At 39.6% G+C, this 53,972-nt stretch carries 41 protein-coding genes and 4 pseudogenes (1 of these 45 running past the window's edge); 19 read left to right on the top strand and 26 right to left on the bottom strand.

The features are described 5' to 3' along the window. Positions 1-481 (top strand): ISAs1 family transposase (locus tag ACX27_RS18245; RefSeq protein WP_144427483.1); only part of this gene is annotated, 481 nt, incomplete at its 5' end. A 127-nt stretch (positions 482-608) separates the two neighbouring features. Here ACX27_RS18245 and ACX27_RS35400 read toward each other — a convergent pair. The 6 genes and pseudogenes from ACX27_RS35400 to ACX27_RS18225 form a co-directional block, all read right to left on the bottom strand. Beyond that, a complete protein-coding gene (locus ACX27_RS35400) occupies positions 609-1,028 on the bottom strand; it encodes a CorA family divalent cation transporter (protein ID WP_335337714.1) in 420 nt (139 codons plus the stop codon). Then, entirely contained in the window at positions 982-1,590 is a 609-nt protein-coding gene (locus ACX27_RS35395; RefSeq protein ID WP_335337713.1) for a CorA family divalent cation transporter, read from the bottom strand. Before ACX27_RS35395 ends, ACX27_RS35400 begins: the two co-directional genes overlap by 47 nt. Positions 1,591-2,030: 440 nt before the next feature. Further along, positions 2,031-5,028 (bottom strand): annotated as a pseudogene (locus tag ACX27_RS18235) (UPF0182 family protein). 384 nt (positions 5,029-5,412) lie between these two features. Further along, positions 5,413-7,140: a pentapeptide repeat-containing protein gene (locus ACX27_RS18230; protein WP_062294852.1), complete on the bottom strand. Its 1,728-nt coding sequence runs from the start codon at positions 7,138-7,140 to the stop codon at positions 5,413-5,415. A 229-nt stretch (positions 7,141-7,369) separates the two neighbouring features. After that, positions 7,370-7,546 (bottom strand): hypothetical protein, encoded by a 177-nt coding sequence (locus tag ACX27_RS32485; RefSeq protein ID WP_158507400.1) that lies wholly within the window; start codon positions 7,544-7,546, stop codon positions 7,370-7,372. A 76-nt stretch (positions 7,547-7,622) separates the two neighbouring features. Further along, complete coding sequence (locus ACX27_RS18225; protein ID WP_062294851.1) at positions 7,623-8,540, bottom strand: hypothetical protein; 918 nt, start codon at positions 8,538-8,540, stop codon at positions 7,623-7,625. Between the two features lie 1,063 nt (positions 8,541-9,603). Here ACX27_RS18225 and sbcD point away from each other — a divergent pair. Then, the gene (sbcD, locus tag ACX27_RS18220; RefSeq protein ID WP_062294850.1) at positions 9,604-10,857 is read left to right on the top strand and encodes an exonuclease subunit SbcD; all 1,254 of its coding nucleotides are present in this window, start codon (positions 9,604-9,606) and stop codon (positions 10,855-10,857) included. A 223-nt stretch (positions 10,858-11,080) separates the two neighbouring features. Here sbcD and ACX27_RS18215 read toward each other — a convergent pair whose 3' ends face one another. The 8 genes from ACX27_RS18215 to crtO all read right to left on the bottom strand — a co-directional run bounded on the left by ACX27_RS18215 (position 11,081) and on the right by crtO (position 18,231). Then, the gene (locus ACX27_RS18215; RefSeq protein ID WP_062294849.1) at positions 11,081-12,016 is read right to left on the bottom strand and encodes an alpha/beta fold hydrolase; all 936 of its coding nucleotides are present in this window, start codon (positions 12,014-12,016) and stop codon (positions 11,081-11,083) included. Between the two features lie 40 nt (positions 12,017-12,056). Continuing rightward, positions 12,057-12,533, bottom strand: a complete 477-nt coding sequence (locus ACX27_RS18210; RefSeq protein WP_083468769.1) for a DUF4112 domain-containing protein — start codon at positions 12,531-12,533, stop codon at positions 12,057-12,059. A gap of 106 nt (positions 12,534-12,639) precedes the next feature. After that, complete coding sequence (locus tag ACX27_RS18205; RefSeq protein ID WP_062294848.1) at positions 12,640-13,602, bottom strand: YihY/virulence factor BrkB family protein; 963 nt, start codon at positions 13,600-13,602, stop codon at positions 12,640-12,642. A 198-nt stretch (positions 13,603-13,800) separates the two neighbouring features. Then, the gene (locus ACX27_RS31010; protein WP_083468768.1) at positions 13,801-13,950 is read right to left on the bottom strand and encodes a PsaJ protein; all 150 of its coding nucleotides are present in this window, start codon (positions 13,948-13,950) and stop codon (positions 13,801-13,803) included. A gap of 57 nt (positions 13,951-14,007) precedes the next feature. Next, entirely contained in the window at positions 14,008-14,487 is a 480-nt protein-coding gene (locus tag ACX27_RS18200; RefSeq protein ID WP_062294847.1) for a DUF4383 domain-containing protein, read from the bottom strand. Between the two features lie 378 nt (positions 14,488-14,865). Continuing rightward, the gene (locus tag ACX27_RS18195) at positions 14,866-15,867 is read right to left on the bottom strand and encodes an SDR family oxidoreductase (RefSeq protein WP_062294846.1); all 1,002 of its coding nucleotides are present in this window, start codon (positions 15,865-15,867) and stop codon (positions 14,866-14,868) included. A gap of 76 nt (positions 15,868-15,943) precedes the next feature. Further along, the gene (locus ACX27_RS18190; RefSeq protein ID WP_062294845.1) at positions 15,944-16,504 is read right to left on the bottom strand and encodes a general stress protein; all 561 of its coding nucleotides are present in this window, start codon (positions 16,502-16,504) and stop codon (positions 15,944-15,946) included. 44 nt (positions 16,505-16,548) lie between these two features. Further along, positions 16,549-18,231, bottom strand: coding sequence for a beta-carotene ketolase CrtO (crtO, locus tag ACX27_RS18185; protein ID WP_062294844.1), 1,683 nt, complete (start codon positions 18,229-18,231; stop codon positions 16,549-16,551). A 211-nt stretch (positions 18,232-18,442) separates the two neighbouring features. Here crtO and ACX27_RS18180 point away from each other — a divergent pair, with 211 nt between their 5' ends. Further along, positions 18,443-18,712, top strand: a complete 270-nt coding sequence (locus ACX27_RS18180; RefSeq protein ID WP_062294843.1) for a hypothetical protein — start codon at positions 18,443-18,445, stop codon at positions 18,710-18,712. Positions 18,713-18,803: 91 nt separating this feature from the next. Here ACX27_RS18180 and ACX27_RS18175 read toward each other — a convergent pair whose 3' ends face one another. From ACX27_RS18175 to ACX27_RS18170, 3 genes are all read right to left on the bottom strand, one after another. Further along, positions 18,804-20,000 (bottom strand): site-2 protease family protein, encoded by a 1,197-nt coding sequence (locus ACX27_RS18175; protein ID WP_062294842.1) that lies wholly within the window; start codon positions 19,998-20,000, stop codon positions 18,804-18,806. 199 nt (positions 20,001-20,199) lie between these two features. Beyond that, on the bottom strand, positions 20,200-20,409 hold the full coding sequence (locus ACX27_RS35390) for a DUF3226 domain-containing protein (protein ID WP_335337837.1): 210 nt from the start codon (positions 20,407-20,409) through the stop codon (positions 20,200-20,202). Positions 20,410-20,476: 67 nt separating this feature from the next. Further along, complete coding sequence (locus tag ACX27_RS18170) at positions 20,477-21,499, bottom strand: IS4 family transposase (protein WP_083468767.1); 1,023 nt, start codon at positions 21,497-21,499, stop codon at positions 20,477-20,479. A 366-nt stretch (positions 21,500-21,865) separates the two neighbouring features. Between ACX27_RS18170 and ACX27_RS18165 the strand changes: the two genes are divergently transcribed. The 4 genes from ACX27_RS18165 to ACX27_RS18155 all read left to right on the top strand — a co-directional run bounded on the left by ACX27_RS18165 (position 21,866) and on the right by ACX27_RS18155 (position 23,497). Further along, a complete protein-coding gene (locus ACX27_RS18165) occupies positions 21,866-22,087 on the top strand; it encodes a hypothetical protein (RefSeq protein WP_062294840.1) in 222 nt (73 codons plus the stop codon). A 193-nt stretch (positions 22,088-22,280) separates the two neighbouring features. Further along, on the top strand, positions 22,281-22,448 hold the full coding sequence (locus tag ACX27_RS35385; RefSeq protein WP_335337712.1) for a hypothetical protein: 168 nt from the start codon (positions 22,281-22,283) through the stop codon (positions 22,446-22,448). After that, positions 22,414-23,124 (top strand): cyanophycinase, encoded by a 711-nt coding sequence (locus ACX27_RS18160; protein ID WP_335337711.1) that lies wholly within the window; start codon positions 22,414-22,416, stop codon positions 23,122-23,124. The genes ACX27_RS35385 and ACX27_RS18160 overlap by 35 nt, the downstream gene beginning before the upstream one ends. A gap of 190 nt (positions 23,125-23,314) precedes the next feature. Further along, complete coding sequence (locus tag ACX27_RS18155) at positions 23,315-23,497, top strand: hypothetical protein (RefSeq protein WP_062294839.1); 183 nt, start codon at positions 23,315-23,317, stop codon at positions 23,495-23,497. A 158-nt stretch (positions 23,498-23,655) separates the two neighbouring features. On the opposite strand, the gene ACX27_RS32480 is transcribed toward ACX27_RS18155, so the two are convergent. The 3 genes from ACX27_RS32480 to ACX27_RS18145 all read right to left on the bottom strand — a co-directional run bounded on the left by ACX27_RS32480 (position 23,656) and on the right by ACX27_RS18145 (position 25,305). After that, positions 23,656-23,799, bottom strand: coding sequence for a hypothetical protein (locus ACX27_RS32480; RefSeq protein ID WP_158507398.1), 144 nt, complete (start codon positions 23,797-23,799; stop codon positions 23,656-23,658). 325 nt (positions 23,800-24,124) lie between these two features. Next, positions 24,125-24,595 carry a hypothetical protein gene (locus ACX27_RS18150; protein WP_062294838.1) on the bottom strand — a complete coding sequence of 157 codons (471 nt, stop codon included), beginning with the start codon at positions 24,593-24,595 and terminating at the stop codon, positions 24,125-24,127. 143 nt (positions 24,596-24,738) lie between these two features. Beyond that, entirely contained in the window at positions 24,739-25,305 is a 567-nt protein-coding gene (locus tag ACX27_RS18145; protein ID WP_062294837.1) for a MarR family winged helix-turn-helix transcriptional regulator, read from the bottom strand. 173 nt (positions 25,306-25,478) lie between these two features. Here ACX27_RS18145 and ACX27_RS18140 point away from each other — a divergent pair, with 173 nt between their 5' ends. After that, positions 25,479-26,102 carry a Uma2 family endonuclease gene (locus ACX27_RS18140; protein WP_062294836.1) on the top strand — a complete coding sequence of 208 codons (624 nt, stop codon included), beginning with the start codon at positions 25,479-25,481 and terminating at the stop codon, positions 26,100-26,102. Between the two features lie 13 nt (positions 26,103-26,115). On the opposite strand, the pseudogene ACX27_RS18135 reads toward ACX27_RS18140, so the two are convergent. Then, positions 26,116-27,688, bottom strand: a pseudogene (locus ACX27_RS18135) (metallophosphoesterase). A 1,005-nt stretch (positions 27,689-28,693) separates the two neighbouring features. Here ACX27_RS18135 and ACX27_RS18125 point away from each other — a divergent pair. The 3 genes from ACX27_RS18125 (at position 28,694) to ACX27_RS18115 (ending at position 35,214) form a co-directional block, all read left to right on the top strand. Beyond that, on the top strand, positions 28,694-29,593 hold the full coding sequence (locus ACX27_RS18125) for a DUF928 domain-containing protein (protein ID WP_158507397.1): 900 nt from the start codon (positions 28,694-28,696) through the stop codon (positions 29,591-29,593). A 360-nt stretch (positions 29,594-29,953) separates the two neighbouring features. Continuing rightward, a complete protein-coding gene (locus tag ACX27_RS18120; protein ID WP_062294833.1) occupies positions 29,954-33,289 on the top strand; it encodes an FHA domain-containing protein in 3,336 nt (1,111 codons plus the stop codon). 173 nt (positions 33,290-33,462) lie between these two features. Continuing rightward, a complete protein-coding gene (locus tag ACX27_RS18115; RefSeq protein ID WP_062294832.1) occupies positions 33,463-35,214 on the top strand; it encodes an FAD-binding oxidoreductase in 1,752 nt (583 codons plus the stop codon). Positions 35,215-35,232: 18 nt separating this feature from the next. Here the strand turns inward: ACX27_RS18115 and ACX27_RS18110 are convergent, their stop codons facing one another. Then, on the bottom strand, positions 35,233-36,219 hold the full coding sequence (locus ACX27_RS18110; RefSeq protein WP_062294831.1) for a pentapeptide repeat-containing protein: 987 nt from the start codon (positions 36,217-36,219) through the stop codon (positions 35,233-35,235). A 71-nt stretch (positions 36,220-36,290) separates the two neighbouring features. Here ACX27_RS18110 and ACX27_RS18105 point away from each other — a divergent pair, with 71 nt between their 5' ends. The 8 genes and pseudogenes from ACX27_RS18105 (at position 36,291) to ACX27_RS18070 (ending at position 48,055) form a co-directional block, all read left to right on the top strand. Beyond that, complete coding sequence (locus ACX27_RS18105) at positions 36,291-36,860, top strand: superoxide dismutase family protein (protein WP_083468765.1); 570 nt, start codon at positions 36,291-36,293, stop codon at positions 36,858-36,860. Positions 36,861-37,062: 202 nt separating this feature from the next. Then, on the top strand, positions 37,063-39,189 hold the full coding sequence (locus ACX27_RS18100) for a CHASE2 domain-containing protein (RefSeq protein ID WP_062294830.1): 2,127 nt from the start codon (positions 37,063-37,065) through the stop codon (positions 39,187-39,189). 930 nt (positions 39,190-40,119) lie between these two features. After that, positions 40,120-40,824 carry a tetratricopeptide repeat protein gene (locus ACX27_RS18095; protein WP_158507396.1) on the top strand — a complete coding sequence of 235 codons (705 nt, stop codon included), beginning with the start codon at positions 40,120-40,122 and terminating at the stop codon, positions 40,822-40,824. Between the two features lie 911 nt (positions 40,825-41,735). Further along, the gene (locus ACX27_RS18090; RefSeq protein ID WP_235526255.1) at positions 41,736-42,485 is read left to right on the top strand and encodes a POTRA domain-containing protein; all 750 of its coding nucleotides are present in this window, start codon (positions 41,736-41,738) and stop codon (positions 42,483-42,485) included. A gap of 144 nt (positions 42,486-42,629) precedes the next feature. Beyond that, positions 42,630-43,326, top strand: a pseudogene (locus ACX27_RS18085) (IS630 family transposase); the annotation flags it as partial. A 12-nt stretch (positions 43,327-43,338) separates the two neighbouring features. Then, entirely contained in the window at positions 43,339-44,403 is a 1,065-nt protein-coding gene (locus tag ACX27_RS18080; protein WP_335337836.1) for a ShlB/FhaC/HecB family hemolysin secretion/activation protein, read from the top strand. Between the two features lie 127 nt (positions 44,404-44,530). Beyond that, complete coding sequence (locus tag ACX27_RS18075) at positions 44,531-47,344, top strand: CHAT domain-containing protein (RefSeq protein ID WP_062294828.1); 2,814 nt, start codon at positions 44,531-44,533, stop codon at positions 47,342-47,344. A 219-nt stretch (positions 47,345-47,563) separates the two neighbouring features. After that, positions 47,564-48,055: an orange carotenoid protein N-terminal domain-containing protein gene (locus ACX27_RS18070; protein ID WP_062294827.1), complete on the top strand. Its 492-nt coding sequence runs from the start codon at positions 47,564-47,566 to the stop codon at positions 48,053-48,055. A 1,141-nt stretch (positions 48,056-49,196) separates the two neighbouring features. Here ACX27_RS18070 and ACX27_RS18065 read toward each other — a convergent pair. From ACX27_RS18065 to ACX27_RS35780, 4 genes and pseudogenes are all read right to left on the bottom strand, one after another. After that, a complete protein-coding gene (locus ACX27_RS18065; protein WP_062294826.1) occupies positions 49,197-49,886 on the bottom strand; it encodes an SDR family NAD(P)-dependent oxidoreductase in 690 nt (229 codons plus the stop codon). An 81-nt stretch (positions 49,887-49,967) separates the two neighbouring features. Beyond that, positions 49,968-50,756 carry a class I SAM-dependent methyltransferase gene (locus tag ACX27_RS18060; RefSeq protein WP_062294825.1) on the bottom strand — a complete coding sequence of 263 codons (789 nt, stop codon included), beginning with the start codon at positions 50,754-50,756 and terminating at the stop codon, positions 49,968-49,970. Positions 50,757-50,928: 172 nt separating this feature from the next. Further along, entirely contained in the window at positions 50,929-51,762 is an 834-nt protein-coding gene (locus ACX27_RS18055) for a dienelactone hydrolase family protein (protein WP_062294824.1), read from the bottom strand. 398 nt (positions 51,763-52,160) lie between these two features. Continuing rightward, positions 52,161-53,972, bottom strand: a pseudogene (locus ACX27_RS35780) (tetratricopeptide repeat protein) (it continues 334 nt past the right edge of the window).

The following is a 53,972-nucleotide window of genomic DNA, read 5'->3' as shown; positions in this document are numbered from 1 at the left end:
ACTGTATCACCAAATCCAACAGAATATGCAGCACTCACAGCCCACAACTATACATACTGATTTTGAACGAAGGAGTGGTCGCTTTACTCAACGTCGTGTTTGTGTATTTGAAAACTTGAACAATATTTCCCATGATTGGCTGGGTTTAAAGTCGATTATTCAAGTCGAACGAGTTGGTACTCGTGCTGGTAAAGCTTACCAAGAAACTGCTTACTACATCAGTTCTCTGTCCCTGAAAGCATCCGATTTTGCCTGTGGTATTCGTCGCCACTGGGGCGTAGAAAATCGATTACATTGGGTGAAAGATGTTGTCTTTGATGAAGACTCTGCCCAAATGGTTGATGGTTATGCTGCTGCCAACTTCTCAATTCTCCGCAGTTTTGTGATTAATCTTTTCCGCCACAATGGTTTTGATTCCCTTACCAGAGCTATCAGATTCTGCTCCCACAACATCCCATTACTTTTTTCCTTTTTAGAATGAAACAGCCCTGCCCTTAAAAAGGGGGGCTAAAAACTCTCTTTTACCCCCTTTTTAAGGGGGTCGCCGCAGGCGGGGGGATCTCCTCACATCGTGATTGCAAGTAATTAATGATTTAAGGGACTTATGTTTACAACCAACGTTGCCGTTTAGCAAAGATAATACTACAAATCACAATCAATACTATGATGCTAATTACTAGTGGGTAAGCCCAAGGTTGTTCTAACTCTGGCATGTATTTAAAGTTCATGCCATAAAAGCCAGTAATAAAGGTGATGGGTAAGAATGTCGTGGAAAGAATAGTTAAGCGATTAATGCGTTCACTGGTTTTACTGGCGATGTTATCGCGTTGAATTTCCATTAATTCTGACATCCAAGCCCGCAATGCTTGATATTCTTGCCAGAGGTTATCAATTTGATATGTTAGTTCTTGATGGAATAATTCTTTTACTGGTTGGCTAATCCATTGAATATCATCATAATTCATCATTGCCAGCAGTGACTTAAGATTTTGAAAATTTCGTCGCCCAGAACGTGTAGACTGTCTCATGGCAGCAATTTTTTTGATAAGTTGTTTCATTGCCAGCACTAGCTAAGACTTCATCTTCTAAATCATCAAGTTGCCGCGAAATATAATCGAATACAGTATGGTAATTATTTAAAATATCTTTGGAAATTAAATATAAAAGATAATCTACACTCCAGCTTTGAATTTCTATGTGTCGCTTTTGAATATTATTTAGTAATAAAGTTAAAACTTTAATTTCTGTGGTTTCAAAGGTAATAATAAAGTTGCGTCCTAAGACAATACTTCCCCGCGCCACTTGAAATTCTCGATTTTTGATTTGGTGAGTTAAAATTTCATAACCATCAAATAAGCAATCTTCCATGTCTTCATCAATTCCGGTGAGGGAATGATTAAAAATCATGTCGATGCGGGATGGATCTAGGTGAAAGTGGTTAATAATTTTAGCGGTTCCGGTGCGATCGCGAAAATGAAGACAGCGTAACCAAATATTATGCGAACCATCAATTCTTTTGAGGATGGTATTAACATCTTTACCGGAAAATATTTCTAAGTGGTTCTGGGAAAATGTCAGCAAAGTTAGCATATAGCATTCCTAATTCAGTTGTAATTACTCACAGAAGAACACTATTGCCGTTATCCGGTTTCTTGATGAAGATGTAATTTATCGGTTATTGTAAAAACGTTATATGTAATGTCTCTACAAAATTTAGAATTAGTATTAGTAGCAATAGCGTTTTGCTTCTCAGTCAGAATCACAACAACTCACAATACGGTTCGGTTAACGTTTTAGTATTTTGAGATCCCCCCAACCCCCCTTAAAAAGGGGGGCTGAAAATTATCTTTTACCCCCTTTTTAAGGGGGTCGCCGTAGGCGGGGGGGATCTTAACCGAACCGGATTGCAACAACTCATGCTTTCCATAAATATCATGAATTTGTTAATGGTGCATGGCAGATATTTAACAATTGAATGAAATTGATACCAAATTGCTGCCCAAGTTTTATAGACATTGCATGTCACAATATTACTGGCTAGGTGAAGTTCCTTCTTCAAAGGGACGCACAATAGCAGGTTCTGGTGTAACTTCTGGTTGAAAGATGGCTTGTAATGATTGTTCTAGGGTTTGCGCCATGACAATGCGATTTTCGTAAGCGACAACTACCCGCACTAATGTGGGCAAACTATTTTGAGTTGCTTCTAAATATATTGGTTCGACGTACAATAATGATTGCTCGATGGGAATGACTAATAAATTTCCTTGAATTGCTCTAGAGCCTTGACGATTCCATAAAGAAATTTGCTGAGAAATTACAGGATCTTGGTTAATGCGTGCTTCAATTTGTTCTGTACCGTAGACTAGTCGCTCTTTTGGAAAGATATATAACAATAACTTACCGTAATTATCTCCATCCGATCGCGCTGCTAACCAAGCAATTAAATTTGTCCGCTGTTTGGGAGTGTAGGGTAAGAGTAAGATAAATTCTTCAAAGGGAACAGTCGGCAAACCAGTAATTAAATAATATGCCTCGATGGGACGGGCTTGATCACCATAAATTTCGTTAGGTATTTGCCATTGGTCTTCGCGGTTGTAAAATACCTGGGGGTCTGTCATGTGATAAGTCATCAACCGTTCCGCTTGAATTTGAAAAAAGTCTACTGGATAGCGGATATGATTGCGGATGGTTGCAGGCATAGCATTCAAAGGTTTAAACATCTGGGGAAAGATGTTAGCCCATGTTTGAATGATGGGATCTTTAGCGTCGGCAATATAAAAATTAACAGTGCCGTTGTAAGCATCAATCACGACTTTAACTGAGTTACGAATATAGTTAATTCCATCGTTATTTGGGTCAGAATAAGGATAGCGATCGCTCGTTGTATAAGCATCAACAATCCAAAATAGATTATTGTTGATCCCAGGAAACCCATTACCAATGCGAGGATCAGCCGCAACTAAATAAGGGTCACTATCAAATTTTAAAAAAGGTGCGATGGCGCGAATGCGTTGGTTGATATTTCGACGAAATAATACTTTGGTATCTGGCAAAAAGTCCCGCGTAAACAGCATTTGCCAATCTTTTAAATACATGGCAAATAGCCAACGTCGCCAACTAGAACCGATAGAAACGCCACCTAAGCCATCGTAGATGTTGTAAGCGTTATCGCTGCCGCTAGGATAATCTAATTCTCTGACTCTTGTACCAGTCATTACATAAGTGTTCGTAATCTCTCCGTAATAAATCCTGGGTAAACCAATTGGGATGCTATCTCGAATTGCAGCATTAGAAGTGGTCAGGGCTTCGTTCGCATTCCCAGCAATATCTTTGACAAAATATTCTGGTAGTCCCCCAGCAGCAACTGTATTCACAGGACTCAAAGTAAATCCATAACCATGTGTATAAATTAAATGACGGTTTACCCATGTCTGCGCTTGTTGAGGTACAGCACTATAATCTAATTCCCGCGCTGCAATTAAGACTTGTCGCCGTTCTGTTAATTCTGTGGATGTTTCCGAAGTTGTTGTCTGTTGTGCATTTGCTTCTGTTTCTAAAGTATAGCGATCAATATCTGCACCCGGAAAGCGATAGTAAGGACGAATTTGTTGCAGTTGGCGGTTAGTATCTAAAAGTGGACGCTGATCCCATAAGCGAATATTGCGAATTGTTAAATCATTAGCACGCAAATCTGCTTCAGTTAAAGTTCCTTGGGGGTTAAAGGTTTTTGCATCAATAACTTCTAAATCAAAAGCTTGGCGAGTTAAAGCAATAGACCTTTTGATATAGGGTTCTTCTCTCTGTAATTCGTTTGGCTCTACGATTAAATACTGCACTACTTGGGGTAAAACCACGCCAGATGCAACCGCTACAGCTAAATAAACGCTTAACCCGTAACCTACAAATTTGCGATAAGTTGATTTTGGTCGCCAGAAAATTGTCCGCCCCAACAAGTAAAATGCGATCGCCACTGCTAAAACACACAACAGGGTGTAGCTGGTAACTGAGTATGAACATCGGTATAACTTGCGCCGTAATTTACCCCTTGTTGAGAATAAACAAGTTCATAACGACTCAGCCAATAACTCAAAGCGACGACTAGCATTAACAAGCCACCCACCCCATACAAATGACGCTGTTGTGGCGATGAAAACCCAGGGAAAATTCCTTGACTTAAACTATCAGCAGAAAGAAGATAAGTCAGACTAACAGCAAGGAACCCAAATAATAAAATAAACCCATGAACCAGAGTTCCATCAGTTCCCAAACTGGTAGATAAAAGATGTAGACACTAATATCTTGGTTAAATAATGGCTCAGAGTAATTAAAACTTGTAGGATAAAAATATTGCAGAACCTTTCCCCAGTTCTGGTGGATTATCCAACCAAATAAAATACTAAATGTACCTGCGATCGCTGTTAATAACCAGCGTGGATACATTAAAATAGCGATCGTCACACCCCCAACAAAGGCAACATATAAAACCTGAGTCGTAATTTGCCTACCCAGTTGCCAAATTGTTTCTAAGCGAAACAACGAAATCACAGGTAAACTAGTTTTGCTAACAGAAGCTTGCCAATAAGCGAGGGAAATTTGACCGTAGTGGGTCAGCATTAACCCCACCAACAAGCTGAAGATGACAACTATAGGTAGAAGCCAGCGCAATTTTATTGGTAATACACCAGTGTATGTGATTTGACTGCGGTCATATTTTGCCGACTGCGGACTAAGAAAATTTTTTAACTCTGCACTCAGTCCTGTTACTTTCGGTTCAACTGCGTCAGTTTTTAATGATGATGGATATTTTAGTTGCTGTGCTAACCATAAATTTCCCCATAGATAGACCGCACTAACAACCGTGACAAATAATACTAAACCAACTTTAGTGATAAACCTTAATAAAAATACTTGCAGATAACCAAGTTCTTGAAACCAAAAAATCTCTGCGCCTAGACGGGAAGTTACATCTAACAACAGCCACAGTCCCAGCAATATTACAAACAGTCTCAAGCACCATTTCCAAAGCATTGTGGCAGCCAAATTTGTGTTCTCAATATTTCTATAATCTCAATATATAGAAATCTCAGCATCTCTCTCACATGAAAAATGTGAACTCGCGTCTCTGTGGTTTGTCTCACGCAGAGACGCAAAGGCGCGGAGAGGGTGTAGTGGTGAGGACAAGGGAGACAAGGGAGAGAGAAGCAACTAGCCGTGACGAATGGAATTCGCGGCTATAAAAACGAAGTCCGCCTGCGCGGACTAAGGTAAGATAAATAGTCTTGTCTGTGTAGCCGGGACTTCAGTCGCTAGATACAAGAACTCTCTTAAACTCTTATAACTTTGTGTCCTTTGCGTCCTTTGCGGTTCGTTTTTTCATATTTTGCGTAAGTGCTGTACTTATTTAGGATCGCTTTACAATCCAGCAACGATTTGCTGTAATCTTTCTAAACTAGGGTTATCTTGTTTTTGCGAATAGATTTTCATCGCTTGTTCAAAGGCGAGTTTGGCTTCAGCTTTCTTTTTCAGTGCTAATAAAGAGTTGCCCTTGTTTTCATAAGCTGCGGCATAATTGGGGTTTCTTTGAATGACGCGATCGCAATCTTTAATTGCATCCTCATATCGTTTACGATTAAATCTGGCGACGCTGCGTTGATAATAAGCTTCGGTATAATTCTCATCAATTTCAATAGCGCGGTCAAAATCTTTAGTTGCGTCTTTATGCTGACTGATAGCGGCGCGAGCAATTCCCCGGTTAAGATATGCCCAAGCCCAACCACTAGAATTATCAATCGCTTTATCATAATCTTGAATGGCGCTTTGATAATCTTGCATCGCAAACCGCGCTAACCCTCGGTTATGGTATGCTTCGGCAAATTTAGAATTAATTCTAATGGCTTGAGAAGCTTCGGTAATGACTGCGGCATAATCTTTTTGAATGCGGCGAATTGTCGCGCGTCCGTTATAAGCCTCCGCATTGTTGGGGTCGAGGCGAATGGCTTGGTCAAAATCAGTTAACGCACTTTGATAATCATTTTGTTCGATGCGAGTTAAGCCACGATTGCTGTATGCTGTCGCATAACTAGGATTAATTTCAATTGCTTTATTGTAGTCAGCGATCGCAGCTTGGTAATTTTTCAACTTACTGTGAGCAGAACCGCGACTAGTATAAATTTGAGCATCTCTAGGATTTAATTCTATCGCTTTATTGAAATAGGCGATCGCGTTTTGATATCTTCTTTTACTACTGAGTGTATTTCCCCAACGGCTGTAATCTCCTGCATCAGCACGAATATTCTGAGGTAAACTATCAGCATCCAGATTCGCACCCCTTAAATCCGCATTATCCAAATTGGCACTATTGAGTTTACTGCCAATCAAATCTGCACCCTGCAAATTTGCATTGTAGAGATTAGCATTCTGCAAATCAGTATTATTCAGTTTGGCATTACTCAAATCAGCATTTTGTAAATTTGCATAACTGAGATTGGCATTTTTCAGTTCTATACCCCTCAAGTTATAACCACTCAAATTCACCCGACTTAAGTTAACGCCATTCAGCGACACGCCACGGAAATTAAAATTCCGCAAATCTGCATTACTTAAATCAACACCATTCAAATTCACACCTTGGAGGTTGACATTATCAAATCGCACACCCCGCAAGTTAGCATCTTTTAAATTTGCCCCATTTAAATTAGCACCACTTAAATCTGCATTAGTCAAATCAGCACGAGTTAAATTAGCATTACGCAAATCAGCACCACTCAAGTTAGTGCTACTCAAATCTGCATCACTCAAGTTTGCCTTTTCCAAATTAGCCCGAAAAATATTAGCACGAGATAGTTTCGCCTTACTTAAATTAGTATTACGCAAATTAGCACCACTCAAATCTGCATTACTTAAATCCGCACCATTCAAGTCTGACTCAGATAAATCAGCACGCAGCAAATTTTTCCAGCTAAAATTTGCCCCGCTTAAATCGCATTTTGCACAGTTGCTTGTGTCTATTAGCTGTTTGATATGTTCCGGCTTACTAGCATAAACCGGAATTGTCATTAACAGTGGAGTTAAAAATGTCAGAGTTATTATAAACTGCTTTAGATTTTCTGCTTTAGTATTGCCAGTGTATTTTCTTAGCATCCGTCACTCATCCTCAAGCTTCTTTTAACTTTTACAAGCTCAAAACCTAGTATTACGGATCAACCTAAAGCTATCTTTGTTCCTTAGCAAATAGTTTATACTTAGCCGGAGCATTGAGGCGATGATATGCTCCCACAAAAATTATTGACCTATAAAGCCACTGAACTGGACGGGTTTCCCGCCTACCTCAGTGGCTTTAAGCATTTTCAATCTAATTCTTATTAAACTGTTACACCAAAGCTACTGAACCTGTGTAGTTCTTTGATAATTCCCAAAGAATTATCACCTGACTGATGAGTGTGTCATTTCCCATTTGGGTGAAAGTGGCATTTAACCCACTCACATCTAAACGATCCTTCTTATCAAAACCATAGATTGTAGCAAAACCACTGCTTCCCAAAATCACCGTTTTATTACCGCTTCCCAGATAAACAGTATCATTACCACCTCCTTGAACAGTGGCTTCAGAAAAGTATATTTCTTCAAGGTCTTGGATAGGGGCGGGAGCAAAAAAAAGTGTCTCCGCGAAGATTCACCACATCACGACCACTGCCTGTAAAAATTGTGTCGTCGCCCATACCGGATATGATTAAATCATCTCCAGAACCAGTATTAATAAAACTTTTAGTCCCAATTGTAATTACAGTGTCGCTACCACTTCCTGTGAGAATATCCACAAAATCAGAATTAGGCACTCCATCAAAAAGTTCAATATTTGCAGAGGTAGCTAAAACGAAATCTTTCCCTGAGCCTGTTGTAATACTTGTTTCCCCAGCTACGACTACTTTAATCAGGTTGTCGCCATTTCCTGCATTAATAGTTTGTTTGTAAGGTTCTCCTTCGTAAAACAAGGTGCTAAATAACCCACCAACAGCGTGGGTAATAAAATCATTTCCTGAACCTGTAGATACGGAGAAGTTACCTGCTCCTAAATAAATTGAGTTATTACCGTTACCAAGATTAATTTGAGAATTAGCAATTCCTGGCACATCAATAATATTATTACCGTTACCAGCCGATATTTTGATATTACCACAAATACCAGTACCATCAACAATATTGTTACCTTGACCGAGATCAACAATATAATTACCTAGTCCTAAAACAACAAAATCATCGCCAAATCCAGTGTCAATAGTTGTAGTACCTCTTATTGATGCTTCAGTTATTCCTCCATAACCAACATAAAAAATTGCGGGGCCAACGTAAGGAGGATAATCAGCAATAAACAGGAACTTAAGATTTTCCATAATCACATCATTCCCGCTACCAGTCTTGATGACGTTATTCGTACCTAAAACATCTAACCAAGTATTTTTTTGATTGCTCTGAAAAGTTTGGTCACTTCCTATCAATGATTCAACAGTGTAATTAATTCCCCGAAAAAATCTTGTTGTCATAATATTATTAGCCTTGCTCAAACTGATGATTTATCCAAAAATTACATAAGCAAAAAACTAGCAGTTAAACGCAGTTCAGCTTATGTTAATGTTTGGGCAATCTTCTTCTAGCACGCCAATGAAGTAAATATTCATTATCCTGACAGCATAAAAATTTATTCCAACAATAAAAATTGGAATTCAGCTATGCTTATAGACAACAAAATCTCAAATTTCTCATTTGATAAAAGTAGAGAAACTTGCCTTCATTTCGCTTAGAAGTGATTAAACAGATTTATTTCCTATTCTCAGTAGACTCAGTACAAATCCGGAATAGTATCTAGCCAATATAGTTAAAAAAATTAAACCTGAGACAGCAAGTATCTTTAGCCAAAATCACACTCTGACAACAAAAAGGCTCAAACTTATATATAGCAAGACTTTTCATGCTAATTTTATACTTTTTTGTAAAAAGAGCAGGAGACAGGTAATAGGTGACAGGTGACAGGGTGAAAAGCTTTATGTTGTCTAAGTTTTATAATTTATCGATGTCCTAACCAACTTGGCTATTACAAAATATAAAAACTCTGTGCAGTACTGCACAGAGTTTTGTAAAGTTTATTTGCAAAAATTCTCAGCATTCAACCTAGAACATATTCATAATTGTGATAATACTCACACTAGTTAACATAATCAAAGCGCCCATAACTACGGATACACCTAGCTGATTGGGTTTAGAACTGTTCATTTTTTTATTTCCTTAATGAAATGATTATGCTTTGTTTAAGAATAACAATCTCCGTATAAATATCTACGGAAGCAATGCAAAACTTAAATTACCGTAAATTATCTTAGTAAACACTGCTGTATATGCTTACAAACCAATCGGAAAAATCGCAGAAATTACCCAAGCCGATTTTTGTGGTTGTAAAATTACTGTTGACAGGTGACAGGAAAACAATGTGATGTAATTAATTCCGATTTTTGACTATTGACTCTAGAAGTCATATTGGATTTTTCCCAAAAATCAGTAAGCTTCTAACCATATTTTTTGCTATTCCCTAGTCCCTACTCCCTTTTAATTATGATTAAAATCCTCCACCTTTCAGATATCCACATGGGAAGCGGTTTTTCCCACGGTCGAATTAACCCGGCGACTGGGTTAAACACGCGGTTGGAGGATTTTGTGCAGACTTTATCCCTGTGCATTGATCGCGCCCTGACAGATCCTGTAGATTTGGTAATATTTGGTGGTGATGCGTTTCCTGATGCAACACCGCCGCCGTATGTACAAGAAGCTTTTGCGGGTCAATTTCGTCGTTTGGTAGATGCTAATATCCCGACAGTGTTGTTGGTGGGAAATCATGACCAACATTCCCAAGGGTTAGGAGGCGCAAGCTTAAATATTTATCGAACTTTGGGTGTACCGGGATTTGTGGTAGGTGACACGTTGAAAACTCATCACATCGAAACTCGTAACGGTAAAGTCCAAGTCATTACTCTCCCTTGGTTGACTCGTTCGACATTAATGACGCGCCAAGAAACGGAAGGTTTATCGTTGTCCGAAGTCAACGAGTTATTAACCCAAAGGTTACAAGTTGTGATTGAAGGGGAAATTCGTCGCCTTGACCCAGATGTGCCGACTGTATTATTAGCGCACTTGATGGCGGATAATGCTAGTTTGGGCGCTGAACGTTTGTTAGCTGTGGGTAAAGGTTTTACTTTACCGTTGTCTTTGTTGACGCGTCCTTGTTTTGATTATGTGGCGTTGGGACACGTCCACAAACACCAGAATTTAAATAAACATAACAACCCACCAGTCATTTATCCGGGAAGTATTGAACGGGTAGATTTTAGTGAAGAAAAAGAAGACAAAGGCTATGTGATGATTGAACTGGAACGGGGAAATACGACTTGGGAATTTTGTCCCTTACCAGTTCGCAGTTTCCGCACCATTGAAGTGGATATTTCCAAAGCCGAAGATCCCCAGGCGGCAATTTTGAAAGCGATCGCCAAATATGATATTCAAGATGCAGTAGTGCGATTAATTTACAAACTCCGTTCCGAACAGTTAGATGTTATCGAAAATGCTGCCTTACACACAGCCTTAAAATCGGCCCACACCTACACCATTCAACCAGAATTACTCAGTCAGTTAGCTCGTCCCCGCGTTCCTGAATTAAGTGCAAGTAACAGCATCGACCCGATGGAAGCCTTGAAAACTTACTTAAATAATCGTGAAGACCTCAAGGATATTGCCGTAACTATGATAGAAGCGGCGGAAAAATTATTATCCGATGATGTGGAAATTTGGTTAGAAGCTGCTACATCTGATTAAGTAGGTGGGTATGAATATTTATCGTTAGGGCAAGGCAGGAGGCAGGAGGGACGAGCAAGAATAATTAACCGCAGATGCACGCAGCGAAAAGTTGCGTGGGCGGCTCTGCCAACTTGAGCAAACTTTTCAAGACAGATGCACGCAGATAAATTTGTACATCAGCAGACGAGGAACGCTAGGTTAAGCATTTAATTTGCATTGTTTATTTATAGAATCGGTATAACTAAACAAAATTTGTTTCCTGCAAAAATTTCAAAATTTCTGTATTAATCACTTTGGCTGAACCTGTAGAAGCATCATGATAACAATCAGTCAAGATTTGAAATTTAGAATTAGCAATAAATTGATGAAGCTTTTCACCGTGACTTGCAGGAAACCAACTATCTTTATCACCCCATAAAATTAGTGTGGGACACTCAATATGAGATAACTTACTTTGAATTCTTGTGAGCATATTAGGTTTATTGCTTTGCAAGTTTTCAATTTCTCGCGCCGCTAGTTGTAAATCTTCGGCAACTTTTACCAATGTACCGGGAATTTCTGTAAAAGGATAAGTAATCCAATACACATCTTCCTGAGACAAAATTGATGGGTCAAATAGCACTCTCCGGCGCTCAATTGCCATAATTTCTCTGACGAGTGGTGCAGCCAAATAAGCTAACCGCAAAGAGTCTATTGCTTGCAAAACTTCGATGGGTGTATGAGCTAAAATCGACATTGCCCAATGCGGCAAACGGTCAGCAAAAATTGGCACATTCACTACTATTAACCGCGCAATTAATTCAGGTTTTTCCTGTGCTAGTGCTAAAGCAACTAAGCCACCTAAAGATTCGGCAACTACAACCGCAGGCTCATCACATAATTCTTGAATAATCCGCTCTAATTCAATTACTTGATGACCGTCATGTTCTCGGCGCAGACAAGGTTTTTCGGAAAATCCAAAGCCTTTAGCATCAAAACAAATAACCCGAAAATATTTTGATAATGCTTCAACACTATAACGCCAGTTATAGCTCCAGCTACCCATACCGTGCATTAAAATTAAAGGTTTACCCGTACCTTTTTCTCCATAGGCAATCTGCACAGGATATCCTTGAGCATCAGTAATAATGAGGTTTTGCCGACCTTGAGGGAAAGTTTCTTGCCACCAATCTTTCATGCTTTTAAACTAACCACCAGTGAATACTCGCCACAGAGTGCTAATTAATAATATTGGGATTGTGATTAAAACAATGCCTAGCAATAATAAGCCAACTAAAACAACTAATACAAACCCAGTATCGGCTTTTTTTTGTATTGCCAGGAATTTTTAAGTGTTCTTCTAACAGCTTGAGATTATATTCATTTGATTTCCAAGCAAAATCAAATAAGTCTCCGGCTACAGGTAAACTGCCTACCAAGCTATCAATGATGATATTCAAAATCATTCTACCCAAAGTAGCTTTAGGCGCACCTAATCTGGCAGCTTCTAAAATGATGTAGCTGGAAAATATCAATCCCAAAACATCACCGCCAACAGGTAACAGTCCTAATAATGGATCTAAACCTACACTAACTTCCGTACCAGGAATAGTGATGGCTTTGTCCATTACGCGACTCAACTGGCGCAGTCGCCTCAAGGAAGGTGCTTTAGCGTCAGGATCAATATGAGAAAACCGTGGAGAAGAATCAGGCATTCAAGCGATCGCTTCTTTGAAGTTGGAACCGTTCAATATTCTACTGCTACTTGGTAATTTGACAAGGTTTTGTTCTAATACTTAATTTAGAGTGCTGAGTATACAGTTAGAGATTATTTTTCTGCTCCTCTGCTTCTTTGCTCCCCTGCTCCTCTGCTTTCCTGCTCTTCTGCTCCTCTGCTTCCTGACTTTTTATCTTTTGATAGCGCATATCTTCGCCGACAATCACGTTTAGTTGATTTCCAATGAGTAGCACAGCTGCGCTCATCCACAGCCACAACATTAAAACAATCACAGTCCCGACTGCACCATAAACTTTATTGTAATTACCAAAATTAGTGACATAAAGCCGGAATAGTGACGATAGTATTGCCCAAAAAATCGCTGCTAAACTTGCCCCTGGCATAATTGGTGTACCAAAATTCCAGACACTAGGGCCATAGCGATACACAAAACTAAAGGCGGTAGCAACAATACTTAAACTGACAGGCCAGCGTAATAACTGCCAAAGGTGCTGTAAGAATAGTAAAGAACTATGCTCATAGACGGCTATTTTTAATAGTAGGTCACTAACAAAGACTAAAAACGAAGCCAACATCAACAGTACTATTGTACCAATTGTTAATCCCAATGAAATCAGTTTCGATTGCCAGAAAGGACGGCTTTGTTGTGGCGGAGTTTGATGGATTTGATCAAATGCTGTCATGGCTGTACTGATAGCACCAGAAGCAGTCCAAAGAGCGATCGCAAAGCTGAGAGAAAACAAACTACTATTTTTAGAGTGGGCAATTTCCCGGCTGGCAAAGTCCCGAATCAAAATCATCGCTTCTTCTGGCGCAACTTGACTCAATAAAGCCGCCATCTGTTTAAAAGTATCTTGTAATGATTCTGCCAACAAACCAATCGCTGTCAGTACAGCCAGAATAGCCGGAAACAGCGATAACATAGCATTGAAAGCAATTTCAGCAGCAAGTCCTAGTAGTCGTCGTTCGATTGTCCGAGCAAAGGTTTTTTTGAGAATGCGCCAATTCAGATGGCGAAAAAAACGGACAAAACGCGGCTTTGGCATAACTACGTATTAAGTCTTCACAAGCACAATGCCACAATAACTTATCTGGTGTCATCGGTAAATCTAGATGCTTTCGCTTGCAAAAGTCAGAAGTCAGAAACCAAACTTGATGATTGAAAAAATCTAAGTGGGGACGAACTGCTGTTCGCCCCCACCTTTGGGGAATTGGTGATGCTGATTTTATGTATAGAAAATCACTTATGGCATCGGATGGAAAAGCAAGTCAGGGAAGAAGTAATTAATAATTGCCCAGGTAGAAAAAGCAATTGATATCGCAAATACAGCCAGAACTGGGATTAAAGAAAGATATTGAAGGAAATATTGTTGTTGTTTGCTAGATTTCTGCATATAAAGCTCCTACAAATTTGCAAACTACAGTTCTTGATTGTGATACTTTGGGCAATATTAAACATTTTGAGAAACGTTCACACCTGCTACCTTAGATGGAATGATTAGACCGTAATAACCTGCTGCGATCGCTGATAAGAAATTAATCCAAACATTATTACCAAAAAGTGGCATAAATCCGAAAAATGTCTTGGCAAATGGTAATAATCCCATGATTGCTAATGCCACGTAAGCTACTGCAAAAGTGGCATTAAATAATCGCGCACTTTTAGCACTGTTATAAGAAGCAATGCCTAATAACCCAACAGCACATCGCACTAAATCATGCAAAAAATTGGTAGGAAATAAACCAAATATATAACCAAATCCCGCAGCATAAGCATTAGGAGATTCATCTAAAGGAATGAAAGATTCATGGGTTCCAGGTAAAGATACCAAAGCTGGTGTAAACCCTGCCAAACCTAATAATAAATAGAGAATACCAATGGTTAAAGCACAGTAACGTTCTACCATTTTTGCGGTTTGAATATTTTCCATGTTTTGTATTACTCCTGTGATGGTGCAAATTTTGAGAAAATTAATACCAATTCTCAATAAAAATCATACACAACGTTAAATCTTGTAGATTTCAAGGTGTTGTGAAATCAAGCCAATAATTGGTATTTTGGCTAACTAAAATCTTGTGATTTCAATTTATATATCTGCTCAGATTGCTTTGCTTAAGACGATTAGTTAGCAAGACATAACACTTTCTATTCAACTGATAATTTCAAACTTTAAATCCATCAAAAGGTAGGCTTAATAAGTCAAATCAATTTTTTTATTTATTGTTAAAATACGACTTAGGCGGAAGTTTGCATCCTCGACTTATTACATAAGTCGAGGGTATTTTTTACGAATAATTGAACAATGCAATTACTCAATTTGTTTGAATGCTTGTGCTGCAAGTAAAGCTAATAAAGCGCCTGTTCCTAATTGAAAAAGCGGTAATTTACCCAAAGCATCAGTAATACTAGGTATGACTAAGTTTTGATAATCACCATCAACTCTATCATCGGGAACAGGTTGATAAAAATTGTTGGTTGCGTCTTCAGATTTTAATTCGCCACTACTACGTTGAAGATTAAAACCTAACAGCAATAATAACGAATCTACTAATGAAGGCGAGATTTTCTGAGCCAAATCGAGCAATTTAGCTATATCTCCAACTAACAAATCACGAATTGGATGTTCAGCAGCATAAACTATGGCATCGGCAACAATTTTAGGGTCATAGTAAGGTGGTATTCCTGATGGTTTCACGCCTAATTTAGTTAAACCATTACTCCAAAATGGAGTGTTAATGACGGCTGGCTTAATACTTGTGACATTGATAGGCCATTTCTCATGAATCAATTCAATTCGCATCGCTTCGAGAAAGCCTTCAATGCCGTGTTTAGCACAAGAGTAAGCACTTTGATAAGGAAGCGATCGCCTACCTTCCATTGAAGATACATGAATTAGTGCGCCCCGTCCTTCGTTCTTGAGATGCGGTAACGCGGCCATTGCACCATAAACTTGACCCATCAAACTCACATCTATAACGTGCTTAAACTCTTCTGGGGTAGTTTTGTCAAACGTGGCAAACATCCCAATCGCCGCAGCATGAACCCAAGTATCAAGTCTTCCGTATAACTCGACAGTTTTATCAGCGATCGCTTTTACTTGGTCGAATTCTTGCACGTCAGCAACAATATAATTCGCCTCACCACCAAAGCCGCGAATTTCTTCCACCAGTGACTTTAACTTTAATTCACCACGCGCGGAAACCACGACCTTGCCTCCACGTTGAGCAAATTCCAAGGCTGCTTTACGTCCAATACCGCTGGAAGCACCAACGACTGCAACGACTTGCTGATTTATGGGCTTTAACTGCATAGATATTACTAGATAAACTTCTGTTAGAGGTTAGAGGCTAGAGGTTAGGGACTAGAGAAGATATGAGCAAAAAATACTAGCCTCTAGCTCCTAGTCCCTCTTGATAAACGCCCCAATTTTGAATATCTTGTTCACGTAAAATTGGTTCGGCGCGTTGAATTTCTGATTCTGTTCCTTCGAGGATGAGCAAATAATAGCTTTGTTGCAGGCGATCGCTATAAATTCTGGCTCTCTCCTCCGGGATACCCAAATCTGTGAAAGCTTTGACTAAATTTTGATTTGCGGCTGCGCCTACAGCTACACCTGCCACACTAGTAGCTAAAGCTACACCGACAGAACCTGCTGCTAATACCGCACCCAAACCAGGAAGCGCCAGACTGCTCAAACCGAGTAACAAAGTACCCCAACTAGTTGCTGTGAGCGTATTTCCCACGGGTGAGCTAACGTTGACATCTTGATCACCGATGCGATCGCTGAGTGGTGCTTCACCGATGCTTTCACCTTGCTTGACATCTTTAGCAATTACCGAAACTCTTTCTAGAGGAAAGCCAGAAGCTTGCAAATCATTAATCGCTTTCTCTAATTCTTGCGCCTTAGTAAATACTCCTAACGCATAGATACTATTTTTCGTTACCATATTTTCCTCGGTGATAATTTTGTAAGTGAATGATTGTAGATTTACTAACCTTGAAAAACAGATGCAATTTTGGACTTAAGCGAATTTCCTGCCTCTTTAAATGTCTGAGAAATTGGTTCCTCAGCGTGCAGAAATACTCGCGCACAATTGCGTCCTGGCATTCCCGAAATTGACCCACCAGGGTGAGTTCCAGCACCAGTTAAATATAAATTTTCAATTGGTGTTTTATAGTTGGCTAATTCTGGCAATGGGCGGAAGCAAAGCATTTGCTCTAAGGTCATATCAATGTGATAGTAATTGCCTTTATATGAACCTAAGCGTTCTCCTAATTCCGCCGGACTTTCGACATGGCGGGCAATAATTGAATAATTTAAATTGGGGGAATAATTAGCTAATTTAGCAATAACTTTATCGGCAACTTGATTTTTTAATTCATCTGTCCAACCCGTACCTTTTAAACCAGTACCTTCTGCACCGGCAATTTGATAAGGAGCAAAAAATTCAATCCACAATGTATGCTTATCTTCAGGAGCCATTGAAGGGTCAAGGGCTGTCGGCATTACTAAATACATTGAAGGGTCATCGTCGGGAATTTTGCCCAAGGTAATTTCGCTATGAGCTTGTTCGACATGCTTGACTGAATCTGCAATCAAGACAGAACCCATTAAATACTCATCTCGATGATTATGATGCTCAAAACGCAGAGGTTCAGATAAAGCACAATCAATTTTGAGGATAGTTTCATTATTATTAACAATGCGGCGGTCTAATCTTTCTCGCAAATTTGTATCTACATCGCCTTCATCAATCAATTGCAAGAATAAACGCTTGGCATCAATACTAGAAATTACTCCTTTATTCGCACGATATTCTTGACCACCAGCAACCCGTACACCCACAGCTTTACCATCATCTACCAAGACTTTTTCTACCTTTTTGTCAGTTAAAATAACGCCACTTTTACTTGTTACTAATCTCACTAAAGCTTCGACCAGTGCGCCACTACCACCCCTTGGTCTAGCCATCCCCGGATTATGGCGTAAAAGCAACATCATTGCCCCAAAAGACATGGCTTTTTGGGAAGGCGGTGAACTTAATTCTGCTGCTAATCGTGCGAGAGGTGCTTTGACAAATTCTGAATCAAAATACTCATTGATATTATCTATAGGGCTACTCAGAACTGTACGCAGCAAATCTAAAGTGATATTAGTTCCGCCGACAATTGAAAATAAATCATGTAAATTATTGAGATTGTAATTACCAACAATATCAACAATTGATTTAGGAGGCGCATTGAAAAAAGGAGTAATTGCTGTAACAAAACGCTGCCAAAATTTAATATATTCTGCGTATTTTTGGGCATCTCTTTGACTGAATTGAGCAATTTCTTGACAAGTTGCTTCTACAGATTTATGAGCTAAAAAATATTTGCCATCAGGATGAGGACAAAATGCTACTGGGTCACAGGTAAGATATTCTAAACCATATTTATTGAGTTCTAATTCTTGAATAACTGGCCCTAAGAATATAAATAAATGATTCATAGCACAGGGGTTAAATTTAAACCCTGGCGCTTCATTAGGCATCAGTTCTTCAGTTGTACAACCACCTCCAGGAAGCGATCGCCCTTCCAACAACAAGACGCTGTAACCCGCTTTGAGTAAGTAGCCAGCACATACCAAGCCATTGTGACCAGCCCCAATAATTACAACGTCATACTCTTCCATGATTGCCACTTAGAGACTAGAGCATCTCTCCCGATGTTAGAAAATACATCCAAGCTCTGACTCTTTCGTGGGTTATATTATTTTTAATAACTAAAGGTAGTGTCCCATACACGAAAAAACATTTATCTCACGCAAAGGCGCACAGGCGCGAAGAAGAATGGGAGAGTAATTTGAAAACTTGATTCTGTTGATTATTTTTTTGGAGATATTCATGAACGGCATAGATTGGTTAAGAAAATTGCATACAAAGGAACTTCTCGGCATTAAAAATGATTGCTACAAGTGGTTCTTTCATCCAGATGGTTATGTTATCTATAACAATGGTGATTTTCCTAAAGGCTCTGGAATTAAGATTACCTATGCAGAGTTAAAACAGGTATTAAGTGAAAGACCCCACATACCAAATAAAGCCGAAACTAAACGTATCAGACAGCAAGCGGCAAAGCAAAAAGTCAGGTCATATCAATCTAGTAAATTCTGATATCAAACAATAACCGCCAACACTCACGAACCAACACAAATAATCTTTCCTAACTATCAGCGTCCATTCGCGTTAATCGGCGGTTAAAAATTTAATTAACAGTAGACTTAGCAATTACTCCCAACTGCAACCCCGGCGGATAACTACCTTCTTCTTTAATCCGCTTAATTTCCACATCAGTGAATGGAATACTTAACTTTTGTGCAACTGCACTCACAATATCACCCCGGTCAATTACGCCAGCTACCGCACCAGCCGGAGAAAGTACAGTAATACGTGGTAACTGTTCATTTTCTAGTTTGTTAATTACTTCGGCGATCGCAGTTGATTCGGTGACTGTTGGTATTTCTGTGAGAGGATGAACAATAGTTTGCAGAGTGCGGGTTTCCCATTCACTTCTTTCGACCAAGCGCAAATCCTCAATCGCCACCAGACCGCGATAACGTCCATCCGACGCAGCAAAATACACTTGTGGTGCAGCACTCTCTAATAGATATGCGTCAGCAAAGGCGCGTAAACTCTGGTCAGCATCAACTACGCGAAAGTCCCGCGTCATTGCACTACTAGCTACCATCTTCAACAAAGTTTCTTGTAAGGTAGTCACGCGGTCGTAGGTGTTGGCGTTACGAATCCCAAACCAACCAATCATCGCAATCCACAAACCGAGTGCTAATTCTTTTGTAAAGAAATCTACCGCAAATCCTAATGCGATCGCCGCATAACCCAAAATTTGCCCTGATCTTGCTGCCCAGTGTACTGCTTGAAAGCGATCGCCTGTAACTTTCCACAGTGCTGCTTTTAACACCTGACCACCATCTAAAGGTAAGCCCGGAATCAAGTTAAATAAGGCGACAACCAAGTTAATTCTTGCCAAATCCCCCACCATCATATTGAGAGGACTAGTCTCAGGGATAAAAATTTCTACAATCCGCAATAAGAAAAACAACCCCACACTTACCAAAGGCCCGGCTATGGCTACTTGAAAGGCTTTACCAGGAGTTTTCGATTCTTCTTCAATTGCGGCAATCCCACCAAACAAAAATAGGGTGATCGAATTAACTTTAATACCTTGCGACCGCGCTGCCAAACTATGACCTAATTCGTGTAACAATACCGAACCAAATAGCAGCAATGCCATGACTATCCCAGCACTCCAGGCGATAGCAGACCCCCATTCTTGGTAAGCCACACCAAAATTCAGGGTTGCTAGTCCTAAAATGACAAACCACAAAGGGTCTAAAAACAACGGGATACCAAATAAAGTCCCAATTTTCCAATTTGTTTGCATAACATTGTCCTAAATCTACAATCATCCCAGTTCACTTTAGTCACCCACAAGAAATTTCTCAACTCCTCTAGGTGAGAACATGGTTTTATTTACACTAAATAATCTACGTATTAAAAATTACATTAAAACAGTGATCGCCCACCATTAATATTTTACAAACATATAGGCGATCGCTCCTGGGAAAGCGCAAAATACACGATTATAAATTGTAGAGATTTTTAAACCATGTGAAAAATATTTGGGCGTTTGGATGTTGAGAATTTAGGACTTTATACTTAATAGCTTGATGTAGTTGTCTACCTGGTTCTTCTTGCCATGCCAACCAAGTGTAGATTTTAGCTTTATCAATATAAGAATCTTTAAATGGCGCTCCTTTATTTTTTGCTTTTTGTGCTACTTCCTGAGCCAGAAATGTTGAATGATGATATAAAACTTTACATAAATAATTACACGGATTCTAAGAAGCCAAAAAAATGTCAACATAACATCATCTCTTCAAACCAATGAACATAACTGATTTTCTGACACATACAAGACTGAAGATAGCGAAATTTATCTAATAATGTATTATTCCATTGTTCAGGAATAGAGACAAGCTGTAAAATCAGATAAGCAATCAGGCTAGTATAAATTTGGATAGTGATGCCATTGAGGTTTTTGGTAATTAATTTATCCAACTTTAAGTGCATCTTCAAAAACTTCCATAACAATTCAACGCTCCAGCGTAATCGATAAATATCTCGAATTTCATCATCACTAACAGCCGTTTCTCCCGTAGCAGGTAAGTTAGTCACTAACCGAAATTCGGTTTGAGTTTCTAAATCGCAAAAACTCACCACTCTATAGGCATTAGCATCATGAGATGCGCCAATTTTGATTAAGCCAGTTGACTCTTGAAATTCGAGTTTCCAATTGTTTTTAATCCGGAGAACAAAGTATTTTTTGTCCTGGACTAATTCTTGGATAAATTTAAATCCGGCAAACCCCCTGTCCATTACCCCCACAGCATCCGTTGGCAAATTTGAGAGCATTTTTGAACCAAAATTATAATCATGGTTATGCCCAAAATTAATGAAATTATCTTCAGGTGTTCCTGTAGCTAAATTCAGCGAACTAAACAGTTTTACCTGATGAAATCCTAAAATCCATAACAACTTACTCGTCAAAGTAATAATTGTAGAATCAATTGGACAAATAGCATATTTATCGTGTAATTTTTTGTTATTTACCTGTTGGACTAACTTATTTAATTTTTCATAAATTTCTTGAAATGGTTGTTGACTTCGATGCAAATTAGCTTTTGAGAAAGTCGAAATATCTACGGGATATCCTGTATTATTTAACCGCTTAAACACATCTCGCATACTTGTTAAGCTGTTGTCCAATACATAAGATAGCCAGCACTCGACAAACAGACGGCTGTTCAAGACTGGATAATCATTTTTTGGCAGTTGGCTCAGGATATCTTTGACAATTTTAGGAAATCTATTTATAATCACTATCAAACAGATATATTTATGTTTATCGCCCAAATTTTACCAAACTTTGGGCGATTTCTATCGGGTTTTTCTTAACATTCAACACTTCTGCTTTAGAATAGTTAAATATAAATTTTTGCAGTTATCTAAAATACAGGGATATATTTCTCTAACTTTTGACTTTGATATAAGTAAATAGTCAAGCTTAACTGATGGCAATAATAGAAATAAGATTACTCAAACATACGTCATGACTCTAGATATAGGTTCTAAAAAATGAAGTTAAAACTCTTGGTGTATAGATGATAAAACCCAAGACAGAGAATAGATGATTTTTGGGGAGCTAAAACTATAAGTAGTCGGTATTAAGGATAAGAATTAATCATCATGATTGCAAAGGTTTTGATAAATCCTAAGTTCACTAAAGGTCAAGAAGTAAGATTTATTGGAGGTAAAGGTGTTGTTAAAAACTATAGACCAGAATCAAATAGCTGGCTCTATCTAATAGAAATGCCTTTAAGAATAGAGCATGAAATAGAAAGAATAGGCTATGAAACCATGATCTGGTTATCTGAGTCAGATATTTATTCAATGTTGATGGCTTACTAGTACTTCAATCAAACTTTAACTTAGAATTTTTAGCTAATTTTCCTGAACCACATAAACCTAATAGGTAAAATGATTTTTGATTAACTCTCTGGTTAATAAAAAGCTAGGAGATTACGGTTGAGTTTCTTGAGATTAACATTACACCAACTATTGAAATAAATTTTAGTTGCTTAAAAGCATAATTGGAGAAAATATGTTATTGCATTCAACTCAAGGACATTTAGTAATTATTGGTGGTGCTGTAGATTTGGATGGAGAATGCAAAATTCTTAAACGGTTTGTTGACCTTGCTCAAGGTCGCAATGCCAGGATTGTTGTCTTAACAGTTGCTTCAGGGGAACCTAGAGAAGCTGGGAGATGATTATATAGATACATTCAAACGCTTAGGTGCTGAAAGTGTAGAAGTCATTGACACAATTCGTAAAGAAGATGCCAGTGCTTCAAAAGCCCTGGATGTAGTAAGAAATGCGACTGGAGTATTTTTTACAGGTGGAAAACAAGAACGTATATCTGACTTACTCAAAGACACAGAGTTAGAAGCCATTTTACATCAACGTTATCAAGAGCCAGAATTTGTCATTGGTGGGACGAGTGCTGGCGCTCACGCCATGTCAAACATCATGATTATCGAAGGAGATTCTGAAATTAATCCTTGCTATCAGAGTAATAAATTAGAATCAGGGCTGGGTTTTCTTCAAGGAGTATTAATTGACTCTCATTTTGAACAACGTGGACGCTTAGGGCGTTTACTTTCAGGGCTTGTTCATCAAAACAATATGTGGGGACTCGGATTAGATGAGAATACCGCAGTGATCGTTAAAGATAACCATTTTAAAGTAATTGGTGAAAATGCAGTTATTGTTATAGATATCAGTGAAACTAGCAACAGTGACGAGAATCTACTCGACAAGGGAGAGGGTTTAGCACTCTGGGGAATCAAGTTGAATGTTCTTCCTGATGGATATAGTTTTTATATTGAAAATCAAAGGCCAATTCTAGAGAAAGCCTCTAGTAAAGCAGAATTAATTAGTGCTTGATTTAAGCTATTGGCTGAGATGACGATTTTTAATAGCAGTAAATTGATATAACTTTAGAGATCACTCAGTCTAAGCCACGACAGCGCAACTCACTTGCGAGGTCGTGGCTATTATGAAATATTTTTAATTTCTATCAAGTTAATAACAGCTTCAAAATAGACTTTAATCAGATTTAAAAAAAATTCTAAAAATGAAACCTCAAAATAAAGCACTCTCAGCTAAAAAAGAGATAGCTGACGTAAACCGAGATAATGTAAAAGAGTTTGAGGTTATGCGTGAACAAGCCTTGGCTATGCGTGAAGAAGCTAAACTTATGTTTAATCAAGCCAAGGTTATGCGTGAAGGAGCCAAGGTTATGCGTAAAAGAGTTTAGTTGCCGTGATAGTCTCTTTAAACGACATCACTGAAGGCGAGCGCAATTTTCTCCAAGAGCCAACTCCGCGCAATAGAGATACGCCGTATTGGCTCTCAAAAGTATTGATTTATCTAAGTTTTGACCAGTATTACTAAGAAATTCAGGATATAATTTGCTTACTTTACGTGTATATTAATTATCGTTTGACTTGGAGCGATCGCACTCATCATTGCTGATTTGCTTACTTTGAGGACATTGTCATTATCGCTGGAGTTGGAGCGATCGCACTCACTCATCATTGCTGATTTGCTTACTTTCAAGACAGTCGCTACTATTCTCTTAACTGACTGGTGAATAAGTGAGGCTTCTTAAGCAACCAAGATAATAGTCAGTTTTATCACATCCATACAAAGCCATTCGGCATTTAACTTTCCCGCGCTTCAGACACAGATCACCGGGAGCATCTTACCGACGACCCAGATTAATTCTGATGCAGCGCGGTTGTTAGCCAGATAGTAATACCAATTCGCAATTTGCAATTCGCAATTCGCAATTAAGAAATGTAGCTCCAGTCAGACTTTCCTGATTTCTATCTGTCGCATTCTTTTTTCAAATTGGTATAAGCATGACTATGAGAGCATAAAGCTATAGGGAAGTTGCTGTTCGATTTAGCAACAAACCTATCAGCAAATACAGCATAATAACGCTACTAGCTGATGAGGCAATGAGTCTAACACTGTTATATTGAATAAGTCTCCGAATGCTGCCTTTATCGGAGTAACCTTGGCGCTGGAGTCGATTATGAATTGGAACAGCAAACGTGAGGCTGATTATCATAATTGATGCGTTCAGCACAAGCAACATAAGTACCCAGCCAAGCTTAACTTCTACTGGATGTACAAATACCAGTAGCAGTGTACTTAGCATCAACAACATGTAAGGTATGTAGATACTAAACGGGAGCCTGCGCTCATATTCTTTGTGAAACGATACAAACTCTGTTTGTCCAACCCAACCAAAAAGTGGATAAGTAGTGACCTGTGTGTACCAATGCAGAGCATTGTTGAAAAATGTTGTAGAAGCTGCAATCACGAAAACAATAATTTCTATGCTCATGATGTTTGTATTTCCTATATTACTTATGAATGCAAATCAATTAACGGCTTCTGAGGTAATAGAAATACTTACTAAGCCTCATCAGTCAAGAACATCTGCTGTCTGCTGGAATCATATTCATATAACCCCAAAAGAAACTTACGTTAATTGTCAACATCTTTGGCTGTCGTTGATTTCCATGAAGCATTGCTCGTTGCAACACGCTTTAGCAATTCATTGAGAATCTGTTGTTCTTCTAGTGTTAAGGCAGCGAAGAATTGTTTTGCTACTTCAATCGATACATGTTCTGCTTGTTGGAGTCGTTGTTCACCAGCCTTTAAAAGATGAACTTCATAGGCTCGCCGATCGCTCGGATGAGGTCGTCGTTCAATTAAGCCCTGCGCTTCTAGGTCATTGAGCAAAGTAACCATGCTCGCTTTATCAACACGAAGTTTGTCACCCAGTCGTGCTTGAACCATTGCACCTTCACCAGCTAGTAATTGGAGGATACCAACCTGGAGCGGACGCAGATTTAAGGGAGTCATAGCACGGGCATAAAACTGTGCGCCGAGTTCAGTCACCCAGTGAAGTACAAAGCCTGTCCAGTGACTCAGACATTCTGGCAAAGGCTCCCAGTCTAGATCGTGTCCACTAAAAGTATGTGGATTAACTGATGGGCTTTCTTGCTTTGGTACTTCAGCAGATTGCTTGGAGGATATTCGTCTCTTCATAGAACCAAAAACATTTGCTAAACAAACGTTAGCATGAAAAAACGTTTGTTATAAAAACTATTTACAGTTCACCATACCAATTTGGGAAAAATATATTTATTCTGGGAATTTCGACAAAGCTGTATATCTTGATAGCATTGAGTCAAGTACCCGTCAGCAATAGAGCAAGAACGATGTACGTCGCCATCACACAACCACTGACTTTTACAGAGTTTCTTGCCTGGGATGATGGTTCAGGCAGAGAATTTGAGCTATGGGATGGAATTCCTGTGCCATTATCCGAACCAAATGCCAATCATGAAGATTTGATTCAACGACTATGCGCCTACTTAGAAAATCATTGCCAAGCAAATGACCTCCCCTACGTATCTCGACAATCTAAACAGGTGCGGCTGAAGACAGCATCGGGAGAAAAAGAAAAAAGCCGCAAAGCTGATATTGTCATTTTTGCTAAGGAAGAATGGCAACGGATGAAAACTAGTTCTAGTTCTGCGGCTGCATATATTCCACCACCAGGAATCATTGAAGTTGTTAGCAACAATTGGAAGGATGACTATCTCACAAAACTGGCTGAATATGAAGACCTAGGTGTTTTGGAGTACATAATTGTAGACTATGCTGCTTTTGGTGGGATTCGGTTTATTGGTTCGCCTAAGCAGCCGACGATCACAATATATCAACTAGAAAATGGAGAGTATTTACCTCCAAAGATATTTCGAGGAGAAGAGCGAATTGATTCGCTATTGTTTCCGCACATTCCGCTAACGGCTGAACAGATTTTTGCCATGAGTCGCTGATTAAAATCAGCATTTACAACAGTAACGGTTCCATTTCATGCTGATACCATTTTTGTTCCACTCGTTCTGCAACTAAAGGTCGAACAATAAATTTAGGTGGACAACCATCTTTAACATCAACTCGCACGCAAGAATAAGGTAAGCGTGTTTGCGAACCATAACCATAGCGACCAACATACAGCAGTGAGTCGGCGACTTTGCGAGTAGGACTACCAGGAAGTTCCCTAAAACTCTCTAACAATTCTGTTCCTTCAACGCGCTGGCGGCGGGGACGGCGACCACTACCACCGGAGATAATACAAGGAATATGAGAATCGGCATATCCGGTATCGCCTGTGCGGAGATATTCTAAACAGTGGGCATGGCCGTTAAATATTAAATCAACTATGGGGCGGTTTTGTACTAAGGAACCAAGATTTTCTTTGACTTGTTCTAATACCCAACGCAAACGGTGACGCACCGCCAAAGTTTGGGCTTGACTCCATTTGGTGGCTTCGGTAACGTAAGGAGGATGGTGAAAAAAGAGAATTCTAGCGCGAACTTCTGAGGTATGCCAAGATTCAATTAGTCTGTCACGCAACCATTCTAGTTGTTCAAAATCAATTGTTGCTGAATGCTGAGATGATAATTGTTTTTCGATATCAATTTTGACTTCGTTAATTTGGTCTAATTTAGCACTGAGGTCGTCTAGTTGTTCCGCATCGGCCGGATCATCAGGATTTAGGCGATCGCTCATTGCCAAAATCTGCTCTTCTTCTTTATTTATTTCCTGGCGGCGTTTTTTGCAATTCCTGACGATAAATTTCCCCCGCTTGAGTTGTCGGTAAAGGCGATGGCATATTAAAAGTATTAGAATCCAGAGCGAAAAAATCTATACCACCATACCGAAAACTGTAATAACGATTAGGTACACGGGTAAAATCTCCTGGGATGTAACGTAAACAACGACCAGTGTCGGTTTTGCCTGTATAACGCTGGTCTAAATGATGATTTAATTCTTCGGGAGCAGCAAAACGGGCTAAATAATCCAGAAAAGCGCGTGCATAAGCATCTCCTTGATTAGAACCATGCCAACCAATTTCAAAATCTTTGTAGCGCAGCATTCGCCGTAGCCTGAGTGTACTTCCTGTTAACCAGCGATAAACAAAAGGTACATCATAATAATCATGGTTGCCGAGAACTGGTAAAAACGGTAGGTTAAAAATCATGCGATCGTAAGCAATATTCTTGGGGTTCTCGCCACCCACCAAAAACTCACGGTAAGGTTCAATAAAGTTGGCTGGATAATATTCATGGGAACCCACCACATAAATCACATCGCCGGTATGCAGCACAAAACGGCAATCATCTTGATGAGCCAGCATTAATTCTGCCACTTCTCGTTGCGGATGGTGTCCGTAATGAGATTTTGTCCCACTATCCCCAATCACCAAAAATGAAAAGTCGGGAGTATCATCTTTGCCATCGTCAATTACCATACTAGTTTGATCGATGCCGCGCTGGATAATACTGCTATGTCGCCACCTTACCCGTTCCTTCATTTTTTGGATTTTTACCGGAATTGCTGGCTCAGAAATCAGTCTCATACGTTAATAATGCTTCCCTATCGCATCCCAATTGTAGCGATTTGTTTTAGTAATTCATCACGGCTGCTGACTAACCTCAGTTGTGTTGCGAGTTATTCAGAATAGTTCAAGATTATGAATGAAAACGAAAGGCAAATTTTTATGCAAGTATTAATTAATAATTTTCTGCAATTAATAGACAGTTTTGAGCTAGTGAATTGATGGGTCTGCTTGATAGCGTTTTTATCCCTACTTTTAATGGAGAAAAGTATACTTTTAACTGGGATTTTAGCTGCTTGATTGGTGAGTTATTGGCAAAGTAAAGCCAGGGTTGAATGCCATCTAGTCACTTAGTTTTTTGCGATTTATTCTCATTAGATTAAAAATTTTGGCGCTGTGGCGTTCTCCTAGAAGTCTCTCTAGCACTTTATCTCCACTTTTATTGTCATAATCGTTACCAAAATCCTTGCCATTCTGAGTTCTCAATCCTGATCCGGCGATATCTTTAATTTCAGTAACTGTAAAACAGTAGGCAGATATGTTAGGACAATTTGAAAGATTGAATGCCAGGAATAGTAACACTGTTCCTCCTGCCTCCTGACTTCTGCCATAAATAAATTCAACGTTCGACTTAACAAAAATTTAGGATGGTTAATTTACATATTTGTTACTAATCTTGAGCATAAAAATATGTACAAGCAAGTTGCAACTAGATTATAGTAGTTTTACGTAAAAACCACCCATAACAACTAGCTAAATAATATTAACCTTTCAAAAAGGTAGTGAATTACTGATGAAATTGTCACAGGAGATACTGACTTACCTTATTACAGGAACCTAGGAGTTTCACAGATAACCCTGAAAATTGTCAACAAGAAGAGATGAAATTTTGCATATCTATGCGAAATGCAACTGATCTGTGTTGTATGAACATACCGTAAAGCCCCAGAGAAGGGATTGACTATGAAACCGTTTTTCTTGATAAGATGCGTCTGTGTTACCTTAATGCTTGGCTCTCTGTTGCCTGTGAGCTTCGATAAAGTAGTAGCCGCACCTGATAACATTGCTCAAGCTCAATCAAACTACAACAAATATATGCAGTTGGGTTACAGTGCGACTCGTCAGCGCAATTACTCAGCCGCTTTAAATTATTTTAAACAAGCACTCCAGGAAAGACCAGGCGATCGCTACGCTACCACAGCGATGAATAATATCCAAATTTATGTAGCCCGCGATCGCCGCAATGGCAACAGCAAGCGACCAACTTATGTTACATACATTCCTCAAAACTTAGGCAAACCGGCACGGCAAATTCAGGGAGGAACTCGCAGTGGTATACGTCTGAGTGAAAGTGGTCAGGCTTGTATGCCAGGGAAAAAACGCTTAACAGCACTAACACCAACCTTGGATGTAATGCAAAGAACTACATCTGCTTATCCGACATTTTTATTTTATGTACCGCAAACATCTGCACCAGTTATGGAACTGGTATTGTCAGATGAAGAAGATAATGTTGTGTATCAACAAACCTTGCCAACACCAAGTAAAGCTGGTATTGTCAGCCTGAGTTTACCAGAAAAACCCGATGTGCTGAGTTTAAAAGCTGGTAAAACTTATCACTGGGACTTTTCCGTGATTTGCGATCGCAGCGATCGGCAGCTAGATTATGTAGTTTCTGGCTCAATTCAACGTATTGCTCCTGATGCTGCCTTAATGTCGGAAATCAAGCAAGTCAAACCAGAAGAACAAGCAGCAATTTATGCCCTATCGGGATTTTGGGAAGATTCTTTAGCAATTCTGAGTGAGTTGCGTAAATCTAGCCCGAATGACCCGACAATTAAAAATGATTGGGAAGATTTGTTACGCTCTGGAGGTTTAGAAGAAATTGCCCAAGAACCTCTAGTACCTTGCTGCACAATCCATTAATCTACTTAACTGATCACCGCTAGAAAAAACTTTACCGTGGTGAAACAATGATTAAGGAAAACTTTTAATTTCTGACACACAAAACCCTATAACATCATACGTACGTATATTAGGAGTCATCATAGTAAACAAACTTCACCAAGCACCAGTGTCATCAATTTGTATAATCACTAGACTGTAAATTAACTTACCAGCAATCAAATATCAAGTTGCTTGGGCAGCTAATCTTATTGTGAGCCAAGGTGAGCATACAAACTATTAGTAGCTGAAGGTTTTTTCTATGAACTTGTACTTCTTAGTCTAGGGAATTTTATCCACTATTACTGAGTAGAAATCTAACTTTATAGCAACTGCAAACTAATGATTAGTCAAGTCTCAGAAAAAAAGATGCACATTGTCAGGTGGCTGTTAGCGATCGGCTGGCTGACATTAATCTTTTCTTTATTTTATGATCCCCTTTCAGTTTGGTTAACTGACCCCAGTAATACTGCCAGTCCCTTTCATCTCCATCCGGAGAAGTATCTCGATCCGGATGATTGCGTCGCAGTTCAAGGTGTCTGTTTACCAGAACAACCCTATCCGATGGGAGCGCGGATCTTTTGGGCGATGGTACTGCCCATCGGGATTATGATTTTGGTGTTATTTGGGCATGAACTCTGGCGGCGTATCTGTCCTTTATATTTCTTCTCGCAAATTCCCCGCGCTTTAGGAATTCAACGCAAGCGCAAAGTGGTCAATCCCGACACAGGTAACGTGCGTTATGAACTAGCTGGGGTAGAAAAGGAATCTTGGTTAGGGCGGAATTACCTCTACCTGCAAATGTTCCTCTTTTACCTGGGCTTGAACATCCGCATTTTATTTGTGAATAGCGATCGCACCGCAATGGCGCTGTTTTTGCTATTCACCATCTCCGCTTCCATTGGTGTAGGTTATTTATTCAAAGGCAGAAGTTGGTGTCAATACTTCTGCCCAATGGCTCCCGTGCAGATGTTTTATACAGGCCCCAGAGGATTGTTAGGTACTGATGCTCACCTCAAGCCGCCCCAAAGTATCACTCAATCCATGTGTCGGTCGGTAGATACCAGTGGTAACGAAAAAAGTGCCTGCGTCAGCTGTCAATCTCCTTGTATAGATATTGACTCCGAACGCTCTTATTGGGAAGGCATTACCAGACCAGACCAAAAATTAGTGTTCTACACCTATTTTGGCTTGATGTTTGGCTTCTACTTCTACTACTTCTTGTATGCAGGCAACTGGGATTACTACTACTCAGGAGCATGGACACATGAAGAAGGACAGTTAAGCACCCTATTCAACCCTGGTTTTTATATCTTTGGTCAAGCTATTCCCATCCCCAAAATCATTGCTTCTCCTTTGACCATAGGTATCTGTGCCGCCCTCAGCTACTTGATTTGTCAAACCTTAGAAAATGTTTATCGCGCCTTCCTCAAGCGCCAAGGTAGAAACGTTAGCGAAGAAGATATATTACACGTCTGCTTTGTGTTGTGTACATTTATCTCCTTCAACGTCTTCTTTTCCTTTGGTGGTCGTCCCAACATCAGCTTATTTCCCCAATGGGGGATTTTAGTACTCAACGCCATCATCGTTCTCGTCAGCAGCTTGTGGTTACACAGAAGTTTAGCCAGAAGCAGAGACAATTATTCCCGTGAGAGCTTGGCTAGTAGCTTGCGTCGTCAGTTGAACAAACTTGCAGTAGATTGGAGCAAATTCCTTGAAGGGCGATCGCTCCAAGACCTCCTACCCAACGAAGTCTATGTTCTAGCCAAAGTCCTCCCTGGTTTTAACCGAGCCGACAGACTGCGCGTCTACAAAGGTGTATTGCAAGAATCTCTACAAGAAGGTAACGTCCAATCTGCCGACAGCTTAGAAGTTCTCAAAGATGTCCGCAAAGAATTGAACATCAGCGATGAAGAACATTACTCCGTCCTCGCTGAACTCGGTGTTGAAGACCCATCCCTCCTTGATCCCCAAAGACAACTCAGCCGGGAAAATCAACTGCGGATTGACAGTTATCGCCGCGCCCTCGAATTAGTTATCCAAGAACTTGTAGAAACAGGTACACCCTTAGCAGATGCCTTTGAGCGCAAACAAAAGCAAATTATGAGCTTGCGCCAAGAATATGCCATCACATCTGCCGAACAAGAACAAGTCTTGGCAGAAATGTTTAACCAAGATGGCGCACTGCTGCGGACAGCAGAACAGCTACTCTCCCAACTACAAGACCTAGCTGTTCGTTATCAAGCCCTGCAAAACTTAGTTTCTAACCCCCACGCACCTGTTTACCTCTTGCTGCGACAAGCAGTCCAGGAAAAACAAAAACTGATTGTTACCCAGTTACTCAGCATCCTAGAAATTTTAGGAGATACCCCCGAAGCCCTGGATATTGCTCGTTCCATTGGTGTACTAGCAGCCAACATCCTTGGAGAAATTCTGCGATCAAATGAAGAGCAGTCCAGATGGATGTCTCGTTTGAGTATGAGAGTGATCTCTGCCTTACGTCAAGCCAAAGACCTAGTAACTCAATCAGTTCCCCTCACGACAGACTTTAATAATGGCATCGCCGATACCCAAATCGACGTTCCGGGGAACAATAATGCCACTCGCAATGCCAATCAAACCACCGCCACTTGGAGTTCCATCGTCGCGCCTACCCAAATTCCCGAACCTGCTTTACGTTCTGATGTGATTATTGATGTCTTAATGCAACTTTTGCAAGACATTGATCCCTTAGTCCAAGCAGCCAGTTTGTATGCGCTACATCAAATTGATCCCAGCCTGGGTTTCCAACAAGCCCGTCAGCTGCTAGATACAAAGACCATCAAAGATGGTTTAGTGATTGAAACAGCCGAAAGGATTCTTGGTCAAGGACAGCCCCACACCAAAACCACAGTCCCGACCATGATTGCTCAAATCAAAATCATGGGACGTGTAGAACGAAGAGTATTTCAACAGTCTACAGTGCGCGTTGGACGGGAAGTTGGCAACGACATTATCATTTCCGATAACCGCGTTTCTCGCCAACACGCCATCTTCTATGTAGATGAAAAAGGAGTGAGCGTCAAAGACTTGGGTAGTAGCAATGGTCTGCGGATTGGCAAGACACAAATCCTTGACCAGCAAACACAACTCCAACAAGGTGATGTTGTCCGCTTCAGCAGTGGTGATGACATCGTGATTTTGGTGCAGTGGGAAATGCAAGCCCAACAAGGAGATACCATTGCCGATGCTTTAGGCACCTTAGAAAAGCTATTGTGGCTGTATAAGAGTAGTTTCTTCTCCGGTTTGAAAGCCAATGTCTTAATTGATTTGGCGAAAAATAGCCATGTGCGGGTATATCGCCCCGAAGAAGAAATTTGCCGGATGGGTACACCTGCTCATGATCTGATTGTTTTAATTGATGGTGAGGCGAGAGTCAGCCAAAGTATGGGCAATCAAGATATGTCAGGTATGATTTCACCTGGACAAACGATTGGTGAATTGGAAGTATTAAACCACACCAATTATGCGTCAACCATCGTCGCATCTGGTACTAGAACCAAGACACTCAGAATCAATGCCGAGAATTTTGAGGCAGTGCTGGCACAAGACACGTTACTCGCTAGAAATATCTTGGAGCTTTTGAGTAATCGTCTGCAAGCAAGTATGGGACAAGCTTGTTCAGTAACGCAACTCTAAGATTTTAACTGGGATGGTACTACCTACCATCCCAGTTAAAACTATGAGCATTAGTTTTGTAGCACGCCTCATTACCTCTATTGAGTTTAGGTAATGATTACACAGCAGAATTCAGAATTCGGCAGAAATTTCTGCGTATAAACACAGAGAATTTGACGTATTAGGTAATTAATATGCTTAAACTCAGAATCATTGATCCCCAGAAACCCAACGAACTCAAGGAACTAGACCTCAACTTAGATACCATGCTCAATCATGAGTGTCTAATTGGTCGCTATCCCAACTGTAATGTAGTGTTGGATAGTGCCGAAGTTAGTCGGATGCACGGCAAAATTTCTCTAAAAGATGGTAATTATTATTACACTGATTTAGCCAGTCGGGCTGGTTCGCGGTTGAATGCTGACCAGATCCAAATCAATCAAGATTATCCTCTGAAAACGGGAGATATGATGCAGATTGGTCGGTTCTTTTTGATGGTAATTAGCCTAGTAACCAGCAATGAACCGACCATGATTGATTTAAATATTAACGTTAATACTAACGTTGTTACTACAAGCAATGGTCAGGCTGTACAACAAGAAATAGCGATCGCATCTGTAGCACCAACACCAACCCCAGAACCCTTACCAACTCCTGCTCTCCCCATCAAAGACCCGCAGGAGTATATGCCCTTAGCCACGGTAGATCACAGCCAAATTGAGCGATGGATGAAAGGCGATTTAACCGTCAAATGTATCCAAGTCATCGATGAAACCCACGATGTCAAAACCTTTCGTTTCGTGGCTGACCCACCAATGCTCTTTACTTATAAACCGGGTCAGTTTATCACCCTCGACCTAGAAATTAACGGCGAACAGGTATTGCGTTCCTATTCCATCTCATCTACACCTTCTCGTCCCCATACCCTAGAAATTACAGTTAAGCGTGTGCCTGCGCCAGCAGAGGCCGGGACAGATGTCCCCCCTGGTTTAGTTTCCAATTGGTTGCATGACAACGTTAAAGCAGGTAGCGTCCTGAAAGTGAATGGCCCAACAGGTAAATTTACTTGCTTTGCCAACCCTGCACCAAAACTGTTGCTGATTTCTGCTGGTAGTGGGATCACGCCCATGATGTCTATGTCACGCTGGGTGTATGACACCGCCTCTGATGTGGATATCGTCTTTTTCCACTGCGCTCGTAGCCCCAGAGATATCATTTACCGCCAAGAACTTGACTGGTTAGCCGCCAACCATCCCAAATTCAATCTAGCAATTAGCATTACCCGTCGAGAACCTGGTCAAAGTTGGATGAGTTTCACCGGCAGACTGGATGCGGCAATGTTAAAACTGATTGCGCCAGACTACAAAGAACGCACAGTTTATGTATGTGGGCCAAACCCATTTATGGAATCGGTCAACGACTTACTCGAAAGCATCGACTTCCCGATGCAAAACTACTACGAAGAAAGCTTCGGCCCGCCCCGGAAAAAAGTCAAAAAAACCCCAGCAACCGCTCCCGCACCAGTAGAAGTTGCTGCGTCTCCAGGTGCCAAAGGGCTACGCGAAATGCTTGGCAAAATCTCGACCGAAGCAGCACCAGTCCAAGATTTGGGAGCGCGTGTGGCCACAACCCCAGTAGCAGCATCAGTTCCCGTTTCTCCCGCCCCAGCATCTTCTAGCAAAACCCTGATAGTTTTCTCCAAATCAGGTAAAGAGGTAGCTTGCGATGGCGAAGAAACTATCCTCGATATGGCTGACCAAGAAGGCGTAAAAATCCGTAGTAGTTGCCGTTCTGGGGTTTGTGGGACTTGCAAAAAACGGAAATTAGAAGGCGATGTTAAAATGGAAGGCTATGATCCCGAAGCCTTAGAAGAAAGTGAAATTAAAGAAGGCTATGTCTTAACTTGTGTGGCTTATCCAGTTGGTAAGGTGGTGATTGATGCTTAGTTAGGCAATTTAGGAGCGTTAAAAATCGTCAGAGAGTTGGGACTGCTGGCTATCAAATAAATTGTGGCCTTGATCGGAGTTTTCTGGTTGTATGACTTCAAAGTTTTGGTGAGAGGGAATTAACCCCAGTTGCATTTGCAAAGCCTCGTCATATTTGGCATATTCCCAATTCCTGGCTAATTTAACTTGTTCTGGATTCAAGTTTTGAGCATCTCTGAGATCAGCATTTTGCAAATCTGCCCCCTGAAAATTGACTTGATCAAGATTAGTTGGGCTAAGGTCAGCACCTTGAAAATTAGCATATTTGAGATTAGCGCCTTGCAGATTGGCATAACTTAAATCAGCTTCTTGCAGATTGGCATAACTTAAATCAGCACCTTGAAGATTGGCACTCCAGAGGTAGGCTAATTGAAAATTGGCATGACTTAAGTAAGCATTCTGAAAATTTGTATAGCTGAGGTTAGTACTTTGTCCTTGAAGATTAGCATTTCTTAAATTTGCTCCCTCAAGATTGGCGTATCTTAAATCAGCTTGTTGCAAATTGGCATTGCGTAAATCAATTTCTTGCAAACAAGCATTTTTCAGGTTAGTACCTTCGAGATTCGCATCTCGCAAATCTGCGCCTTTTAAATTAATTCCAGCTAAATAAGCTTTTTCCGCAGTCAGTCCGGCCAAGCTAATACCATCATTATTCAAGTCTTGTAAGGCTTGAATTCTACCCCCACTAGCTCTTTGTCCATAGGCTGAGTTAATTACGCGCCATGCTTCGTAATGTTCTTGCTTTTTTCGAGAAGGAGTTTCTCGGAAATAAAGAATGACCGCCGCCAAAATACTCAAATCTTGCAGAGTACCAATAAACTTAGAGCTAATCAATGATTCCACAATACTTTTAAATGGAGGCTTATCTTCAAAAACCCGAATCACTACTATTGACAACACAAATATCAGAGCAAAAATAATCCACTCTTGAAAGTCTTGTATCCATTTACGTAAACGTTCACGCATTTTTGCTTCCTCTTGTGGTCAAAATATTGAAGAACAAAACCAGTGTTGATTGAGTTTTGAGAATCTGAGTTATGAAATTTATCTCTTACATCGTTGTTGCCTGTCTAGTACTACTAACAGCTTGTGCTTCTCCTTCCAACGGTGCTGAGTCACCATTAAAAGCTCAAGCCCAAATTAGTGGCCCTGGGATTACAGGGACGCTGAAAGCCGTACAAAATAGCGAACTTCAGTCTGTGTGGGTGGCTGTGGAACTTAAAGGTGATCCCAAAATCTTGACTCCAGGATTACATGGCGTTCACATTCATGAAAAAGGTGCTTGTGAAGCAGGTACAGAAAAGCCTTTTAGTTCTGCTGGTGGACACTTTGACCCAGGCCCCTTTGGTTCATCAACTCCGGTAGAAAAGAATCATCCTTATCATTTAGGTGATTTACCCAATATTAAAATTAATCCTTTAGGTCAAGGTCGTTTAGAAGCATTTATTAGCAGTGTGACTCTTGCTGATAGTCCCATCAGCTTATTTGATGGTGATGGTAGTGCAGTTATTATCCATAAACTCCAGGATCAAAAGAAATCTGGTGGTACAGCCGATGAAGCTGGCGGTGGTCGTCTAGCTTGTGGTGCGATCGCCAAGGTAAGGTAATATAAATTCCAGTAGGGAAAATCATCTTTGATTCTCCCTACTTCTAGAGATTTAATTATTTTTGTTCCAGTTCTGATACAGATTATCGAAACTTGAAGTTATCAACCTACAATTACTTCTAAATGTGTATGGTTTCACTCACGCCAAAGTTGTGTACTGTAACGTAGTTGACATACCATAAAAATCCAACTTTCGTAAGACTATGTTTGCAGGGGCGAAAAAAATATTCACACAGCCAGTCATAGTTACTAGCGTGCTAGTTACACTATTTTTGGTTGGGGTTCAAAGGCTCAGACTCCTAGAATACTTTGAACTCAAGGTGTTTGACCAGATGATGCAAAGGCGTGCAGATTTACCCCCTGACCCCCGCCTGTTGATTGTTGGATTTACAGAAGAAGATATCCAACAACTCAAGCACGGCACCCCTACAGATGAAGAACTAGACCGACTTTTAGGCAAATTAGAAAGTAACCAAGCCAGCGTTATTGCTTTAGATTTCTTTCGAGATGTACCGATCAACCCTGGTCATACCAAATTAATTAACCGCCTGCAAACAAGCGATAAAATTGTTCCAATTTGTAGCACGACAACACCCCCGCCACCAGGGCTAGATGCCAATAATGTCGGATTTGCCGATTTGCCAGAAGATCCTGATGCAGTTATTCGCCGCGCCTTGCTATTTGTGAGTCCTGACTCAAAAGCGCCTTGCCAAAGCCAACAATCTCTAGCAGTTTTAGCCGCACTAAAATATCTAACCGATACAGCCAAAATCCAACCAGAAATTAGCCAAACAGACGAGGGATTACAGTTAAAGCTGGGAAAAACCCTGTTTCATCGTCTACCACAAGATGCAGGCGGTTATGTAGCCGCAGATAATGGTGGCTTTCAAATCTTACTCAACTACCGTGCGTTTCATGATATTGCCCGTACAGTTAGTTTTACAGAGGTACTCAACAATAAAGTTAATCCTGATTGGGTTGAGGGCAAAATCGTTTTAATTGGAGCCACAGCACCCAGTAAACAGGATATCCGTAATACTCCTTATGCTACTGGTAGACAAGACAACACAGGCAAGATGCCTGGAATCGTTATTCATGCCCATATTGTCAGTGAAATTCTCAGTGCAGTTATTGACCAAAGACGCATATTTTGGTATTTCCCGGAATGGGGAGAAGTTATTTGGCTGTGGGGCTGGACTATTGTTGGTGCGTTGATTGGATGGAAAATTAAGCATCCCATGCTTCTGGGATTATCTGGTGGCGGTGCTTTGGTTGGCTTGATAGGTGGTGGCTTTGTCATTTTTACTCAAGCTGGATGGGTACCAATAGCACAGCCTGTCTTGGGCTTAATTGCCGCTGCTGGCAGTGTAGTTGTTTACACTGCATATTATGAAAAACTACAGCGAGATAAAATTGCCCATCAAATTCAAGAACAAGAAAAAACTATAGACCTCTTAAAATCCCTATTACGAGAAGGTAGTAATACTGGTAACGAAGCTAATTCACCAGTTGATAGCCAGCCCCAAAGGGATCAATTGCTGAACCACCGTTACAAAGTGACAAGTGTATTAGGTTCAGGGGGTTTTGGTTATACTTACTTAGCCGATGATACTAAGCGCCCTGGTTCGCCAAAATGTGTTGTCAAGCATTTACAACCTGCTCAGAAAGACCCTAGATTTTTGGAAATTGCTAGACGTTTATTTAAGGCAGAGGCAGAAATTTTAGAGATTTTGGGTCAGCACAAACGCATTCCCCAACTATTGGCTTATTTTGAAGAAAATCAACAATTTTATCTTGTACAGGAATATGTCAAAGGACATTGCTTACAAGATGAGTTGGTTATTGGTAAGCGTTTTGAGGAAGCTGAGGTAATTAAAATCTTAAGGGATGTGTTAAAGGTACTAGTATTTGTCCATGATCATAATGTCATCCACAGAGATATTAAACCGAGCAATTTGATGCGACGGGAAACCGACGATAGGATAGTATTGATTGACTTTGGTGCAGTTAAACAAATTCAACCACAGCAAGAAGAAGAAAGCTTAACAGTGGCCGTGGGTACTCTGGGTTATGCTGCGCCTGAACAACTTATGGGTCAGCCCAGGTTAAACAGTGATATTCATGCCCTGGGTATGATTGGAATTCAAGCTTTAACGGGAAAAATTGCTAAAGAAATTGAGCGTGACCCCCAGACAACTGTGCTAACTTGGCGCGATAAAGCACAAGTTTCTGATGGTTTAGCTGCGATATTAGACAGGATGACTTATTTTGATTATCTCAGAAGATATCAAACTGCTAAAGAAGTTCTTGAGGATTTGGATAAGCTTTAGAGCCGGATGAGGTGATATGGCAGGAGGCAGGAAAAAAGTCTTACTATCCCTTGCATTCAAACTTTCAAACTGTCCTAACATATCTGACTACCGTGATATCTTGTCCGGTAAAAGACTTATCATCAAGACCGCAGGGGGAGGAAGAGTTTTGTCTTTCTGCACATATTTCTGGAATCATCACTGATTTGCCGGACATGATGTGATAGGTGACAGAGTCAAAAGTTAGCTGATGTCGGAAACTCTGTTGCTATTGCGATGGAAAGAGTTTTGGGAATTTGTGGAAATTTTTACTATAAATCTTACTGCGCCTGCATTATTGTATTAGCAATTTACTAGCTCAAATTTTTAGAAATTTCACATTCTGCTGGAGTTGGAAGTTAGGAAGTATGAAGCACCTTCATCTTTGGTTGTAAAACTTGTGTTGTGCTTCATATAAATGAAAGCTACTTTATCTGATATTTGCTATTTAGCAAAAAATCTTTCTAACCTACTGACTCCTCTAGTTAATATTTGCTTTATGAATAGGCTCTTAGTAAGAGAATAAAATTTTTTTCTTAATTATGTAAATGGCGATCGCCACACTTATCTACTGTATTATATATATCCTTGATAATGTAAAATTCGGCCATAGATATTACTGTACTACCTAAAGTATGATTGTATGCAAACAGATGATATCTGCTGCAAAATAGATATTTTTTATCGATAATGATTGCTACTATACTCGCTAAGTACTAACACAGAAGTCAAGAACAAATAACTTTGGGAGAATTAGAAATAATAAAAGGTTCCTAATTTCAAACCCTGGATAAGATATCAAATTCATCTGGCTGAGAATGTTTACGGCAAGGTTAATCAATTCTTATTTAGTTAATGACTTTCATCAAAGTTTGGCTGTACACCCTCCTTAAGTCAAATCGAGCTAATTTTATGAAGCACAGATTCCTCACGGCTACAGCACTAATGACAATAACATGGTTCATACCTTTAGGTAAAATTGAACCTGCAATAGCTGATCAAGGCTATACCAGCAGCCTAAATCAACTCAGTGATCTCAAATCCAATCCCAATCAAAATCGCATAGGACAGCAATTATCTGTGATGCTGGTAATTGCAGGTGGTGGAGTATTTGGTTGGCTGGCGCTGAGAAATAAAAAGTCGGCTTTGAGTAAACTGCTTTTTCAAAAAACAAGTTTAGACAAAACTTTCTCTCCAGCAAACTCTATTTCCCAAGACGTAGCTTTTAAAGAAAAATTACATAATAATACAGAAACTACAGATATTGCTACATATATTAAACGAGCTTATAGTTATTTCAAACAAGGGGATAGCCAAAGAGCAATTGAAGAATTTAATCAGGCAATTGGTATCAATCCCCACAATGCTTATTTGTATGGTGAAAGGGCGAATTTCCGGCGTAAGAACCTTGGAGACAAACAAGGAGCCATTGATGACTACAGTAAAGCCATTGGGATTCATCCCCAAAATGCTTTGTTCTATCTTTGGCGTAGTCAGGCTTATAATGACCTAGGTGAGCAGAAAAAAGCTATGGAAGACTATAATATGGCGTTGCGCCTCGCTCCTGAAAATACGATGTATCACTCTTTTCAGAATGCTGGCAACTTGCACGAATAATTGTGTTGATAATTACTGAATAAAAGCGCGATCGCTCGGTAAGTTAAATCTTATTATTTATTAGTTTTCTAAAATTGTTACCACCAAGGCATATAGTATAAATACGGCTGTTTTGTGGCATTAGATGTCAAACAATTGTAGTGTAAATTACAGGTGACGGGGTGCCAGCTTTTTCTGTACTGGTTTTTCTCATACCAATTCACAAAATTACTGATACAAATCAGTTTCTCTGCTCTCAGTCGCCGAACGAATTGCCCTAAGTGTAGTCGTTCGCGTTAGCGTCTCAGCAAGAGAAAAGAGTCGAGGTGCTACTCCTTGTGATTGGATTTTTTGGTTGGAAGTTCCTTAGAACCCGCACAGGCTGTCACTGAGCTTGACGAAGAGCAGATTTTGTTCACTGAGTAATGCAGGATGATGCACCAATTTGTTAGTCTTTTCAAATACCTAAAATGCTTTGGGTGCAGATTTTTTATTATAGGATTTTAGCTAACTTACTCTTATTTTTCAAGATTGGTAATCTACTGGCTCATCTGGAAAATTAATCAAACCAAAAGATTATCTACGCAAATATACTGGTACAATTAGTAGTTGAAGAAAAATCCAGAAGTTAGAATTCAGGAGCGATGCTTGAGCTTGTCAAAGGGTCAGAATCTCCACTCATTGACCTCCACTAAATCAGGGATTTAGTGGGGGTCTTAAAACAGCTTATTCCTCCGCGGTTTCGCACAGAATTCAATTGGAGAATTCTGTGTTGGTAAATTCCTCTGAAGTAATTTTTGGGTGTTTATTAGTTAGCGAAAAACAGTGAAAAACTTCAATATTTCTCAAAGATAGGACATTAACAAAGGCAAAGTCACACAGCCGATGCTCCCACGGAAATATACAACATATCCTATCTACACCTACCTACCATGTCCGTTGAATATTTTTTGAGTCTGAAAGATTATAGGCGATCGCTCAATCGGCTGATCTTCCTACCCTTGTTTCTTGGCAATTTATCTCCTAGTCTTGTGCAAGCACAGACGGGAAATATTCATCTAGTAGCTCAAGCCAGACCAAATTTACCACCACCAGAAAATTTACCAAGACCACAGCTACCACAACCAACTCCACCAGAAACTCCCACTTTACCAGCGCCAGAAGATTTATTCCGCACTCCCAACGAAACTAATCCACCACCAGCAACAATTCCCAGTGGTATCCAAGATACAATTCGAGTTGATCGCTTTGAAGTAGTGGGTAGTACCGTATTTAGCAGTGAAGAATTGGCAAAAGTCACGCAAGAATTTACTGGTAAACCCATATCCTTTGCAGAACTGCTCAGAGCCAGTGATGCTGTGACAAAACTCTATACAGACAAAGGATACATTTCTTCAGGAGCATTTATCCCGGCTGATCAAACCTTTAAGGCCAGAGGTGGTGTCGTCAAAATTCAAGTTATTGAAGGTAGTGTCGAAAGTATAGAAGTGAGGGGACTCAAACGACTTAACCCAGATTATGTGCGGAGTCGCATTGCTGTAGCTACAGGCAAACCCTTGAATGTCAACAAGTTACTCCAAGCACTGCAACTATTACAACTGAACCCTTTAATTAAAAATATCTCGGCAGAGTTGGCGGCTGGTTCTCGTCCAGGGACTATAGGAATCATATTTGATTTTTGAAAAAAAACAAGAGATAATACGGAGACAGGTAATAAGTATAAGGAAGAACAATGCTGAATCAGCACTTGCAGCAGGCGATCGCTGAACTAGAGGAATTTATAGTTCAAAATATAAATGCCCGTGAAGCGAGAAAAGGATTAGCAGTACTACGATTTGTTTAAAGCAGCAGGAATAAGTTGGAAAAAAAACACGAAAGTTAACCCAAAAGCCGACCCAGATGCTGTTGATGCAAAAAAAAAGAGATTGAAACATTGTTGGAAAACAACCGGAGCGAAATTGAAACAGGTAAATTAAGAGTGCTACTGATTGATGAATGTCATTTAATGTGGGGAGACTTAAGTGGTTATATATGGGGTAAAACAGACCAAGAAATTATGGTTCCGGTGGTCAATGAACGAGAGAAACAAACATATTATGGAGCCATTGACTATCTTCAAGGAGAATTAATACTTAAAACTTATGATGCTGGAAATTCCCAAAATACGATTGATTATCTACGTTATTTGCTAGATGAGTCTCCTAATCAGCAATTATTAATTTTTTTGGGATGGTGCTAGTTACCATCGTTCTCAAGAAATTAAGAATTTTTTGGATGAACTGAATAAAGGACTTTCAACTGACCAGTGGAAAATACACTGCGTTCGTTTTGCTCCTAATTGTCCAACACAAAACCCTATTGAGGATGTTTGGTTGCAAGCCAAAACCTGGGTTCGACGTTTTTTGTGCTTTGCTCCCTTCATTTTCTCATTTAAAATGGATGTTTGAATGGTTTATCCGTCACACTACCTTTGATTTTCCCACTCTTCAGATGTACGGAGCTTTTTCAAAAATCAAATATTAGTCCTATAGTGTAATTGATATTAGGGTCTCTGAAAACAAAACCTTCAGCGCCCAGGTGAATTTAAATAACAATCGAGTTCCGAGTATTGGCAGTTTTCAAAGGCAAATTCAATTTAATCAAGCCAATTTATTGGGATTAGGTGATGGACTTTCCGTTGCTTATGCCAACACCGATGGCAGTAATGATATTGATGTTAGCTACACATTACCAGTCAATCCCTACAATGGGACTGTGCAGTTTCAATATAACTACACCACTAGCAATGTCGTAGAAGAACCTTTTGATGTTTTAGATATTGAAGGTAGATCCCAAGACTTTGCCATCACATTTCGCCAACCACTGATTCAAACTCCCACCACAGAATTTGCCTTGGGAATTACAGCCAATCGCCGCAACAGTGATATTGGCTATTTAGAAGCTTTGGCTGGGGAACGTGTTCCCTTTCCTTCGCCGGGATCTGTAGATGGACAAACTCGGCTTTCGGTGCTGCGATTTTTTCAAGATTGGACACAACGTAATAGTAGAGAAGTATTTGCAGCCCGATCGCAATTTAGTTTTGGCATAGATGCCTTTGATGCTACCAACAGTGGCGCACCACCAGATAGTAGGTTTTTCTCTTGGCGGGGACAAGCTCAATGGGTACGCCTGTTAGCACCAGAAACCTTACTCTTGTTAAGAGCCGATGCTCAATTGGCCGACAGAGCATTAGTACCCCTAGAACAGTTTGGTTTGGGTGGTCAACAAACAGTCCGCGGCTATCGCCAAGATTTACTCTTGACAGATAATGCAGTTTTTGTGTCGGCTGAGTTACGTTATCCTATTCTCCGCGCCCCGCAATTAGGAGGTGTACTACAATTAACGCCATTTGTTGATTATGGTACTGCTTACAACAGTTCCAATCGTGCTGATCCTGATCCTAGTAGCCTTGCTTCCGTTGGCGTGGGATTATTATGGCAAAGCGATCGCATTAATGCCCGATTTGACTGGGGTATTCCTTTAATTGATGCCAATTCCCAGAATAATACTTTACAGGAAAATGGTTTGTATTTTTCTTTAGTTTATACTCAACCATTTTAGGAAGTTTGAAGTTTGAATCATAAAAAAGAGTTTTGAAATCAAACAATAAACCTCTTTTACGTATTCATACAGAATTAATTAAATACATTCTTTTTGTCGGTTTAAATTACGAATTAAAAAAATAACTATGTCTGCACTAATTGTTTTTGCCACAATATCACAAATTACTCAGCCAGCTGCCTTGATTCCCAACTTTTACCAAGTGGCGGTGCAAAATGTTACTGCACCCATCACAGAAAATCTGCTATCAGCAAATCCGCAACAAACTTTAGAACAGGGAATGCAACTTTACCGAACTGAAAATTTTAGCGAAGCGGCTAAATTGTTTCAGCAAGCGGCGGGAGGCTTTCAAGCACAAGCAGATCATCTCAATCAAGCCCTAGCATTAAATTATCTGGCATTATCAGAACAGCAAATTGGACAATTACCCCAAGCGCAAAAAGCGATCGCGGACAGTTTGGCATTATTAAAAATAGCGGCACAAAGAAATTCCTACGACTATTTGTCAATTCTTGCCCAAGCTTGGAACACTCAAGGACAAGTACAATTAGCATCAGGACATTCCCAAGAAGCATTAACAAGTTGGGAGCAAGCAACAGCTATTTATACAAAATTGGGTGATGATGCGGGGAAAATTGGTAGCCAACTAAATCAAACTCAAGCATTACAAGCATTAGGATTATATCGTCGAGCGAGAATTACTTTAATTCAGGTAAATGAATTACTCGAAAAACAACCCGCTTCTCCCCTAAAAGTGACGGGACTGCTGAATTTAGGTAATACCTTGCGGTTGATGGGTGATTTAACTCAAAAAAATGCTGAAGGAAAAACAATAGAACAACTTGGTTCTTTGCAAGTGTTAGAGAAAAGTTTATCCCTAGCTGAACAAGTATATCCACAATTAATTCCCGACATTCAGTTGAGTTTAGGAAACACCGCTCAAGCTTTAAGTTTAGGGCAGAATCCTGACGAGAAACACCAAAAACTTGCCGATGCTTTAGCTTATTACACTAAAGCGACCCTAGCTAAATCACCATTAACTCGGTTACAGGCAAAACTAAATCAAATGCGCCTATTAATGGATCAGCAAAAATGGCAGCAAGTCCAAAGTTTGTGGCCAGAAATTCAGCAACAACTAGATGCTGTACCAGTAAATCGCACAACTATATATGCGCGGATTCACTTTGCTCAGAGTTTGACTTGTTTGAAACAGCTAACTGAACCTGCCAGGATGGGAATGAATGCTAATTGTCCAAAAAATGAGATATTAGCTGATGGAAGTTTCAGTAATGTCAAAAACCTCGAAACTGTGCAATTAACTGGGGCAAATGTGGAATGGAAAGCGATCGGGCAAATGATTGCCAGTGCAGTTGACCAAGCTAAAATGCTCAAGGATAGGCGTGCAGAAGCTTATGCTTTAGGAACATTAGGTAATTTATACGAACAAACTCACCAGTGGCAAGAAGCCCAACAATTGACTCAGCAAGCTTTAAAATTGGCTGAAGGAATTGGTGCATCGGATATTGCTTATCGTTGGCATTGGCAATTAGGTAGAATTCTCAAGGCGCAAGATAATCCACGACGTAACGAACAAGCAGCGATCGCAGCTTACACCAAAGCGGTGAATAATCTCAAATTATTGCGGAGTGATTTAGTGGCGATTAACCGGGAAGTCCAATTCTCCTTTCAAGAGGGAGTAGAACCGGTTTATCGGGAACTCGTGAGTTTATTGCTGCAAAATTCGCCCTATCAAGAAGATTCCGCAGCTAATCAACAAAATCTCAAAACGGCCAGGGATGTCATTGAATCATTGCAATTAGCTGAGTTAGATAACTTTTTTCGCACAGCTTGTTTAGATGCGAAACCTGTGCAGATTGACGAGATTGATCCTAAAGCCGCAGTAATTTATCCGATTATTTTACGCGATCGCTTAGAGGTGATTGTTTCTTTACCTAACAAAGCCCAAAACCAAAAACAAAACTTATTATTACGCTCCAAACCCATTCCAGTTTCCCAAACCGAAGTAGAAAAGACCATTCAAGAATTAAGAGCCAAATTAGTCACACGTTCAACGCGGGAATTTTTGCCAATTTCCCAAAAAGTTTATAACTGGTTAATTAAAGATATCGAACCCCAATTGCAAGCACACAAAGTAGAAAACCTAGTGTTTGTCTTAGATGGCGCATTGCGGAGTGTACCAATGGCCGCACTCCATGATGGGAAAGAATATTTGATTCAAAAAGGCTATAACATTGCACTCACACCAGGGTTACACCTATTACCGACTCGTTCCTTCAGTAGAGAAAAGCCACGCACCATTGCAGCCGGAATCACAGAAGCTGTAGGAACCTTTGAAGGATTACCCAGTGTTGAACAAGAAATTAACACCATTAAACAACAAGTACCAGCGCGAGTCCTGCTAGATAGTCAATTTACTAAAATTGCCCTAGAAAAAACAATCAAGTCATTTGGCGCACCAGTGGTTCATCTTGCAACTCACGGTCAATTTGCTTCTAACGCCGAAGATACCTTTATTTTAACTTGGAAAAATTCGCAAATTAAAGACCCAACCTTAGCAGGCGATCGCGTTAATGTTAACGAATTAAGTTCATTATTACAAACCAGAGAAACCAGCCAAAAAAACGCGATCGAGCTATTAGTTTTGAGTGCTTGTCAAACAGCTAGTGGCGATAAACGTGCTGGCTTAGGAATTGCTGGATTTGCACTGCGTTCTGGGGCGCGTAGTACATTAGCAACATTATGGAGTGTTGATGATCAAGCTACTGCCATGATTATGGGAGAGTTTTATAAACAGTTTGCTAATACCAAAGAGACGAAAGCGGAAGCTTTAAGACGCGCTCAACTTCTGCTTTTGGCAGATCCTAATTATAGGCATCCTTTTTATTGGGCTCCTTACGTTTTAGTAGGTAATTGGTTATAAATCAATTCGATTAAATTCATATTTTTATCTGTAGAGATGTTATATACAACGTCTCTACCTTTTCCATAATTTTAATTATGAGGATTTTCCTGTTCTCTTTTAATTCTGACTTTTGAATTATTCTTTTTGGTTGAACTACATCTGTCTTCAGTGGGGTTAAACCAGAAATAGGTGTTTGATAAGGTGGCTAATGGCAACATAAATCACAAGTAAATCGTTATGACCTACACTCAAACTAATGACCCTACCATTCGTAAATGTGTTGAATCTTGGCGGAAATTAGATGTAGATGAACAACTAGGTTTGTTCTGGTTTATCTATAAAGAAATGGGTGGCTCTGTTACTCCTGCTGCCCCTGCTGCTAGTACTGTTTCTCCAGAAATTGCCGAAGGTTTATTTAATCAAGTCAAAGAATTAAGTCATGAAGAACAACTACAAGTTCAGCGAGACTTAATTAATCGAGTAGATACTCAAATTGGCAGAGAATATGGTTCTTTAGGAGATACTACCAAACTCTTATTTTGGTATCGTCTATCTCAAGGGATGGATGGTAATGTAATTATTCCTGTACCTGCTGCTTATCGCCTTTCTTCAGCAGCCGAAACTTTGTTGAATCAAGTTAAAGAATTACCTTTTGAACAGCAAATTAATCTTTTCCGCGACTATGTTTCTCCAATGGGTGCTGAACCTAAAGGTGGCGCTGAAATTTAATTAGGAAGATATTAAGCTATAGTGAGCAGGGCTGTAGCTTAATATTTGTAATCCTAAATGATTTACCAGCATCTCTACCTTGTCTCTTTGCTTAACATCTCAAATAAGATTGCTATAGCCATTCTCAGTCATAGATAAACACAGAGTAAAATTATATTTACTCTGTGTATTTGTTGGTTGCTCATTAGGATAGTTGCACCCTAAATTCGTAACGCCCTTGGTTTTATATTTATAAATTTAAATGGTATTTTGCTCAGTTACATCTATCTGACGAGTGGTTGAAAATTTTTAGTTCTGCACATCAATTTATCAATAATTGGAACTACACCAAAAAAGTAAAACCCTAGGGCTGGGAACCCCTAGGCTGATAACCTGACCACCTTTACTTTATTTATAATTGATGCAAAATCAAAGTGAATGTTTACAATAGACTTAACTATTTGGCTTATGTCTAGCAAGATTTTTTATAAAATGTTATTGATATGATATTATTATCCAATAAAAATAAGGATATACATATTTTGTAGATAATAAACCTAATATCATCAAAAATTATATTTTCTCTGATTTAATGACTATTAATAATGAAAATTTAAAGATAATTTTTCGGATTTAATGTCTAGATATATAGCTTAAAAAGCTTGATTGCTAATGATAAATAAGGAAAAATAAAAGCATCATGATACATGATTGTAGCCAATTACAGTGACAGAAAGCCTAACCAAAGTCCGCAACTGCGGACTTTTTATTTTGTCTGTAGTAATCTTATTTAAATTACAAACTCATTTCTCAAGAGAGGTAACGAGTTTCTTGAGATTACATTTAAATGCTGACTTAAATTAACCACAGATGGACGCAGATAAATTTGTATATCAGCAAGCTAGGAAAGACTATAGCAATTCTAAATGATTGCCAAACATCTCTCTCCCTTGTCTACCATGTATTCCTTGTCCCCCTCGCCTCCTTGTCTCCTTTGTCTTTTTTGTTCTTATATTGAAAACTGATATAGCAATCGAAGTATAGGTTAGGACATTAAACGAATAGCTATATCAACTCTGTCTCGAAAATTTTCGATAGTACCAACTGATTTCCTGACTCGATTTTTTATGTAGATGCGGCTGATACCTGTCCATTCACCCTACTAAAATGTTTCCACCCAAGGACGTAATTCGACTTCCCATGTCCAAGCACTGCGGGGTTGACGGAGAATGTTGAGATAAGTTTGAGCGATCGCATCAGGATCTAGTAAACTATCAGATTTATCAGGAGCTTCTTGACGTGTTGCTGAACGAATCACTCCATCAATAATAAAGTGCGCTACATGAATATTCTGCGGTGCTAGTTCCCGCGCAATGCTTTGAACTAAACCCCGCAAAGCAAATTTACCCATTGCAAAGGGCGCAGAACGCGGATAACCTTTGACACTAGCCGACGCACCTGTAAAGAAAATTGCGCCTTCCCCTAATTTCAGCATCCGTTTCGCGGCGGCTTGTGCTACCAAAAAACCACCGTAAGCAGTAATTTCCAGAGATTTAGCCACCTCGCTAGGATCAAGGTCAACTAACTTACCTGTAACTCGCAAACTCGGATTATAAACTACAACGGTTGGCGCTCCTAGCTTTTGTTCTACATTGTTGAACAGTTGGTTGACATCGCTTGGTTGAGAAGCATCACAGGCAAAACTAACTGCGCCAATCTCTTGAGACAATGTACTCAGTTTATCAATCTGCCGTGCTGCTAAAGCAACACTCATCCCTTCAGCAGCGAACAAACGCGCTAGGGATGCACTCAGTCCATTACCAGCACCAACAATTAATGCAGTGGTTGTCATTGAGTTGATTTCTCCCAATTTAGATTGCAAGTTTAATTTACTAGTTTTTATCTTGCTAATTCAGCTAATTTCGGCATAATTTCATACTTTTCTGTAAGCCCAGATTTCAAACTTTGCTGGAGAAGATAAAATTTTGTCTAAAGAACCATAATAATTGAGACAAAATTCTTTCAACTCGTTGATAGCTAAATGATATTGATCATCTGCTAATCCCCAACATAAACCGTAGGCTCGTGATTGAAAAAAACTGATTAGATCATCAATTGTATTGCTGACTAACCATTCTTTAGCTACTGAATAATTGGAAATATAACCTTTTTGATGTAAATATCCTTCTACATCTATTGGTTGTTTTGCTGTAGAAATTGGTTTTGATGCTTCATACTTAGATAGGATTCTTTGGAAATTGCTTTCAAATTCTCTTCTAGCTGGGGGAGTAATCCATTGACAATTGAGATAAAAACCTCCTGGCTTTAGCACTCGCTCAATTTCATCTAAAAATGCTCTCCAATCAGCAACCGTATGGAGTATATGAACAGTTAATACAACATCAAAACTGTTATCTGAAAATGGTAATTGTGACGCATCCGCTTGAATCAATCGCAAATTATCAGGAGTACCATTTAATTTTTGACGACACTGATTTAGCATTTCTGCTGAGATATCAATTCCTGTTACAGGATAGCCTCGTTTGACGAGGGGAATAATATTTAATCCTGTGCCGACACCAGGCTCTAAAAAAGATGTCTCAGGTGTGGCACAAACAAGTTGAAGAATAAAGTCCGCTACTTCTTCTGCTATTGTTTCTGATAACCAACGTGTTTGGTCATAGATTGGTGCAATATTGTCGTAGTAATTGGACTTTTTCATCTTTCAACCTCTCAATTGCTCTTTTGCAAGTTTAATGATGAGTTTTTGGCTGCACAAGATAAGCAGGTAGTCACAAATAAACCCAACTATGTAAATAAAAGTGAATGATCTTAAAAACCTCTTCCCCTCTGCCTTCTGCCTTCACTAACGATAAATTTTCCCACCCACTTACTTATGACACGCCATGTTGCTTAAACCATGCTTGGAGTTTTTGCCAGCCTTCTTTCGCTTCTTGTTCGCGGTAAGATGGGCGATAATCTGCAAAAAAGGCGTGGGGTGCATCTGGGTAGATGATAATTTGAGATTTGCTGTTACTGGATTTGAGGCGATCGCGCATTTGTTCTACTGTATCTACAGGTATGCCTGTATCTTTACCGCCGTATAGTCCCAGGACAGGTACTTTTAATGTGGAAGCAATATCAACGGGATGTTGGGGTGTGAGTTCTGTAGAATTACCCACAAGTCTGCCATACCACGCTACACCTGCTTTGATTTGGGGATTATGTGCAGCATAGAGCCATGTGATCCTACCACCCCAGCAAAAGCCTGTAATTCCGATTCTTTTAGCATTTCCCTTAGCTGATTTTACTGCCCAGTTGACTGTTGCATCTAGGTCGGATAGTACCTGTGCATCAGGAACTTTAGCCACTACCTGACGGATTTCGTCTATATTGCTTAATTTTGACACATCACCTTGACGCACAAATAATTCTGGTGCGATCGCTAAATATCCCAACTTGGCAAAGCGACGACAAACATCTTGAATATGCTCATGGACACCAAAAATTTCTTGAATTACCAAAACCACTGGGAAATTTTTCCCCGTTTTGGGTACGGCTCTATAAGCAGGAATTTCGCCATCTTTAACCGGAATTTTCACAGCACCAGCAGTTAAGCCCTTGCTATCGGTGGTAATTACTTTAGCAAACACAGGCTGCACTGCTACAACAAAGCCTGTCGTTAAAGTGGCAGTGGTGATAAATTGGCGACGTGATATTTCTTTCATCATCTTGATATCTGGTTTTGGTCTGATGTTTTAAGGGGAAAAATTACCTGACTGTAACCAGCCAATAGTTAGTTTTACTAACAATCTTTATACTAAGTATTACATATTTAGCATTGACATCTATCATCAATTTTTTCTCTGAGTTTCATTTGTATTGCTAAGAGAAAACATCTAAATTCTGACGAGGTGCGTAGCTAATATTTGCATTTATTGTAGTCTGGTTAACTTGACAGGCTATTTTGTTAAGTCTAAATTTATTAGGTATTTTGCAAAGCAATCTGAGAGCAAAAATACTTAGAAGTTACCCAATGCTAAAAAAATTTAAAAATCAAGTGGATGCAACTACGCTGGCCTGTTGTGATTAGTGCCGTATGATTAATGCCTTTAATGGCAAATACTTAATCAGCAATTAACTGTTGAAAACGCTCATTTTTAGCGATTTCATCAAAGTCGATATCATTTGCAGCATCTTCTTTATATCTGGGATTAATTTCTATTGCCTGTTGGAGACATTCAATCGCTAATTGGGCTTGCTTTTGGAGAGCATAACAAGCTGCTTTATTATAATAAGAAATTGCGTAATCTGGTTTAAGTTCTAAGGCTTTATTAAATGCGGCGATCGCATCGTCATCCATGCCCAATCTTACCAGAGTGTAACCGCGTTTATCCCAGATTTTGGGCGAGTTGGGTTGTAATTTAATTGCTTGATCAAATGAAGCCAATGCTTCTTCATATTCTTCTAATTCTATGAGAGATAAACCCCGATTTAACCAAGCAGTTACATCATCGGGTTTAATTTTTGTGGCTTTATTAAAACAAGCAAAAGCTTGCTTATGTTGACGGAGATTACCAAAAGCCACGCCGCGATCGCACCACGCTTGATGATAATCTGGTTGAAGTTTGATAGCCTGCTCATAAGAAGCGATCGCATCTTGATAACGCTTCATTCTTGCTAAAGTCAAACCATGTTTTAACCAAGTGGTGGCATTCTCCGGCTGGATTTTTATTGCTTGATTGTAAAAGGCGATCGCTGCTTCATATTGCTTTTGGGCAAATAAATCCTCACCTTGTTGGATATCAGCCTCTACTGAAACTTGTGGTGCTTGAGTTTGCGTTGTTTTTGACTCTGTAATTTCTTGGAGAATTAACTCTTTACGTTGTTGAGCATCTAATTGTAACTCTGAAAGTTGAGACACAAATTCAGTTTCTAATTTTTCCAGCTTTTCGAGAATAAATAACTTTTGTTTTTGAGCATTTACTTGCAGTTCTGAAAATTGTTCCGTAAACTCTAAACCAGATTTTTCCAGATTTTCGATAATTAAATCTTTACGGTTGCTAATATCTAACTGTGCTGCTGTTTGGATTTTTTCTAAATTTTCTAGTAATACCTGCTTTTGTTGCTCATACTCCAATGGTAAACCAGAAAGTTGAGCAGTTAAACTATTGAATAGTTCTCTAATGTTATCCAATGTCCTATCTTTTTGCTGTTCAGCATTGACTCTAATTCCCGCCAACTCTAAGATAAATTCTTGTTGAATTCTTACCAATTCCGCTAGTAAGTCGTCTTTTTGCTGCTGAGTTACAGAGTGTAAGCTAGATATATGCAAATTAAAGCTATTTTCTAATTCTGCTATATTATTTTTGGTTCTATCTTTTTGTTGTTCAACATCCACTCTAATTCCCGCTAATTCCGAGATAAATTCTGTCTGAGATTTTAATAAATCAACAATCAAATTATCTTTTTGTTGTTGAAAATCAGCTTGCAAATTAGAAATTTTATCAAGTAGTTCATTTTTAGATTTTTCTAAATATTCCCAAGTTAAATGCTTGTGTTTTTCAGTGCCTATTTTGATATCTGCAATATGTGAAGCAAAATCAGATTCTAAGTTGCCGATATTTTCTAAACTTGTATCGCGTTTTTTGTTGAGCAGTTAGCTGAAATTGTTGTAATTGCTGATTAAATTCAGATTCTAAATTCTCTAGATGATTTTGCAAGTCTTTTATTTCTACTTCTAAACCTGATAAAATCTTATGCTTTGATTGCAGGATTTCAGATTGAAAATTAGATAAATTTTCTTGTTCTTGCTGTATATTCTGCTTGAGAGTTTCCGATTCATTTTCTAATTCTCGGTTTATTTTCTTGACTTCTTGAATTAAATTTTCTGCTTCTTGCTTAACAATAACTATTTGATTTTGCAAATTTTCGATGC

The organism is Nostoc piscinale CENA21, from assembly GCF_001298445.1.
GTDB lineage: Bacteria > Cyanobacteriota > Cyanobacteriia > Cyanobacteriales > Nostocaceae > Nostoc_B > Nostoc_B piscinale_A.
The sequence above is the reverse complement of the archived record's forward strand: the minus strand, read 5'-3'. Positions and strand labels throughout refer to the sequence as shown.

Bases quoted from the DNA above. Each gene is read 5' to 3' on its own strand.
- ACX27_RS35400 (WP_335337714.1), bottom strand. From the start codon at position 1,028: ATGAGACAGTCTACACGTTCTGGGCGACGAAATTTTCAAAATCTTAAG.
- ACX27_RS35395 (WP_335337713.1), bottom strand. From the start codon at position 1,590: ATGCTAACTTTGCTGACATTTTCCCAGAACCACTTAGAAATATTTTCC.
- ACX27_RS18230 (WP_062294852.1), bottom strand. From the start codon at position 7,140: ATGCTAAGAAAATACACTGGCAATACTAAAGCAGAAAATCTAAAGCAG.
- ACX27_RS18225 (WP_062294851.1), bottom strand. From the start codon at position 8,540: ATGACAACAAGATTTTTTCGGGGAATTAATTACACTGTTGAATCATTG.
- sbcD (WP_062294850.1), top strand. From the start codon at position 9,604: ATGATTAAAATCCTCCACCTTTCAGATATCCACATGGGAAGCGGTTTT.
- ACX27_RS18215 (WP_062294849.1), bottom strand. From the start codon at position 12,016: ATGAAAGATTGGTGGCAAGAAACTTTCCCTCAAGGTCGGCAAAACCTC.
- ACX27_RS18210 (WP_083468769.1), bottom strand. From the start codon at position 12,533: ATGCCTGATTCTTCTCCACGGTTTTCTCATATTGATCCTGACGCTAAA.
- ACX27_RS18205 (WP_062294848.1), bottom strand. From the start codon at position 13,602: ATGCCAAAGCCGCGTTTTGTCCGTTTTTTTCGCCATCTGAATTGGCGC.
- ACX27_RS31010 (WP_083468768.1), bottom strand. From the start codon at position 13,950: ATGCAGAAATCTAGCAAACAACAACAATATTTCCTTCAATATCTTTCT.
- ACX27_RS18200 (WP_062294847.1), bottom strand. From the start codon at position 14,487: ATGGAAAATATTCAAACCGCAAAAATGGTAGAACGTTACTGTGCTTTA.
- ACX27_RS18195 (WP_062294846.1), bottom strand. From the start codon at position 15,867: ATGCAGTTAAAGCCCATAAATCAGCAAGTCGTTGCAGTCGTTGGTGCT.
- ACX27_RS18190 (WP_062294845.1), bottom strand. From the start codon at position 16,504: ATGGTAACGAAAAATAGTATCTATGCGTTAGGAGTATTTACTAAGGCG.
- crtO (WP_062294844.1), bottom strand. From the start codon at position 18,231: ATGGAAGAGTATGACGTTGTAATTATTGGGGCTGGTCACAATGGCTTG.
- ACX27_RS18180 (WP_062294843.1), top strand. From the start codon at position 18,443: ATGAACGGCATAGATTGGTTAAGAAAATTGCATACAAAGGAACTTCTC.
- ACX27_RS18175 (WP_062294842.1), bottom strand. From the start codon at position 20,000: ATGCAAACAAATTGGAAAATTGGGACTTTATTTGGTATCCCGTTGTTT.
- ACX27_RS18165 (WP_062294840.1), top strand. From the start codon at position 21,866: ATGATTGCAAAGGTTTTGATAAATCCTAAGTTCACTAAAGGTCAAGAA.
- ACX27_RS35385 (WP_335337712.1), top strand. From the start codon at position 22,281: ATGTTATTGCATTCAACTCAAGGACATTTAGTAATTATTGGTGGTGCT.
- ACX27_RS18155 (WP_062294839.1), top strand. From the start codon at position 23,315: ATGAAACCTCAAAATAAAGCACTCTCAGCTAAAAAAGAGATAGCTGAC.
- ACX27_RS18150 (WP_062294838.1), bottom strand. From the start codon at position 24,595: ATGAGCATAGAAATTATTGTTTTCGTGATTGCAGCTTCTACAACATTT.
- ACX27_RS18145 (WP_062294837.1), bottom strand. From the start codon at position 25,305: ATGAAGAGACGAATATCCTCCAAGCAATCTGCTGAAGTACCAAAGCAA.
- ACX27_RS18140 (WP_062294836.1), top strand. From the start codon at position 25,479: ATGTACGTCGCCATCACACAACCACTGACTTTTACAGAGTTTCTTGCC.
- ACX27_RS18120 (WP_062294833.1), top strand. From the start codon at position 29,954: ATGATTAGTCAAGTCTCAGAAAAAAAGATGCACATTGTCAGGTGGCTG.
- ACX27_RS18115 (WP_062294832.1), top strand. From the start codon at position 33,463: ATGCTTAAACTCAGAATCATTGATCCCCAGAAACCCAACGAACTCAAG.
- ACX27_RS18110 (WP_062294831.1), bottom strand. From the start codon at position 36,219: ATGCGTGAACGTTTACGTAAATGGATACAAGACTTTCAAGAGTGGATT.
- ACX27_RS18105 (WP_083468765.1), top strand. From the start codon at position 36,291: ATGAAATTTATCTCTTACATCGTTGTTGCCTGTCTAGTACTACTAACA.
- ACX27_RS18100 (WP_062294830.1), top strand. From the start codon at position 37,063: ATGTTTGCAGGGGCGAAAAAAATATTCACACAGCCAGTCATAGTTACT.
- ACX27_RS18095 (WP_158507396.1), top strand. From the start codon at position 40,120: ATGAAGCACAGATTCCTCACGGCTACAGCACTAATGACAATAACATGG.
- ACX27_RS18090 (WP_235526255.1), top strand. From the start codon at position 41,736: ATGTCCGTTGAATATTTTTTGAGTCTGAAAGATTATAGGCGATCGCTC.
- ACX27_RS18075 (WP_062294828.1), top strand. From the start codon at position 44,531: ATGTCTGCACTAATTGTTTTTGCCACAATATCACAAATTACTCAGCCA.
- ACX27_RS18070 (WP_062294827.1), top strand. From the start codon at position 47,564: ATGACCTACACTCAAACTAATGACCCTACCATTCGTAAATGTGTTGAA.
- ACX27_RS18065 (WP_062294826.1), bottom strand. From the start codon at position 49,886: ATGACAACCACTGCATTAATTGTTGGTGCTGGTAATGGACTGAGTGCA.
- ACX27_RS18060 (WP_062294825.1), bottom strand. From the start codon at position 50,756: ATGAAAAAGTCCAATTACTACGACAATATTGCACCAATCTATGACCAA.
- ACX27_RS18055 (WP_062294824.1), bottom strand. From the start codon at position 51,762: ATGAAAGAAATATCACGTCGCCAATTTATCACCACTGCCACTTTAACG.